At 63.4% G+C, this 54,037-nt stretch carries 56 protein-coding genes and 3 pseudogenes (1 of these 59 cut by a window edge); 35 read left to right on the top strand and 24 right to left on the bottom strand.

Going from position 1 to position 54,037, the window contains the following annotated elements:
* The 3 genes from CQW31_RS25250 to CQW31_RS25240 form a co-directional block, all read right to left on the bottom strand.
* A protein-coding gene (locus CQW31_RS25250; RefSeq protein ID WP_054887131.1) for a nucleobase:cation symporter-2 family protein crosses the window boundary here: on the bottom strand, positions 1-1,150 show its 5' portion. It extends 368 nt beyond the left edge of the window; the window shows 1,150 of its 1,518 coding nt (coding positions 1-1,150); the start codon lies at positions 1,148-1,150; the stop codon falls past the left edge of the window.
* Positions 1,151-1,410: 260 nt separating this feature from the next.
* Positions 1,411-1,779, bottom strand: a complete 369-nt coding sequence (locus CQW31_RS25245) for a PilZ domain-containing protein (protein ID WP_054887130.1) — start codon at positions 1,777-1,779, stop codon at positions 1,411-1,413.
* Between the two features lie 72 nt (positions 1,780-1,851).
* The gene (locus CQW31_RS25240; RefSeq protein WP_256218713.1) at positions 1,852-2,496 is read right to left on the bottom strand and encodes a lytic polysaccharide monooxygenase auxiliary activity family 9 protein; all 645 of its coding nucleotides are present in this window, start codon (positions 2,494-2,496) and stop codon (positions 1,852-1,854) included.
* 306 nt (positions 2,497-2,802) lie between these two features.
* On the opposite strand from CQW31_RS25240, the gene CQW31_RS25235 reads away from it, so the two are divergent.
* From CQW31_RS25235 to yjiA, 3 genes are all read left to right on the top strand, one after another.
* Positions 2,803-4,869, top strand: coding sequence for a carbon starvation CstA family protein (locus CQW31_RS25235; protein WP_099815678.1), 2,067 nt, complete (start codon positions 2,803-2,805; stop codon positions 4,867-4,869).
* Between the two features lie 13 nt (positions 4,870-4,882).
* Positions 4,883-5,080 (top strand): YbdD/YjiX family protein, encoded by a 198-nt coding sequence (locus CQW31_RS25230; RefSeq protein ID WP_054887128.1) that lies wholly within the window; start codon positions 4,883-4,885, stop codon positions 5,078-5,080.
* Positions 5,081-5,260: 180 nt separating this feature from the next.
* Positions 5,261-6,238, top strand: a complete 978-nt coding sequence (yjiA, locus tag CQW31_RS25225; RefSeq protein WP_054887230.1) for a GTPase — start codon at positions 5,261-5,263, stop codon at positions 6,236-6,238.
* Here the strand turns inward: yjiA and CQW31_RS25220 are convergent.
* The gene (locus CQW31_RS25220; RefSeq protein WP_099815677.1) at positions 6,198-7,685 is read right to left on the bottom strand and encodes a methylenetetrahydrofolate reductase C-terminal domain-containing protein; all 1,488 of its coding nucleotides are present in this window, start codon (positions 7,683-7,685) and stop codon (positions 6,198-6,200) included. The two genes, yjiA and CQW31_RS25220, sit on opposite strands and share 41 nt — an antisense overlap.
* Positions 7,686-7,912: 227 nt before the next feature.
* Between CQW31_RS25220 and CQW31_RS25215 the strand changes: the two genes are divergently transcribed.
* On the top strand, positions 7,913-8,722 hold the full coding sequence (locus CQW31_RS25215; RefSeq protein WP_099815676.1) for a 5-methyltetrahydropteroyltriglutamate--homocysteine methyltransferase: 810 nt from the start codon (positions 7,913-7,915) through the stop codon (positions 8,720-8,722).
* On the opposite strand, the gene CQW31_RS25210 is transcribed toward CQW31_RS25215, so the two are convergent.
* Positions 8,723-9,901 carry an acetyl-CoA C-acetyltransferase gene (locus CQW31_RS25210; RefSeq protein ID WP_099815675.1) on the bottom strand — a complete coding sequence of 393 codons (1,179 nt, stop codon included), beginning with the start codon at positions 9,899-9,901 and terminating at the stop codon, positions 8,723-8,725. It lies immediately after the preceding gene.
* A 248-nt stretch (positions 9,902-10,149) separates the two neighbouring features.
* Between CQW31_RS25210 and fabV the strand changes: the two genes are divergently transcribed.
* Together fabV and CQW31_RS25195 are read left to right on the top strand one after the other, a co-directional pair.
* Positions 10,150-11,361 (top strand): enoyl-ACP reductase FabV, encoded by a 1,212-nt coding sequence (gene fabV / locus CQW31_RS25205; protein WP_099815674.1) that lies wholly within the window; start codon positions 10,150-10,152, stop codon positions 11,359-11,361.
* Between the two features lie 167 nt (positions 11,362-11,528).
* Entirely contained in the window at positions 11,529-12,437 is a 909-nt protein-coding gene (locus CQW31_RS25195) for an alpha/beta fold hydrolase (protein ID WP_099815673.1), read from the top strand.
* Positions 12,438-12,555: 118 nt separating this feature from the next.
* Here the strand turns inward: CQW31_RS25195 and CQW31_RS25190 are convergent, their stop codons facing one another.
* The 4 genes from CQW31_RS25190 to CQW31_RS25175 form a co-directional block, all read right to left on the bottom strand.
* The gene (locus CQW31_RS25190; protein WP_178075589.1) at positions 12,556-12,897 is read right to left on the bottom strand and encodes a HopJ type III effector protein; all 342 of its coding nucleotides are present in this window, start codon (positions 12,895-12,897) and stop codon (positions 12,556-12,558) included.
* Entirely contained in the window at positions 12,890-13,186 is a 297-nt protein-coding gene (locus tag CQW31_RS25185; RefSeq protein WP_054884724.1) for a DUF1244 domain-containing protein, read from the bottom strand. The genes CQW31_RS25190 and CQW31_RS25185 overlap by 8 nt, the downstream gene beginning before the upstream one ends.
* 9 nt (positions 13,187-13,195) lie before the next feature.
* Positions 13,196-13,888 carry a dihydromonapterin reductase gene (gene folM, locus CQW31_RS25180; protein ID WP_054884723.1) on the bottom strand — a complete coding sequence of 231 codons (693 nt, stop codon included), beginning with the start codon at positions 13,886-13,888 and terminating at the stop codon, positions 13,196-13,198.
* Between the two features lie 76 nt (positions 13,889-13,964).
* Positions 13,965-14,525, bottom strand: a complete 561-nt coding sequence (locus CQW31_RS25175; protein WP_054884722.1) for a hypothetical protein — start codon at positions 14,523-14,525, stop codon at positions 13,965-13,967.
* Positions 14,526-14,744: 219 nt separating this feature from the next.
* On the opposite strand from CQW31_RS25175, the gene CQW31_RS25170 reads away from it, so the two are divergent.
* Positions 14,745-15,677 (top strand): MerR family transcriptional regulator, encoded by a 933-nt coding sequence (locus tag CQW31_RS25170; RefSeq protein ID WP_099815685.1) that lies wholly within the window; start codon positions 14,745-14,747, stop codon positions 15,675-15,677.
* Here CQW31_RS25170 and CQW31_RS25165 read toward each other — a convergent pair.
* Together CQW31_RS25165 and CQW31_RS25160 are read right to left on the bottom strand one after the other, a co-directional pair.
* Positions 15,662-16,282: a hypothetical protein gene (locus CQW31_RS25165; RefSeq protein WP_099815671.1), complete on the bottom strand. Its 621-nt coding sequence runs from the start codon at positions 16,280-16,282 to the stop codon at positions 15,662-15,664. The two genes, CQW31_RS25170 and CQW31_RS25165, sit on opposite strands and share 16 nt — an antisense overlap.
* 60 nt (positions 16,283-16,342) lie before the next feature.
* Positions 16,343-16,771, bottom strand: a complete 429-nt coding sequence (locus CQW31_RS25160) for a PAS domain S-box protein (protein WP_054884720.1) — start codon at positions 16,769-16,771, stop codon at positions 16,343-16,345.
* Between the two features lie 106 nt (positions 16,772-16,877).
* On the opposite strand from CQW31_RS25160, the gene CQW31_RS25155 reads away from it, so the two are divergent.
* A complete protein-coding gene (locus CQW31_RS25155) occupies positions 16,878-17,333 on the top strand; it encodes a flavodoxin (RefSeq protein WP_054884719.1) in 456 nt (151 codons plus the stop codon).
* On the opposite strand, the gene CQW31_RS25150 is transcribed toward CQW31_RS25155, so the two are convergent.
* On the bottom strand, positions 17,315-18,211 hold the full coding sequence (locus tag CQW31_RS25150) for a LysR family transcriptional regulator (protein ID WP_099815670.1): 897 nt from the start codon (positions 18,209-18,211) through the stop codon (positions 17,315-17,317). The two genes, CQW31_RS25155 and CQW31_RS25150, sit on opposite strands and share 19 nt — an antisense overlap.
* Before the next feature lie 99 nt (positions 18,212-18,310).
* Between CQW31_RS25150 and CQW31_RS25145 the strand changes: the two genes are divergently transcribed.
* The 4 genes from CQW31_RS25145 (at position 18,311) to CQW31_RS25130 (ending at position 21,471) form a co-directional block, all read left to right on the top strand.
* A complete protein-coding gene (locus tag CQW31_RS25145) occupies positions 18,311-18,697 on the top strand; it encodes a CidA/LrgA family protein (protein WP_099815669.1) in 387 nt (128 codons plus the stop codon).
* Positions 18,687-19,373 (top strand): LrgB family protein, encoded by a 687-nt coding sequence (locus CQW31_RS25140; protein ID WP_054884716.1) that lies wholly within the window; start codon positions 18,687-18,689, stop codon positions 19,371-19,373. The genes CQW31_RS25145 and CQW31_RS25140 overlap by 11 nt, the downstream gene beginning before the upstream one ends.
* A 175-nt stretch (positions 19,374-19,548) precedes the next feature.
* Positions 19,549-20,454, top strand: coding sequence for an alpha/beta fold hydrolase (locus CQW31_RS25135; RefSeq protein WP_099815668.1), 906 nt, complete (start codon positions 19,549-19,551; stop codon positions 20,452-20,454).
* Between the two features lie 114 nt (positions 20,455-20,568).
* On the top strand, positions 20,569-21,471 hold the full coding sequence (locus CQW31_RS25130; protein WP_099815667.1) for an SDR family oxidoreductase: 903 nt from the start codon (positions 20,569-20,571) through the stop codon (positions 21,469-21,471).
* 209 nt (positions 21,472-21,680) lie between these two features.
* On the opposite strand, the gene CQW31_RS25125 is transcribed toward CQW31_RS25130, so the two are convergent.
* The gene (locus tag CQW31_RS25125; RefSeq protein ID WP_099815666.1) at positions 21,681-22,463 is read right to left on the bottom strand and encodes an IclR family transcriptional regulator; all 783 of its coding nucleotides are present in this window, start codon (positions 22,461-22,463) and stop codon (positions 21,681-21,683) included.
* Between the two features lie 114 nt (positions 22,464-22,577).
* Between CQW31_RS25125 and hmgA the strand changes: the two genes are divergently transcribed.
* Genes hmgA through maiA form a run of 3 tightly spaced genes read left to right on the top strand, consistent with a single transcriptional unit; the run spans position 22,578 to position 25,819 of the window.
* A complete protein-coding gene (hmgA, locus tag CQW31_RS25120; protein ID WP_099815665.1) occupies positions 22,578-23,879 on the top strand; it encodes a homogentisate 1,2-dioxygenase in 1,302 nt (433 codons plus the stop codon).
* A gap of 3 nt (positions 23,880-23,882) precedes the next feature.
* A complete protein-coding gene (gene fahA / locus CQW31_RS25115; protein ID WP_099815664.1) occupies positions 23,883-25,175 on the top strand; it encodes a fumarylacetoacetase in 1,293 nt (430 codons plus the stop codon).
* Between the two features lie 11 nt (positions 25,176-25,186).
* Positions 25,187-25,819 carry a maleylacetoacetate isomerase gene (gene maiA / locus CQW31_RS25110; protein ID WP_099815663.1) on the top strand — a complete coding sequence of 211 codons (633 nt, stop codon included), beginning with the start codon at positions 25,187-25,189 and terminating at the stop codon, positions 25,817-25,819.
* Here the strand turns inward: maiA and CQW31_RS25105 are convergent.
* A complete protein-coding gene (locus CQW31_RS25105) occupies positions 25,813-26,619 on the bottom strand; it encodes a SirB1 family protein (RefSeq protein ID WP_099815662.1) in 807 nt (268 codons plus the stop codon). The genes maiA and CQW31_RS25105 overlap by 7 nt on opposite strands.
* Positions 26,620-26,743: 124 nt before the next feature.
* Between CQW31_RS25105 and CQW31_RS25100 the strand changes: the two genes are divergently transcribed.
* Positions 26,744-27,763: a Glu/Leu/Phe/Val dehydrogenase dimerization domain-containing protein gene (locus tag CQW31_RS25100; protein WP_099815661.1), complete on the top strand. Its 1,020-nt coding sequence runs from the start codon at positions 26,744-26,746 to the stop codon at positions 27,761-27,763.
* Positions 27,764-27,781: 18 nt separating this feature from the next.
* On the opposite strand, the gene CQW31_RS25095 is transcribed toward CQW31_RS25100, so the two are convergent.
* Complete coding sequence (locus CQW31_RS25095) at positions 27,782-28,657, bottom strand: WYL domain-containing protein (RefSeq protein ID WP_099815660.1); 876 nt, start codon at positions 28,655-28,657, stop codon at positions 27,782-27,784.
* A 67-nt stretch (positions 28,658-28,724) separates the two neighbouring features.
* The gene (locus CQW31_RS25090; RefSeq protein WP_054884706.1) at positions 28,725-28,991 is read right to left on the bottom strand and encodes a YebG family protein; all 267 of its coding nucleotides are present in this window, start codon (positions 28,989-28,991) and stop codon (positions 28,725-28,727) included.
* 295 nt (positions 28,992-29,286) lie between these two features.
* Between CQW31_RS25090 and CQW31_RS25085 the strand changes: the two genes are divergently transcribed.
* On the top strand, positions 29,287-29,757 hold the full coding sequence (locus CQW31_RS25085) for a phosphate-starvation-inducible protein PsiE (RefSeq protein ID WP_054884705.1): 471 nt from the start codon (positions 29,287-29,289) through the stop codon (positions 29,755-29,757).
* 113 nt (positions 29,758-29,870) lie between these two features.
* Positions 29,871-30,173: a hypothetical protein gene (locus tag CQW31_RS25080; RefSeq protein ID WP_099815659.1), complete on the top strand. Its 303-nt coding sequence runs from the start codon at positions 29,871-29,873 to the stop codon at positions 30,171-30,173.
* Between the two features lie 3 nt (positions 30,174-30,176).
* Here the strand turns inward: CQW31_RS25080 and CQW31_RS25075 are convergent, their stop codons facing one another.
* The gene (locus CQW31_RS25075) at positions 30,177-30,479 is read right to left on the bottom strand and encodes a DUF3509 domain-containing protein (protein WP_054884732.1); all 303 of its coding nucleotides are present in this window, start codon (positions 30,477-30,479) and stop codon (positions 30,177-30,179) included.
* 124 nt (positions 30,480-30,603) lie between these two features.
* Positions 30,604-30,951 carry an HPF/RaiA family ribosome-associated protein gene (locus tag CQW31_RS25070; RefSeq protein WP_054884703.1) on the bottom strand — a complete coding sequence of 116 codons (348 nt, stop codon included), beginning with the start codon at positions 30,949-30,951 and terminating at the stop codon, positions 30,604-30,606.
* A 337-nt stretch (positions 30,952-31,288) separates the two neighbouring features.
* On the opposite strand from CQW31_RS25070, the gene CQW31_RS25065 reads away from it, so the two are divergent.
* The 6 genes from CQW31_RS25065 to CQW31_RS25040 all read left to right on the top strand — a co-directional run bounded on the left by CQW31_RS25065 (position 31,289) and on the right by CQW31_RS25040 (position 37,514).
* On the top strand, positions 31,289-31,594 hold the full coding sequence (locus CQW31_RS25065) for a DUF3649 domain-containing protein (protein WP_099815658.1): 306 nt from the start codon (positions 31,289-31,291) through the stop codon (positions 31,592-31,594).
* Entirely contained in the window at positions 31,591-33,162 is a 1,572-nt protein-coding gene (locus CQW31_RS25060; protein ID WP_054884701.1) for a PepSY domain-containing protein, read from the top strand. The genes CQW31_RS25065 and CQW31_RS25060 overlap by 4 nt, the downstream gene beginning before the upstream one ends.
* Positions 33,162-33,488 (top strand): DUF3325 domain-containing protein, encoded by a 327-nt coding sequence (locus tag CQW31_RS25055; protein WP_099815657.1) that lies wholly within the window; start codon positions 33,162-33,164, stop codon positions 33,486-33,488. Before CQW31_RS25060 ends, CQW31_RS25055 begins: the two co-directional genes overlap by 1 nt.
* Before the next feature lie 4 nt (positions 33,489-33,492).
* A complete protein-coding gene (locus CQW31_RS25050) occupies positions 33,493-34,044 on the top strand; it encodes an RNA polymerase sigma factor (protein WP_249342020.1) in 552 nt (183 codons plus the stop codon).
* The gene (locus tag CQW31_RS25045) at positions 34,041-35,021 is read left to right on the top strand and encodes a FecR domain-containing protein (RefSeq protein ID WP_099815655.1); all 981 of its coding nucleotides are present in this window, start codon (positions 34,041-34,043) and stop codon (positions 35,019-35,021) included. The genes CQW31_RS25050 and CQW31_RS25045 overlap by 4 nt, the downstream gene beginning before the upstream one ends.
* Positions 35,022-35,123: 102 nt before the next feature.
* Positions 35,124-37,514, top strand: coding sequence for a TonB-dependent receptor (locus CQW31_RS25040; RefSeq protein ID WP_099815654.1), 2,391 nt, complete (start codon positions 35,124-35,126; stop codon positions 37,512-37,514).
* Between the two features lie 91 nt (positions 37,515-37,605).
* On the opposite strand, the gene CQW31_RS25035 is transcribed toward CQW31_RS25040, so the two are convergent.
* Entirely contained in the window at positions 37,606-38,481 is an 876-nt protein-coding gene (locus tag CQW31_RS25035) for a helix-turn-helix domain-containing protein (RefSeq protein ID WP_099815653.1), read from the bottom strand.
* A gap of 148 nt (positions 38,482-38,629) precedes the next feature.
* On the opposite strand from CQW31_RS25035, the gene CQW31_RS25030 reads away from it, so the two are divergent.
* On the top strand, positions 38,630-39,526 hold the full coding sequence (locus CQW31_RS25030) for a DMT family transporter (protein WP_099815652.1): 897 nt from the start codon (positions 38,630-38,632) through the stop codon (positions 39,524-39,526).
* A gap of 18 nt (positions 39,527-39,544) precedes the next feature.
* Here CQW31_RS25030 and CQW31_RS25025 read toward each other — a convergent pair whose 3' ends face one another.
* A complete protein-coding gene (locus tag CQW31_RS25025; RefSeq protein ID WP_099815651.1) occupies positions 39,545-40,519 on the bottom strand; it encodes a D-glycerate dehydrogenase in 975 nt (324 codons plus the stop codon).
* Positions 40,520-40,598: 79 nt separating this feature from the next.
* Positions 40,599-41,546, bottom strand: a complete 948-nt coding sequence (locus CQW31_RS25020) for a LysR family transcriptional regulator (protein ID WP_027918463.1) — start codon at positions 41,544-41,546, stop codon at positions 40,599-40,601.
* Between the two features lie 180 nt (positions 41,547-41,726).
* Between CQW31_RS25020 and CQW31_RS25015 the strand changes: the two genes are divergently transcribed.
* The 5 genes and pseudogenes from CQW31_RS25015 to CQW31_RS24995 all read left to right on the top strand — a co-directional run.
* On the top strand, positions 41,727-43,256 hold the full coding sequence (locus CQW31_RS25015; protein ID WP_054884693.1) for an efflux transporter outer membrane subunit: 1,530 nt from the start codon (positions 41,727-41,729) through the stop codon (positions 43,254-43,256).
* Complete coding sequence (locus tag CQW31_RS25010; RefSeq protein WP_054884692.1) at positions 43,253-45,430, top strand: FUSC family protein; 2,178 nt, start codon at positions 43,253-43,255, stop codon at positions 45,428-45,430. Before CQW31_RS25015 ends, CQW31_RS25010 begins: the two co-directional genes overlap by 4 nt.
* The gene (locus CQW31_RS25005; RefSeq protein WP_008097766.1) at positions 45,420-45,620 is read left to right on the top strand and encodes a DUF1656 domain-containing protein; all 201 of its coding nucleotides are present in this window, start codon (positions 45,420-45,422) and stop codon (positions 45,618-45,620) included. Before CQW31_RS25010 ends, CQW31_RS25005 begins: the two co-directional genes overlap by 11 nt.
* A 10-nt stretch (positions 45,621-45,630) precedes the next feature.
* The gene (locus CQW31_RS25000) at positions 45,631-46,491 is read left to right on the top strand and encodes an HlyD family secretion protein (RefSeq protein WP_054884691.1); all 861 of its coding nucleotides are present in this window, start codon (positions 45,631-45,633) and stop codon (positions 46,489-46,491) included.
* A pseudogene (locus CQW31_RS24995) lies at positions 46,488-46,721 on the top strand (DUF1016 N-terminal domain-containing protein); the annotation flags it as partial. The gene CQW31_RS25000 and the pseudogene CQW31_RS24995, both read left to right, overlap by 4 nt.
* Here the strand turns inward: CQW31_RS24995 and CQW31_RS24990 are convergent.
* Together CQW31_RS24990 and CQW31_RS24985 are read right to left on the bottom strand one after the other, a co-directional pair.
* Positions 46,702-46,911 (bottom strand): annotated as a pseudogene (locus CQW31_RS24990) (type II toxin-antitoxin system PrlF family antitoxin); the annotation flags it as partial. The pseudogenes CQW31_RS24995 and CQW31_RS24990 overlap by 20 nt on opposite strands.
* Before the next feature lie 77 nt (positions 46,912-46,988).
* Positions 46,989-47,435, bottom strand: a complete 447-nt coding sequence (locus CQW31_RS24985; RefSeq protein ID WP_054884690.1) for a universal stress protein — start codon at positions 47,433-47,435, stop codon at positions 46,989-46,991.
* 273 nt (positions 47,436-47,708) lie between these two features.
* Between CQW31_RS24985 and CQW31_RS24980 the strand changes: the two genes are divergently transcribed.
* From CQW31_RS24980 to CQW31_RS24960, 5 genes are all read left to right on the top strand, one after another.
* Entirely contained in the window at positions 47,709-48,617 is a 909-nt protein-coding gene (locus CQW31_RS24980) for a LysR family transcriptional regulator (protein WP_099815649.1), read from the top strand.
* 227 nt (positions 48,618-48,844) lie between these two features.
* A complete protein-coding gene (locus CQW31_RS24975) occupies positions 48,845-50,386 on the top strand; it encodes an MFS transporter (RefSeq protein WP_054884688.1) in 1,542 nt (513 codons plus the stop codon).
* A 27-nt stretch (positions 50,387-50,413) separates the two neighbouring features.
* On the top strand, positions 50,414-51,475 hold the full coding sequence (locus tag CQW31_RS24970; RefSeq protein ID WP_099815648.1) for an HlyD family secretion protein: 1,062 nt from the start codon (positions 50,414-50,416) through the stop codon (positions 51,473-51,475).
* Positions 51,472-52,911, top strand: a complete 1,440-nt coding sequence (locus CQW31_RS24965) for an efflux transporter outer membrane subunit (protein WP_099815647.1) — start codon at positions 51,472-51,474, stop codon at positions 52,909-52,911. The genes CQW31_RS24970 and CQW31_RS24965 overlap by 4 nt, the downstream gene beginning before the upstream one ends.
* A gap of 140 nt (positions 52,912-53,051) precedes the next feature.
* On the top strand, positions 53,052-53,846 hold the full coding sequence (locus CQW31_RS24960) for an SDR family NAD(P)-dependent oxidoreductase (protein ID WP_054884685.1): 795 nt from the start codon (positions 53,052-53,054) through the stop codon (positions 53,844-53,846).
* A gap of 84 nt (positions 53,847-53,930) precedes the next feature.
* On the opposite strand, the pseudogene CQW31_RS31780 reads toward CQW31_RS24960, so the two are convergent.
* A pseudogene (locus tag CQW31_RS31780) lies at positions 53,931-54,037 on the bottom strand (IS110 family transposase); the annotation flags it as partial.

Raw genomic sequence — 54,037 nt, 5'->3', positions numbered from 1 at the left:
CGTTGTTCTTGTAGTTGACCTTCGACAGCGTGCGGATGCCGCTGGCGGCCACGGTGCCGAACAGCACGATGCCCGCGCCACCCAGCACCGGTGTCGGTACGGCGGCAATCACCCGGCCCATCACCGGCAGCAGGCCGAGCACCACCAGGATCACGCCACCGGTGGCAACCACGTAGCGGCTCTTGACCCCGGTCACGGCCACCAGGCCGACGTTCTGGGCAAACGCGCTTTGGGTGAAGGAGCCAAAGATCGGCGCCAGGATGCTCGATGCCATGTCGGCGCGCAGGCCGTTGCCCAGGCGCTTGGAGTCGACCTTGGTGTCGATGATTTCACCCACGGCGAGGATGTCGGCCGAGGTTTCCACCAGGGTCACCATGATCACGATGCACATCGACAGGATCGCGGCGATGTGGAATTCCGGCATGCCGAAGTGGAACGGGGTGGGGAAGGCGAACATCGGGCCTTCGCTGACTTTGCTGAAGTCGGTCATGCCCAGCGCCCAGGCGATCAGCGTGCCAACCACCATGGCCAGCAGGATCGACAGCCGCGAAATGGTTGCGCTGCCGAGTTTGCTCAATACCAGGACAATGGCGAAGGTCAATGCCGCCAGGCTGATGTTGGCGACGCTGCCGAACTCTGGCGATGCACTGTTACCTCCCATCACCCAGCGCGCGGCAACCGGCATCAAGGTCAGGCCAATGGTGGTGATGACGATGCCGGTCACCAGCGGCGGGAAGAACTTGGTGATGCGTGAGAACACCGGGGTGATCAGGAAACCGATCACCGAAGCCGCCATGACCGCGCCGAGCACACCCGGCAGGCCACCACCGCCCTCACTGCTGAGGATGGCGCCCATGGTCGCCACGCCGGCGAATGAAACGCCCTGTACCAGCGGCAGCTGGCAACCGAAGAATGGGATACCTAGCGTTTGCAGCAGGGTCGCCAGGCCACCGGCAAACAGCGAAGCGGCGATCAGCATGCCGATTTCGGCACCGTTGAGGCCGGCTGCCTGACCCAGGATCAGGGGTACCGCGACGATCCCGCCATACATGGTCAACACATGCTGCAGACCATAAGCCAGGTTGGCACCCAGCCCGAGGTTTTCGTCCTCGGGGCGCTGGGCGGGAGACGTGCTAGGGGACGTAGTCATGGAGCAGGCTCTCTGTTTATTGTTGTGCCGCTACTGTAGACATTTCCTACAAAGTATTGCTACATGAATTGTATACAATATTTTGATCGGAGCGCGAACAGCGGGCCTTGCAATGTGTGCAAAACCTCAATGCAGAAGGCGTACCAAGTTCTTCAATACGGTGCTAGAGGGGTGTGTACAAAGCACTGCTACCCAGGCAGAAAGCTGTCTGGGTAGACAAGAAACGGAAGGTGGGAAGGCTGTTAGTCAGCTAACAGATTCTATTCTTCGATCAGTTCGCGCAGCTCACGCATCATTTCGGTGCCGTCGGCGAGGTTCAATTCCACAAGACGGTGCAAATGGCTCATCGACTCGACGTCGATGTACAGGCAGACGAAGCCCAGACGGGTGGCTTCTTCGTGACGCAGTTCGACTTGCATCTGCACACGGACATCGCGATCGAGGTGGATGATGGCATCGAAATCCTGGGTCAGGTCAGCGTCCCAGGGCAAGGGGCGTTCGATCAGCAGGCCCTTGAGCGACAGGTCCAGCAGCTTCACCGGCCAGCGGCGGTCGCCCTGGCGCAGTTCGGTGGGGGCGTCGAAATCGATACGCTGGAAACGGCGACGGTCGTCGGCAGAAGTGGTCATGGCAGGCCCCTCGTCAGATGCACTGACTATAGACCAGCCATGGCCACTCCTGTCGATCTGACCTGCCGGGGATCACGAGCCGAAGAAGTTCAGGTCGACCACTTGGTAGAAGGCCTTGTCAGTCTCGGCAATTTCCCATACCCCGAGCAGTACATGATATCCCTGGCGCTCAGGCAACTGCAGGGTATGAATGGTAGGTTGTGCGGGCCACATTTCTTCGTCGGGGAAGCTCCAGTATGGCTTCCGTTCATTGAGGAATGTGGCAAGCGGCTCAGGCTCGAACTGGGCGCGCGCAAGCGGCGCCTTGGGGTCCCAGCCCTCTTTGGTGATGAAATAGTTGAAGCGGCGATACTTGTGGCGTGCACTGAAACTCCAGACAAAATCGAAGGCCTTGCCGCTGGTCACATCATGCTTGTCCCAGTCGACATCTGTCCGGTCCAGGTAAGTGGCGGCCGGCCTCTCGCCACTGGCGATCTTGCCATCGACGGGGGGTGGGATATTGCGGACATCATCCGGGGCGTAGGGGTCGGCCAGTTTTCCGTCCGTCTCCGGGAAGAACTTGCCACTTTCGATCCCATATTGGAGGTTACCTTCGATAAGGCCTCGCTCTTCTGCGAAGCACGCCCGTGACTTTGGCTTTGTAATCGCACCGTGGAGGGGGGTGATTGGGCCAGAGTTCTGGTTACCGCCTGATTTATCCGATGGCATGGTGGTCATTCTCCGTTCACGAAGGGTGAGGACGCAAAGTTTCAGCACCCGTCGATTCGAAACCGTGTGTCCATTCAGAGCCAATCCGAGTGCCTGGTCATTAGATGCGCACGTAATGTGCTCAACAACTGGCAAAAATGTCAGGTTGGTTCAGTTGACGGTTATCGGCTGAACGTGGCCGCGTGGGGAAAGGTACCGGGGCTCTAGCGCGGGCGGTTGCTTGTAGCAGCAAGCTCAATTCGGGATGGTAAACACTCCAAGCAAGCCCTAGACTCAAAGGGCTGTCTATTCCAACCACTTAGCTGGAAGCATGCCATGAACAACAATAACAGCCTGCTACGCCACATCCCGTGGCTGGCGCTGGCGGTCATAGGGGCCTGCGCGCTGGGTGTCGTCGCCCTGCGTCGCGGCGAGGCGATCAATGCCTTGTGGATCGTGGTCGCCGCGGTGGCCATCTACCTGGTCGCCTACCGTTACTACAGCCTGTTCATCGCCACCAAGGTGATGCAACTCGACCCTCGCCGAGCCACCCCCGCGGTACTCAACAACGACGGTCTGGACTACGTTCCGACCAACAAACACATCCTCTTCGGTCACCACTTCGCTGCCATCGCTGGTGCCGGCCCGCTGGTTGGCCCGGTACTCGCCGCGCAGATGGGCTACCTGCCCGGCACGCTGTGGCTGATCGCCGGCGTGGTGCTGGCCGGTGCAATGCAGGACTTCATGGTCCTGTTCCTCTCCACTCGCCGCAACGGTCGCTCGCTGGGCGACATGGTGCGCGAGGAGATGGGCCGCATCCCGGGTACCATCGCCCTGTTCGGCTGCTTCCTGATCATGATCATCATCCTCGCGGTGCTGGCGCTGATCGTGGTCAAGGCCCTGGCCGAGAGCCCATGGGGCATGTTCACGGTGATGGCAACCATCCCGATCGCGATGTTCATGGGCGTGTACATGCGCTACATCCGCCCGGGCCGCATCGGCGAGATCTCGGTGGTTGGCGTGGTGCTGCTGCTGGCGTCGATCTGGCTGGGGGGCCAGATTGCTGCCGATCCAGTCTGGGGCCCGGCGTTCACCTTCACTGGCGTGCAGATCACCTGGATGCTGGTTGGCTACGGCTTCGTTGCCGCTGTGCTGCCGGTATGGCTGGTACTGGCGCCGCGTGACTACCTGTCGACCTTCCTCAAGATCGGTACCATCATTGCCCTGGCGATCGGTATCCTGGTGACCATGCCCGAGCTGAAAATGCCGGCGCTGACCCAGTTCACCGACGGCACCGGCCCGGTGTGGAAGGGCACCCTGTTCCCGTTCCTGTTCATTACCATTGCCTGCGGTGCGGTGTCTGGCTTCCACGCTCTGATTTCCTCGGGGACCACGCCGAAGCTGCTGGACAACGAAGCCAACGCCCGTTACATCGGCTACGGCGGCATGCTGATGGAATCGTTCGTCGCCATCATGGCCATGGTTGCCGCCTCGGTGATCGAGCCGGGCGTGTACTTCGCCATGAACAGCCCGGCCGCGGTGGTTGGCGCCGACGCAGTTTCGGTGGCGCAAACGGTCAGCAGCTGGGGCTTCCTGATTACCCCTGAGCAGCTCGAAGCGGTAGCCCGCGACATCGGCGAGCACACCGTACTGGCCCGTGCCGGTGGTGCACCGACCCTGGCGGTGGGCATCGCGCAGATCCTGCACCAGGTGTTGCCGGGTGAAAACACCATGGCCTTCTGGTACCACTTCGCGATCCTGTTCGAGGCGCTGTTCATCCTTACCGCGGTGGACGCGGGTACCCGTGCCGGTCGCTTCATGCTGCAAGACCTGCTGGGCAGCTTCGTGCCGGCGCTCAAACGCACCGAGTCGTGGACTGCCAACCTGATCGGCACCGCCGGCTGCGTGGCGCTGTGGGGTTACCTGCTGTACCAGGGCGTGATCGACCCACTGGGCGGCATCAACACCCTTTGGCCGCTGTTCGGTATTTCCAACCAGATGCTGGCCGGGATCGCCTTGATGCTTGGCACCGTGGTGCTGATCAAGATGAAGCGCGAACGCTATATCTGGGTCACTCTGGTGCCGGCTGCCTGGCTGCTGATCTGCACCACTGCGGCGGGCCTGATCAAGCTGTTCGACCCGAACCCGGCGGTCGGCTTCCTGGCCCTGGCCAAGAAGTACAGCACGGCGCTGGACGCTGGCCAGGTATTGGCTCCCGCCAAGAACATCGACCAGATGCAGCACGTGATCTTCAACGCCTATACCAACGCCGGCCTGACCATTCTGTTCCTGCTGGTGGTGTTCAGCGTGCTGTTCTTCGCCCTCAAGGTCGGCTACGCCGCCCTCGGCCGCAAAGAACGCACCGACAAGGAAACCCCGTTCCAGGCCCTGCCTGACGCTTGAGAGGACCGCAGTGATGTTCAACGACTTGGGTCGACTGGGTAAGTACCTGGGGCAGGCAGCCCGCCTGATGGTCGGCATGCCCGACTACGACAACTACGTCGAGCACATGCGCAACAAGCACCCGGACAAACCGGTGATGACCTACGAGGCGTTCTTCCGCGAACGCCAGGAAGCACGTTACGGTGGCAAGTCCGGGCCCAAGTGCTGTTGAGTCCAAGGCCGGCGCAGTCCTTGTAGGAGCGGCCTTGTGTCGCGAAAGGGCTGCGAAGCGGCCCCGGCAATATCTGCTGTGAAGCTGAAAACTTGGGGCCGCTCTGCGGCCCTTTCGCGACACAAGGCCGCTCCTACAGGATTGCGGCCTTTCTTTTTCTACTGTGCAGGAGATTTTTGCGTGCACACGCCCATTCCCGTAACGGTCCTCACCGGTTTCCTCGGTGCCGGCAAGACCACGTTGCTCAAGCACATGCTCAAGGCCGAGCACGGGCTGAAGATCGCCGTGATCGAGAACGAGTTCAGCGAGGCTGGCATCGACAGCCAGTTGCTTGGTGACGAGCCGGTACAGGTCATGACCCTGGCCAACGGCTGCGTATGCTGCAGCATCCATGGCGACCTGACCCGCGCCCTGTACCTGCTGCTCGAACGCCTGGACACTGGCGAGATCGCCTTCGACCGCCTGGTGATCGAATGCACCGGCCTGGCCGACCCGGCACCCGTGGCACAGACCTTTTTCATCGATGAAGAACTGCGCGATCGCTACATCCTCGACGGCATCATCACCCTGGTCGATGCTGCCCATGCCGAGGTGCACCTGACCCAGACCATCGCCCAGGCCCAGGTCGGTTTTGCCGATCGTCTGCTGCTGAGCAAGACCGACCTGGTCGAACCGGCTGCAGTGGAGGCCCTGCGCGAGCGCCTGGCGCGGATCAATGGCCGGGCGGCCATCCGTGTAGTCGAGCATGGCCGCATCGACCTCGCCGAGCTGCTTGATGTGCGCGGCTTCAACCTTAACCCGGACCTGGGTGCCAACCTGAAGCCAAGCCTGCGCCCGGTGCTCAAACCGGCCACGCCAGACCGGATTTCCACCCTGGTGTTGCGTACCGAGACCGCCCTGGACATCGACCGCCTCAGCGAATTCATGAACCAATTGCTGGAAGAGCACGGCAAGCAGCTGCTGCGCTACAAAGGCGTGCTGAACATCGCCGGCGAGGAGCGTCGCCTGGTGTTCCAGGGCGTGCTCAAGCTCTACGGCTTCGACTGGGATGCCGAATGGGCGGCAGACGAGCAGCGCGAGAGCGTGATGGTGTTCATCGCCGATGAACTGCCCGAAGCTAAGATTCGGGCTGGGTTCGAGGCGCTGGCTGCGGGCTGAGCTGGCGCGGGGGCTGAGCCTCGAACCACTGCGGCCAGGAGCTGCGGTGGCGTGTCTCGACCTCGATGCACGGGATCAGTCGCTCAGTGAGCACGGCGGTTTGCCGCACGGCCTTGGCGGTGCGGTACTTGACGCTGTGGATGCACTCACGGTCGCCAAACTCGCAGCGGTTCAGCGCCGTGCCACCGCAAGGGCCGTTGGCCAGGCCCTTGGGGCAGGTTTCCGGGCAGGTGTAGAGGGTGTCTTCCAGGCGGCAGCGGCCGCAGGTGTCGCAGCCAATCAACGGGCGTTTGACCGCCCGTTCCAGCCCGTGCAACACCCGGGCCCCACGCTTGGTTGCCCACAGTGGCTGGCGCACGGCCCAGCCGAACGCCTTGCTGAGCCAGTGGCTGCGGCTGAACAGCAGCGAATGGGCACTGTGCAACAGGTGATAACGGACTTTCTCCTTGCCTGAGGCGCTGACGGTCGATTCACCTTGGCGCCAGTTGCCCTGTGGCGGATGGAACGCCACGATGGGCAGGCCTGGCATCTGCCAGCTGTCGGCCCAGGCGGGCGCCCAGTGCTCCAGCGAATGGATCTGCGCTTGCCAGTGTTCCAGGCGCTCTTCCAGTGCCAGCAGCTGTTTGAGTTCGTGAATCCCCGACAGGTGCACGCCTGCATACCCCATCAGCTTCACACCGATAATCTGCAAGGCAAGGCGGTCGACGCTGCGCGCCTGGGCGAAAGCCTTGGACACCTTGCTTTCGGCTTCAAGCAGGTCGCGCATCGAAGGCGAGACGGTTACCCCAGCCACATGCTCGAGCATCGTCGCGCGGCCGTGGGTCAGGCTCATCAGGCAGGCCAGCATCGGTTTGGGCGAGGCCTGGCGCTGCATCCAGTGGATGGCTTCCTGGTGCTTGCTGGCATCGAAGCCCAGTTGCAGGGTGAGGAAGTCGGCGCCGGCGGCGAGCTTTTTCTCCGCCTTGAAGTACTGTGCGCCGCCTTCTTCCTCGTGGTACTTGAACGGGTTCAGTGCCGCCCCGAGCAGCCAGTTCGGGCACGCCTGGCGCGCAATCAGCAGGGCCGCGACCGACTCCAGATAGCGCACCGGGCGTTCACCGGGTTGGTGCCCGGGCAGGCGGTCGCCCGTGAGTAACAGCAACTGATTGAGGCCAGCGGCGTCCATGCGCTGCAGCTGAGCCAACAGATGATGGCGTTCGCGGTCCTTGCCCGAAAAGTGCGGCAAGGCGGGGAGCGGGGTGTTGAAGGAGGGGAGGGCGTCCAGCGGTGACATGTCCAGCGGGCTGCCCACGCGGTCGCCGATGGCGACGGTCATCGGCCAGCCACACAACTGCCCGCGGGCCATGATCGCCTCCATCGCGGCGAAGCGTTCCGCCGAGGGCTTGGGCACGAATTCCATTACGCAGACGAAGTGTTTTTCGCGCAGCGCGGCTTTCAGCAGGCTCATGGCTCGAGGGCACCTGGAGTTTTCAGGTTGGCATTGTGCGGCAGTTTGTCGGTCGGGCCATGTCTGAATACGTAGGCTGCTGCTCTGAACAAGACATTCAGGTTGGTCGGCATCATGAGTATTTCTTGAGTTCATCTCAAATTTTATGAGTTTGTCTCAGGCGTGTGCTGACTGGAAAATTCCCTTATTCATTTAGGCACTCTTTTTCGAACTCTGAGGGACAAGACATGGCACTGGCGCACAACCTGGGCTTTCCACGCTTTGGCAGTGACCGCGAGTTGCGTGCCCGCCACTGGCAAGTGCAGAAAGACGCCGGCATCGAGCTGCTGCCAGTCGGCGACTTCGCCTGGTGCGATCAGCCGTTTGCCCAAGGCTGGGAGCAACTGTTCGACGAAGTGACAGAAGCCAAGGCTTTGGGCCATGCAGTCAAACCGGTGGTCATCGGCCCGTTGACCTACCTGTGGCAGGCCAGCCAGGACAGCGCCATCCTCGACGAGCTGGAACACCTGCTGCCGCTGTATGACCAGGGCCTGAACCGCCTGGCTGCCCTGGGGGCGGAGTGGGTGCAGATCGATGAGCCGATCCTTTCGCAGGAGCTGCCGCAGGATTGGAAGAACGCTTTTGAACGCGTTTACAACATCCTTCAGCGTGCGCCGCTGAAGAAGCTGATCGCCACTTACTTCGGTGGGCTGGAAGGCAACCTCGGCCTGGCCGTCAACCTGCCGGTCGATGGCCTGCACATCGACCTGGTGCAGGCCCCCGACCAGTACCAGACCCTTCTTGACCGGCTTCCGGCCTACAAGGTGCTGTCACTCGGCCTGGTCGACGCCGGCAACGTCTCGCCTTGCGACCAGGAGAAGACCTTGGACCTGCTGCGCGATGCCCACGACCGCCTGGGTGAGCGGCTGTGGGTGGCGACAGACTGTTCGTTGCTGCACAGCCCGGTGGACCAGGCCGTGCAGAAGTGTCAGGAAGTTGCGCTGCTGGCCAGGGCTATCAATGAGGCGGCTGCCACCGAGTTGCGCGCTTCTGCCTGATCAACGTTCGATCGCCAGTGCGACACCCTGGCCACCACCAATGCACAGGGTGGCCAGCCCCTTCTTGGCATCACGCTTGATCATTTCGTGCAGCAAGGTCACCAGCACCCGACACCCCGACGCACCGATCGGATGGCCCAGGGCAATCGCCCCGCCGTTGACGTTGACCTTGCTCGCATCCCACTCCAGCGCCTTGCCCACCGCCAGCGCCTGCGCGGCAAAGGCTTCGTTGGCTTCGATCAGGTCAAGGTCGGCCAGCTGCCAGCCTGCCTTGTCCAGGCAGCGCTGGGTCGCCGACACCGGGCCTATGCCCATGATCGCCGGGTCCACGCCCGCGCTGGCATAACTGGCAATCTTCGCCAGTACCGGCAGCCCCAGGGCCTGGGCCTTGCTGGCGCTCATCATCAGCACCGCGGCGGCGCCGTCGTTGAGGCTGGACGCGTTGCCAGCGGTGACGCTGCCGTCCTTCTTGAAGGCCGGGCGCAGCTTGGCCAGCGAATCGGCAGTGGTGTCCGGACGGGGTTGTTCGTCACGGTTGAAGACTTTCGGCTCGCCTTTTTTCTGTGGCATCACGATCGGGGTGATCTCGTCCTTGAAGCGGCCCGCTTCGATCGCTGCCACGGCCTTGCGCTGCGACTCGGCGGCAAAGGCGTCCTGCTGTTCACGGCTGAGGCCGTATTTGTCCACCAGATTCTCGGCGGTGATGCCCATGTGGTAGTCGTTGAAGGCATCCCACAGGCCGTCGCTGATCATGCTGTCGATCAGCTGGCCATGGCCCATGCGCTGGCCGGTGCGGGCGGAGGGCATCACGTAGGGGGCCAGGCTCATGTTCTCCTGGCCACCGGCGATCACCACCTCGGCGTCACCGCAGCGGATGGCCTGGGCCGCCAGGTGCAGGGCCTTCAGGCCCGAACCGCAGACCTTGTTCAGGGTCAGTGCCGGCACGCTGTAGGGCAGGCCGGCCTTGATCGCGGCCTGGCGCGCCGGGTTCTGCCCGGCACCGGCGGTGAGCACTTGGCCGAGGATCACTTCATCGACCTGGGCCGGGTCCAGCCGGGTCTGCTCCAGCAACTGCTTGATCACTGCTGCACCGAGGTCGACGGCCGGCACATTGGCCAGGGCACCCTGGAAGCTGCCGATGGCGGTACGGGTTGCGGCGACGATGACCACGTCGTTCATGTTGTTGTTCTCCGGGCAATGGGCGTAGTGCTGCCAGCATCTGCCGCTTTGGTTGATTTGTTAAGTTTGTTTTTCTTTGTGATTGATGTGAAAAGCCAATCAATGAGGGTGCAGACGAACCGCGGTTTTGCATCCCCCTGATCAGCCCGTAATATGTGTCGGATAACCTGCGGGGGTAGTCTCACCCTCTGATCAAACGGAATCGCCCCTATGGCGATTCCCCGGCATACACTGACGAGGTACAGACATTGGCCATCATTCATCCTAAGGTTCGCGGTTTCATCTGCACCACGACTCACCCGAAGGGCTGCGAGCTCAACGTCCGTGACCAGATCGAAGCCACCCGCAAGCTGGGCGTGCGCGAGGATGGCCCGAAGAAGGTCCTGGTCATCGGCGCTTCCAGCGGCTACGGCCTGGCAGCCCGCATCACCGCGGCCTTCGGCTTCAAAGCCGACACCCTGGGCGTGTTCTTCGAAAAGCCAGGTACCGAGACCAAGGCCGGTACCGCTGGCTGGTACAACGCCGCCGCCTTCGACAAGTTCGCCAAGGCCGAGGGCCTGTACAGCAAGTCGATCAATGGCGACGCCTTCTCCGATGAAGCCCGTGCCAAAGTCATCGAGCTGATCAAGAACGAAATGGGTGGCAAGGTCGACCTGGTCATCTATTCGCTGGCTTCGCCCGTGCGCAAGCTGCCGCACACCGGCGAACTGGTGCGTTCGGCATTGAAGCCGATCGGCCAGCCGTACAAGTCGACTGCCATCGACACCAACAAGGACACCATCATCGAGGCCAGCATCGAGCCGGCCACCGAGCAGGAAATCGCCGACACCGTGACCGTCATGGGCGGCCAGGACTGGCAACTGTGGATCGACGCCCTGGCCGGCGCTGACGTGCTGGCCGAAGGCGCGCGCACTGTGGCCTTCAGCTACATCGGCACCGAAATCACCTGGCCGATCTACTGGCACGGCGCCTTGGGCCAGGCCAAGCAGGACCTGGACGAAACCGCACTGCGCCTGGACAGGAAGCTGGCCGCTGAAGTGAAGGGCGGCGCCAATGTGGCCGTGCTGAAGTCGGTGGTCACCCAGGCCAGCTCGGCCATCCCGGTGATGCCGCTGTACCTGTCGATGGTGTTCAAGATCATGCAGGAAAAGGGTGTTCACGAAGGCACCCAGGAACAACTGGACCGCATGTTCCGTGATCGCATGTACCGCGCCGATGGCGCCCCGGCCGAGGTCGACGAGAAAGCCCGCCTGCGCCTGGACGACTGGGAACTGCGCGACGACGTACAGGACGCCTGCAAGGCCATGTGGCCACAGGTCACCACCGAGAACCTGTTCGAACTGACCGACTACGCCGGTTACAAAAAGCAGTTCCTCAACCTGTTCGGCTTCGAGCGCGCTGACGTCAACTACGACGAAGACGTGGCGACCGATGTGAAGTTCGACTGCATCGAGCTGTAAACGCTGCAGGCCTGTACCGGCCTCTTCGCGGGCAAGCCCGCTCCCACAGGTTCTCCACTAGCCTCAGGCATGGCGATACTTCTGTGGGAGCGGGCTTGCCCGCGAAAGGGCCGGTACAGCCCAGAAAATTTTTGCTAGTTTTGGCGCACAACAACAGGAAGTGCGCCATGAGCAGCCTCACCCAACCCGCCACCGCCTTTCGCCAGGCCACGGCCGACGGCTATAGCCTCGGCGGCTTCTGCTGGCGTCACGCCCACCCCGACGCCACGCGCCCGCTGGTGATCATCAACGCGGCCACTTCGGTACGCTGCCGCTATTACTCGCGTTTTGCCGACTACCTGTTCGCCCAAGGCTGCGATGTACTGACCTACGACTATCGTGGGATCGGCGAATCACGCCCGCATACCCTGCGCGGCTTCCAGGCATCGTGGAGCGATTGGGGCCGGCTGGATTTCGAAGCCATGCTGGCGCATGCCGCCACGCATTTTCCCGGGCAGCCGGTGGACGTGGTGGGCCACAGTTTTGGTGGTTGCGCCGTCGGCCTGGCGCCGTCGGCCGGGCAGGTACGGCGGGTGGTGATGGTCGGTGCGCAGTTCGCCTACTGGCGCGATTACGCTGCCAATCAGCGCTGGCGGCTGTTTGGGAAATGGCATGTGGTGATGCCGTTGCTGACCCGTGCCTTTGGCTATTTTCCCGGCAAACGCCTGGGCTGGCTTGAGGATACGCCCGCCGGCGTGGTGCATGACTGGACCGCTCGCACACCGCGCTACGAACAGCGCCCGAGCGGGCTCGGTCTGGCAGCGTTGCCCTTCGCTCAAGTAAAGGCCGCGACCTTGGCCATCAGCCTGACCGACGATCCGTTTGGCACGCTGGCGGCGACCGAGCGTTTGCTGGGGTATCTGCCTGCGTCGCAGCGGCGGCATTTGCGGATTGCGCCTGTGGATATCTCGGTCGATGAGATTGGCCACTTCGCATTCTTCCATGATCGGTTTCGCGAGAGCCTGTGGCCGATTGCGCTGCATTGGTTGCAGAAGGGCGGGCTGGCAGATGAAGTGCCAGGGGTAATGATCAGTTGAAATTCTGGGGCCGCCTTGCGGCCCTTTCGCGACACAAGGCCGCTCCCACAGAAGAACTGCATATCCTTGTGGGAGCGGCCTTGTGTCGCGAAAGGGCTGCGAAGCGGCCCCGGCATTCTCAAGCGTTGCGCGAGAGAGGCAGCTCGGCGAACTTCACGCCGGCCAGCCCATGCTTGATCAGTGCACGGATATTGCCATGGTCACTGCCCTCAGGCGTGGCCAGCACGTCACGGTAGTGCTCGCCGAAGGCCAACAGCGCTTCCTGGTCGCTCAAGCCTTCCAGCAGGGCCAGGCCGAGGGTCTTGCACGAGCCTTCGTTCTGCCCGGCAGCATTTTCCACGCCACCGTTGTTGAATGCCTGAGGCTGGTAGCTGTAGTTGCCAGCAATGAAGGCCAAGGTATCGGCGAAGGCGTGTTGGCCGCTGGCCAGGCTGGTGCGCAGGGTGTTCAGATCAGTCACGAGGTTTTCCTTGTTCAAACGCCGCTTGCTGCTCGGCGCTGGCTTCTTTCTGATATTGGGCTTTCCACTCGGCGTAGGGCATGCCGTACACCGCTTCCCGGGCATCATCCAGGCTGATGTCGACCTGGCGCTCGTCAGCGGCGGCCTTGTACCACTTTGACAGGCAGTTGCGGCAGAAGCCGGAAAGGTTCATCAGGTCGATGTTCTGTACGTCGGTGCGTTTTTGCAGGTGTTCGACCAGGCGCCGGAACGCGGCGGCTTCGAGTTCGAGCTGTTGTTGCTCAGTCATGTCAGTCTCTCAGATCATGCGGTTCTTCAGGTGGCGGCCACCGTTGATGACCACTTGGCTGCCGGTGCTGTACTGGCTGGCGAGCAAGTATTTCACTGTCTCGATCAGTGGTCCGGCGCCGGGTTCGAATTCCAGCAGGGCCTTTTTCAGGGTCTGCTGGCGGTAGGCCTCGTCACCGCCTTCCTTGAGGATCAGCAGGCCCGGCAAGATACCGTTGACGTGCACCTTGGGCGCGTATTTTTCGGCAAACGACAACACCATGTTCTGCAGCGCGGCCTTGGTCGCGGCGTAGCCGATGTGGCCTTTGCTGCCGCGTGAGGAGGTTTCGTCGCAGATGTGGATGATATCGGCCTTGTCGACCTTGTTCAGCAACTCGCCGAGCGCCAGGTTGAGGTGATACGGCGCTTCGACGTGCAGATGGAACATGGTCTCGAGGTTGTCGAGGCCATCGTCGAGCCACAGCGAGGCGTTGTGAATGATTGCACGCAGGCCGTCATAGTTGCGCTGCAGGTGGTCGATCAACGCTTCACGGTCGGCTCTGAGGCAGAGGTCGGCCTGGAACTGCACGATGTTCGGGTGCGCGGACTGCGCCTGGAGGCTGCGGCTGGCACTGACCACCGTATGGCCGGCTTGAGCCAGCTCAAGGGCCAGGGCCAGCCCGACGCGCTGGCTGGCGCCGGTGACGAGAATAGGGCTGTTCATGTGCGGGCGGTCAACTTGTCTGTCCTGTCGTTGCCGCCCAGCATACCCGAACTGTCACCTCTTGTATGACCTCTGCTCAGCGGCTGCGCAGCGCCGGGCTGGCGGTTGGCGTGGCGTGCAGCCAGTTGGCCAGCAGGCGGGTGGACAACGGGATGAAGAAATAGACCATGACGGGTGTCAGCGCCAGCGTGCTGAGCATCACCCGGGGTACCAGCTCGAACGTAGCGAGCCAATGCCCGAACAGGGCATTGAACAGCAGCGAGACCGGGAAAAAGGCCAGCCAGATGGCCACGGCCTGCTTCCAGCGAGGTGGTTTTTGCACCATATTGGTGCCAAACCAGTCGTCAATGCCGCTGACGCGCCTCTCTTTGGGGCGCTCGAACAGGCCGTTGCCCCGGGCGAGCCAGGCCCGGCGCGAGGCGGAATGCTCCCAGGCGTGCAGGGTGGGCTCGTCGCTGAAGCGGAAAATGATCTGGAATTCGTCGCTGTGGCGGGGCGGCGCGAGGATGCCCGAGCCGAGGTAGCCGGGGAAGTCGGTGGCCAGCTGCTCGCCTTCGTGCAGCCAGGCCAGCAGGTCCTGGTAGCGGCCATGGGCGGCGCGGCGCGATACCATCAGGGTGACGGGTGGGGTAGACATCGTGTATCTCCTGGCGACGGGGCTGGCGGGTAGCCGGCTCCTGACTGCGTGGCCCGGGGTGGTGGGCAACGTCAATCTCCATGCAATAATCGGGCACGCGGCGGCATCGTGGTGACAGGCTGCCTTTGTCGACTGATCTCAAACGATTGCTGGTTTGCAGCACATGATGTCGTAGTACAATTGCCGCTCAACTTCCGCACACAGGTCACTCCAGTGCAGATGAACAAACAGGGACGTAGCTCGGCTATCGAGGCAGGCCTGCAACACCAGGACCTGTTCCCCATTCGTGAGGTTTCCCGCCTGACCGGCGTCAACACCGTGACCCTGCGTGCCTGGGAGCGCCGTTATGGGCTGATCCAGCCGACACGCACCGACAGCGGTCACCGGCTGTATTCCCAGGCAGATATCGAACAGGTCCGCAGCATCCTGGGTTGGCTCGAACGTGGCGTGGCGGTCAGCAAGGTCGGCGGCATTCGCGCGCGCGGCCAGGCCGTCGCCCAGGCCGTGGTATCGCCTGACAGCAGGGCACAGTGGCAGGCTCAGATACGCCAGGCGGTGAATCGCTTCGACGCGTCAGGCCTGGATCTGCTGTTCGATCAGGTGTTCGCGGCAATCACTCAGGACCAAGTGTTCAGCGAGGTGTTCTTGCCGGTCTGGCATGATCTTGGCGCAGGGCAAGGGGCGTTCGGCCAGGCCAGCGAGTGGCTGTTCCTCGACCAGTTCCTGCGTGGCCGGGTGTTCTCCCGTTTGCAGCTCTCCCGTCGGCGGCGTGCGCGCCATGTGCTGCTGGCTCCCCTTCCCGGGCTGTGCCACGAACTGGAACTGCTGGTGACCGGCTTGCTGCTGGGCTGCGAGGACATCGGCGTGAGCCTGCTCATGCCCGGCCAGGCGCTGGAAGAACTACCGCTGGTCTGTGAGCGCCTGCGGCCGGATGCGCTGGTGCTGTTCGCCAACCACGCGCCGACCGTCGAATTGAACAAGCGCCTGCGGCGTCTGGCAGCAGGCCTGGAATGCCCATTGCTGCTTGCCGGTGAGGTGTCCGAGAGTGCTCAGGACAGCCTGGCGGGCAGCCCGGTTGCATGCCTCGGTGCGCAAAGTGAGCTGATGCGGCGTCGCTTGCAACAGTATCTGGCTGGTCAGCTCGATACCTGATCGTGCAGTTCTGGATGGGCCTGGCGATGGGCGTGCAAGATGTACTCACGCAGTCGGTCGATTTCTTCACCCGGGCTGCGGCTGAGGTCGTAGGCGGCCAGGTCCGGGCCGATGCTTCGGCGCAGCCTGCCATGCAGGCTGATCGGGCTGATGCCATCCGGGGCGAAATGCAGATCGAAACGCGATGGGGCTTTGGCCGGGCCACGCACCTCGAGCAACGCACCCTTGAACGAAATGTCCCTGACCAGCAGACCACTGGCCTTGCCCTGGGCATCCAGCAGGGCGCTGGGCTGATCCATCGTCAGGCGCCAGGGGCGCAGCGTGGGGCCGTCGTCTTCGTAGATTTCCGGTGAGCCGATCTGCAAATGAACGGCATGGAACTCGTCTTCCACCAGTTGCAGCGGGAAGCTGATCTGCTGGTTGTTGAACTGCGCCTGCAGGGTCACCTGCTCATTGGCCACCAAGCGGGCGAGCAGTGACTGGATGTGGCGGTCACCATTGACCAGCAGGCTCGACATCGAGTCGGCCAGGTTCAATTGCGGGGAATGCTGCATGTCCTGGATAAAGTCCAGTTCGTCCTGGGTCAGGAGCGCTTCTGCTTGCATGATCGAACTCGATGATGACGATTTCTTCAACGGCAATTGACCGTATTCACAGCGCTTGGTTCAGGCGCGTTCGTCGGCATTCCGACGAGCGTGCATTTCGGCCAGTTCGCGCTCGAGTTCGACTTGCCGGCTGACGTCCTTCTGGATACCGATGAAATAGGTGCGCTGGTCGCCAGCGTGCCTCACTGGGGTGATCGACAACTCGTTCCAGAATGCACTGCCATCCTTGCGGTAGTTGCGCAGTATTTCACGGCAGGGACGGCCTTCGGCCAAGGCCTTGCGGATGCGTGCGCGGCCCAGTTGATCGCGATCATCGGCCTGCAGGAAGCGGCAATCCTGATAGAGGATTTCATCCCGGCTGTAGCCGGTCAGGCGTTCGAAGGCCGCATTCACGTAGATCAGGATGGTGTCGTCGCCTTCCTGTTCGGCGACCACGATCCCGTCGTTGGATGCGTCGACCATCGATTGCAGCAGCTGCGCGTTGATCATGTCCGGACCATTGAGGCAATGAAGGGGACTGGGGTGGAGGCGGCCTTTTGCTGGCGCCGAATGCTAGTATCCTACGTTTTAACTCAGTTTCGGAATCCTCTTCCTGATGAAAGTCGCCATTATTTCCGGTTCGGTGTACGGCACCGCCGAAGAAGTCGCCCGCCATGCCGAGTCGTTGCTCAAGGCTGCTGGCCTTGACGCCTGGCATGCTGCCCGTGCTACCCAGCAGGATCTTGAGGGCTTTGGCCCTCAAGCGTTGCTCGCGGTGACTTCGACCACCGGCATGGGAGAACTGCCAGATAACCTGATGCCGCTTTTCAGCAGCATTCGCGACACCCTGCCTGCGGCCTGGCGTGGGCTGCCGGGCGCGGTGATTGCCCTGGGCGATTCGAGCTATGGCGATACCTATTGCGGCGGTGGCGAGCAGATGCGTGAGCTATTTGCCGAACTGGGGGTAAGGGAAGTGCTGCCGATGCTGAAGCTCGATGCCAGCGAGACCGTGACCCCAGAGACTGATGCCGAGCCTTGGCTGGCAGCGCTTGTTCAAGCGCTGAAAGCCTGAGGCGTTTCCTCCCGCAACAATGTGAGCCAGGCCTGTGCTGCACGCGACAGGTAGGCTCCACGCCGCCAGATGAAGGCGATATCCCAGCGTAGATCGGTCGGCGCCTCGAGCGGCACGCGCACCACCCCGGGGCGCTCCAGCGCTTTTGCCACCACACGGGGCAGCAGCACCACGCCCTGGCCGGCCGCGACCAGCGCCACGAGGAAATCCGCCTGGCCGCTGCGGCCACCTTCCTTCGGGGTGAAGCCTTGCTGCTGACAAGCCTTGAGCAAGCGGTCGTTGAGCACGAAGCTGCGTTGGTACAGCAGAAACGGCGTATCCGCCAACTGCTTCAAGCTCAACGGGCCCAGCCCGGCAAGCCCATGCCCGGCAGGCAACAGGACATCCAACGGTTCATTGCAGAACGGCTGGTATCCGAACGCCGGGTCGCTCGGGGTGAGGCTGCCGCCCAGCTCCAGTTCGCCACTCTTGACTGCCTGTTCGACGCTACGGCTGCCGCCCTCAAGTAGCTGAATGGCGATGTTCGGATGGCGCCTGCGGTATTCGGCGAACAACCCGGCGAACAAGGTATCGCTGCCCAGCATCGGCAAGCCCAGGCGCAACTCGCCGCGCGCCATGTGGCTGAGGTCGTCCAGCTCACTGAGCAGCTCCTGACGCTGGCGCAACAGCGCTTCGCCGCGCTCTAGCACGATGCGCCCGGCTGCCGTCAGATGCAGTTGCGAGGCTTGGCGCTCAAGCAGCGGATGGCCCACATCTTGCTCCAGCTGGGCGACTTGCTTGCTCACGGCTGACTGGCTGATGTGCAAGGTCTGCGCGGCTTGGGTAAAGCCGCCGCGATGGATGACTTCGATGAAGCTGCGTAGCTGTTTGAATTCCATGATCGCGATTCCATTGTGGAATGGCTGCCAGTCTAACAATTCGCTTTTGGCCTAGGCAGACGAATCTTAAAATGAGGGCCTGTCGAGGAACGTTCACCCATGAAACCCGCATTACTGAAGAAAACGCTGCGCCTGCTCGCCGAGCTGGCGGTGCTGCTTGCCCTGTTCCTGTTCGGTGGTCAACTGGCCGCCTGGCTGAGTTGGCCGATTCCGGGCGGAGTAATGGGCCTTGGCCTGCTGTTGCTGCTGTTTGCCTTTGGTGTGCTCAAGCCGGCCACCTTGCAAATGGGCGCTGGCTGGCTGATGGCGGAAATGCTGCTGTTTTTCATCCCGGCACTCATGAGCCTGCTCGATTACGGCAGCCTGGTGCAAAGCGAAGGCTGGCGTATTTTGCTGGTCATCGCCGTGAGCACCCTGATGGTCATGGTGGTGACCGCCGTCACCGTGGAAGCGGTCTGCCGCTGGAGGCTGCGCCGTGAGCCTTGAACCCATGCCGCTGTTCTGGCTGGTGCTGACCTTGGTCGCCTACCTGGCCAGCCGCTGGCTTTATCGGCGCACCGGACGCTACCTGATGTCGCCCCTGATTCTGGTCCCGGCATTGCTGTTGGCGGTGGCTGTGCCACTGCACACGGCCTACGCCGAGTATTCGCGCAACACCCATTGGCTGATGAGCGTGCTGGGCCCGGTGACCGTGGCCTTTGCCGTGCCGATCTGGCAACAGCGGGCGATGCTGGCGCGTCATTGGCCTGCGCTGTTGATGGGTATGGTGGCCGGCAGCGCGGCGTCGATCGCCAGTTCCTGGAGCCTGGCGCACTTGCTGGCGCTGGATGATGCGATCAGCCTGTCGTTGGTGCCGCGTTCAATCACCACGCCATTTGCCATGCCGCTGGCCCATGACCTGGGTGGCGTGCCAGAACTGACGGCGGTATTCGTGATGTTCACCGGGGTGCTGGGTGCGATGTTCGGCGGCCTGCTGCTGCGCTGGCTGCCATTGCGTACACCTCTGGCGCGTGGCGCGCTGTTCGGTGTGGGCGCGCATGGTGCGGGGGTCAGCCGGGCTCGCGAAGTGGGCTGTGAAGAGGGTTCGGTGGCCGGCCTGGTCATGGTCCTCACCGGCCTGCTCAACCTGTTCGCCGCGCCATTGCTGGCGATGCTGCTATGACCGTACGAGCCACTGACTCGCTCGGTCATCAAGCTGGCTGTTAACGCAATTTTCACATGATGGACCGGTGATTACACTCGGCCTCGATATAGAGAGCACATGAAAGTGCCGAGGTGAATGCAATGACCGCAGCCTTGCCCTATCCCGTCATCACCCCTCCACCGGGACAATTCTGATGCCTATGGCCGAGATTCCATTGCGCGTCTGGCGTACCCGGGGGCAGGATTTTTCGTTCCGGGGCCAGAGCATCCGCTACTGGACCGCAGGGCAAGGAGAGCCCCTGCTTCTTTTGCACGGATTTCCCACCGCAAGTTGGGATTGGCATTACCTATGGGCGCCGCTGACCCAGCGCTTCCGGGTGATTGCCTGCGACATGCTCGGCTTCGGCGATTCTGCCAAGCCGCTCAACCACCGCTACAGCCTGATCGAGCAAGCAGACCTGCAGCAGGCGTTGCTGAGCCATCTGGATATTCGCCAGCCGATTCATCTGCTGGCGCATGACTACGGTGGCAGCGTCGCTCAGGAACTGCTGTCGCGCCACCACGAACAGCGTGCCGATATCGCCAGTTGCGTGTTCCTCAACAGTGGGTTGTTCCCGGAAAGCTGTCAGATCCCAAGAATCCAGAAGCTGCTGCTCAGTCGCCTGGGCTGGCTGGTGGGGCGTTCGTTCGGGCGCGACGATCTGGTGCGCAACGTCATCCAGATCTACGGCCCGTGCACCCACCCAAGTGAAAGCGCGCTGGACGATTGCTGGAGCCTGATCGCCAGCCGCAACGGTACGCGCATCCTGCACAAGCTGGTGGGTTACCAGCCTGAGCGAAGGCAGCACCGCGAGCGCTGGGTCGGGGCTTTGCAGCGCAGTGGTGTGCCGTTGCGGTTCATAAACGGCATTGCCGACCCTTTGTCCGGTGCGCAGATGGTCGAGCGCTATCGGCAGCTGGTGCCGCACCCCGATATCGTGCAACTGCAAGGCATCGGCCACTACCCGCACACCGAAGCGCCGGCGCAGGTGCTGCGCCATTACCTGGCCTTTCGCGAACAGCTGCTGAGCTATTTACCGCAGAAAGTCGCCTGGTCCTGAGCCGCGATCATCGCCTGCCGTTATCGCCCGGCATTCAGCCAGGGTGAGCTTGATTGTTCGCTTGCCTGGGCGGGCGGACAATCGATGCATTCAACCTGACCTGGAGCCTTGAGCATGAGCGAGCCGGTACGTCTGCAAGACCGTGTAGTGATCGTCACCGGAGCCGGTGGCGGCCTGGGCCGTGCCCATGCCTTGCTGTTTGCCGCACGTGGCGCCAGGGTCGTGGTCAATGACCTGGGCGGCTCGACCCATGGAGAAGGTGCCAATGCGTCGGCCGCCGACAAGGTCGTGGCCGAAATCCGCGCTGCCGGGGGCACTGCGGTGGCCAACCACGATTCGGTGGGCGACGGTGCGCGCATCGTCGAACAAGCGCTGGACAGTTTCGGCAGGGTCGATGTGCTGGTGAACAACGCCGGCATCCTGCGCGACAAGGCCTTCCACAAAATGGACGACAGCGATTGGGATCTGGTCTACAAGGTCCACGTCGAAGGCGCCTACAAGGTCACCCGGGCTGCCTGGCCACACCTGCGTGAGCAGAACTGGGGGCGGGTAATCTTCACTGCTTCAACCTCGGGCATCTACGGCAACTTCGGCCAGGCCAACTACGGCATGGCCAAACTGGGGCTGTATGGTTTGACCCGCACCCTTGCCATCGAAGGGCGCAAGCATGGCGTGCTGGTCAACGCCATCGCCCCGACCGGTGGCACGCGCATGACCGAAGGGCTGATACCCCCACAGGTGTTCGAGCGGCTCAGGCCGGAGTTGATCAGCCCTTTGGTGGTCTACCTGAGCAGCGAGCAGTGCCAGGACAGCGGCGAATTGTTCGAGGTGGGCGGTGGCTGGGTGGGCAAGGTGCGCTGGGAGCGTAGCCTCGGTGTCGGTTTCAATCCCGAGCAGGGGTTCACCCCGGAGCAGGTCGCGGAACACTGGGCGCAGATTGGTGATTTCGAAGGGGCAGTGCACCCGCAGGACAACCTGCAGGCGTTGCAACAGATGATGGCCAACCTGCAGAAATAAAAAAGGCCGCTGCAAGACGCAGCGGCCAATCGAGACGTTAGATCAAGGAGCTTCAAAATCAACGTCGGTGAACCTCGCGGGCCTGAAAGGCGGGGGGTAGAGCCCTTCATGCCGGCCAGTGAGGCAAGAATAAGCGCTTGATCCAGTGGGAAAAATAGCCGCTTGTGACATTCACCTTTACGTTTCGGGCAACAGTGCCGGCGGGCACTTCACGCCGCTGGCGAATAGCCCATGCGCCAGCTGGTATTCCGCGCCGCTGCCAGCAGGCGCTGTGCAGCTGGTCCGTGTTCATCAGCGTGAAAGATCGAGGTCGGGCCGACCACGGTCATCACCGCCGCGATCTGCCCCATGGCGTTGAATACCGGGGCAGATAACGCATCCACACCTGGCATCAAAAGGCCGTGCACATGGTGCAGGCCTTGTTGGCGGATGCCTGCCAGCAAGCCTTCGTAGTCGCTGGCGCGCTGCTGCAGCACGGCCAGCTCGCGGTCACGCAGCTCGACGGTTTCACGCTCGGGCAGATGGGCTGCAAACACCAGGCCGGTGGAGGAACTGAGCAGCGGCAGCACCGAACCGATCTGGGTCACCACCGTGACTGCGCGCACGGCGGGCTCGATGCTGACCACGGTGGCGCCCTGATTGCCCCACACGGCGAGGAAGCAACTCTCGTTCAGCTCATCGCGCAATTGCGACAGTGGCAGTGCTGCCACTTTCAGTACATCAATGCTGCCCAGCGCCGCCAGCCCCACGCGCAATGCCTCGCGCCCCAAGCCATAGTGGTTGGTGGCGGCATCCTGCTCGGCGAAACCACTGGCGATCAGCGCCTGCAGGTAGCGGTGCACCTTGCTCGCCGGCATCTGCACATGTTCGGCCAGGCGCGACAGCGAGGTAGACGGCGACAGTTCAGCGAGGGCCTTGAGAATGTCGGTGCCGACTTCCGCCGAGCGGACTTTCTGCTTGCCGTTGTCGGCGGGGGGGCTGGCTTTGGCCATGGGTAGGAGGCTTCCGGATTTTTCGCGTCGCGCCTTTATAGCTTGACGCCTGGCGGGGAGCAAATTACGTTATTCGTAATCTGATTACGACAAAAACAATATCCGGAGGCTTCGATGAACCGCGACACGTCCCCCGATCTTCAATACCTGAGCGGTTTCGGCAACGAATTCGCCAGCGAAGCCCTGCCAGGCGCCCTGCCGGTGGGGCAAAACTCGCCACAGAAGGCCCCCTACGGTTTGTACGCCGAACTGCTGTCGGGCACGGCGTTCACCATGGCCCGCAGCGAGCTGCGCCGTACCTGGTTGTATCGCATCCGCCCGTCGGCCTTGCACCCGCGCTTCGAGCGCCTGCAGCGCCAGCCATTGGGCGGCCCGCTGGGCGCGGTCACGCCCAACCGCCTGCGCTGGAATCCGCAGCCCATCCCCAGCGAGCCAACCGATTTCATCGAAGGCTGGCTGCCGATGGTGGCCAATTCGGCCGCCGAGAAGCCGGCAGGGGTCAGCATCTACATCTATCGCGCCAACCGTTCCATGGAACGGGTGTTTTTCGATGCCGACGGCGAACTGCTGCTGGTGCCGGAACAGGGCCGCCTGCGCATCGCTACCGAACTGGGCGTCATGGATGTCGAGCCTCAGGAAATCGCCGTGATCCCGCGGGGCATGAAGTTCCGTGTCGAATTGCCCGATGGCCAGGCCCGGGGCTACATCGCCGAAAACCACGGCGCGCCGCTGCGCCTGCCTGACCTGGGCCCTATCGGTAGCAACGGCCTGGCCAACCCGCGTGATTTCCTCACCCCGGTGGCGCACTACGAAGAACTCAATGGCCCGGTGCAACTGGTGCAGAAGTTCCTCGGTGAGCATTGGGCCTGCCAACTGCAGCACTCGCCGCTGGACGTGGTCGCCTGGCATGGCAGCAACGTGCCCTACAAGTATGACCTGCGCCGTTTCAACACCCTTGGCACGGTCAGCTTCGATCATCCGGATCCGTCGATCTTCACCGTGCTGACTTCGCCGACCAGCGTGCACGGCATGGCCAACATGGACTTCGTGATCTTCCCGCCGCGCTGGATGGTAGCCGAGAACACCTTCCGTCCACCGTGGTTCCACCGCAACCTGATGAATGAGTTCATGGGCCTGATCAACGGTGCCTACGACGCCAAGGCCGAAGGTTTCCTGCCGGGCGGTGCCTCGTTGCATGGGGTGATGAGCGCCCACGGCCCGGATGCCGAAACCTGCGAAAAGGCCATCGCTGCCGAGCTGGCTCCGCACAAGATCGACAACACCATGGCTTTCATGTTCGAGACCAGCCAAGTGCTGCGCCCGAGTCTGCAGGCCCTCGACAGCCCGCAATTGCAGGCCGACTACGATAGTTGCTGGGCCACCTTGCCGAGCACCTTCAACCCGAACCGGAGATAACCCATGAACCAGACCGCCATTGCCCGTAGCTGGGTCGAGCACGCCAACGGGCACAGCGACTTCCCGCTGCAGAACCTGCCGCTGGGCATTTTCAGCCGCCCGGGTGAAGCACTGCGCTGTGGCGTCGCCATCGGCGATGCCATCCTTGACCTGGAGGCCGCGTTGGCCGCGGGCCTGTTCACTGGCCAGGCCAAGGCAGCGGTGGAAGCCACCCGCGGTGGTGCGCTGAACGCGTTCTTCGCCCTGGGGCGTGCTGCCCGGGTGGCGCTGCGTGAGCGTCTGCTGGTGCTGCTGGGCGAACACAGCGAACACCAGGCTGAACTGAAGGCTGCGCTGTATCCAGCCAGTGAGTGCCAGTTGCACCTGCCGGCCAAGGTCGGTGACTACACCGATTTCTACGTCGGCATCCAGCACGCCACCAATGTCGGCAAGCTGTTCCGCCCCGACAATCCGCTGCTGCCCAACTACAAATACGTACCGATCGGCTACCACGGCCGCGCCTCGACCTTGCGTCCCTCGGGGGCCGAGGTCCGTCGCCCGAAAGGCCAGACCCTGCCGCCCGGCCACACCGAACCGAGCTTCGGCCCCTGCGCGCGGCTGGACTACGAACTGGAGTTGGGCATCTGGATCGGCCAAGGCAACGACATCGGCCAGGCCATCCCGATTGCCGAAGCTGACCAGCACCTTGCCGGCCTGTGCTTGCTCAATGATTGGTCGGCGCGGGATATCCAGGCCTGGGAATATCAGCCACTGGGCCCGTTCCTGTCGAAGAGCTTCATCACTACGCTTTCGCCTTGGGTAGTCACTGCCGAGGCCCTGGAGCCGTTCCGCTGTGCCCAGCCGGCCCGGCCGAAGGGGGACCCGCAGCCGCTGCCTTACCTGCTCGACGAGCGTGACCAGGCCAATGGCGCCTTCGATATCGAGCTGGAAGTGCTGCTGCTCACCGAGCGCATGCGCGAGCAGGGTATGCCGGCCCAGCGTCTGGCCTTGAGCAACACCCTGAACATGTACTGGACCGTTGCCCAGCTGATCACCCACCACAGCGTCAACGGCTGCCAGTTGCAGCCTGGCGACTTGTTTGGTTCCGGCACGCTGTCCGGTGCCTCACCCGATTCGTACGGCAGCCTGCTGGAGACCACCGTAGGCGGCAAGCAGCCGGTGGAGCTGGCCAGCGGCGAAATCCGCAAGTTCCTCGAAGACGGTGACGAGATCATCCTGCGCGCCCGCTGCAAGCGTGAGGGCGTGGCCAGCATCGGCTTCGGCGAATGCCGCGGCAAGGTCATCGCAGCCAACTGAGGGAGCAGGCCATGGAGCTGTATACCTATTACCGTTCCACCTCTTCCTATCGGGTGCGCATTGCCCTGGCGCTGAAGGGCCTGGACTACCAGGCCCTGCCGGTCAACCTGCTCAAGGGCGACCAGCGCGGTGATGCCTACGTCGCGGTGAACCCGCAAGGCCGGGTGCCGGCCTTACGAACCGACGGCGGTGAATTGCTGGTGCAGTCGCCAGCGATCATCGAGTACCTGGAAGAGGTTTATCCACAGCCCGCGTTGCTGCCGGCTGGCGCTGCGCTGCGGGCCAAGGTGCGTGGCGTGGCGGCAATCATCGGTTGCGATGTGCACCCGCTGCACAATGTCAGCGTGCTCAACCAACTGCGCCAGCTGGGCCACGACGAGGCGCAGGTCAATCAGTGGATCGCACACTGGATCGGCCAGGGGCTGGCCACCGTTGAGCAGTTGATTGGCGATCACGGTTATTGCTTTGGCGACGAGCCGGGGCTGGCGGATGTCTACCTGATTCCGCAGCTGTATGCGGCCGAGCGCTTCAACATCGACCTCAGCGGCTACCCCCGCATAGCCCGGGTCGCTGCACTGGCCAAGGCGCATCCGGCGTTCGCCAGGGCGCACCCGTCCTGTCAGGTGGACACGCCGACTCAGTGAATCGAACGGTTCACTGCCGGTAGCTTGCCGATACGTTCGGACAGCTTAAGGCGCTGAACCGGGTCGTCGGTCAGCAGCAGGGCGTGTTCCAGGTCGAAACGTTCGGCCTGCGGGCAGTCCAGGTGTTGATACAGCGTTGCGCGGGTCATGTAGTCACTGACTTGGGCCGGGCCCAGTTGCATGACCCGTTCGGCGTCGATCAGTGCAGCCAAGTGGTTGTCGTTGCTCATATGCAACTGGCGCAGGTTGCGCGAAAGGCGCTGCAGTATCTGTGTGGCACTGGCGCTGCGCAGGTGTTCGGCAGTCAGCGGCACATGCGGGCCAAACTGGCGCGCCAGCAGCTCGCGGCAGTCCTTGGGGTACAGGCGCCGGCCCCCACAAGGGTCGAGCAGGTGGTCGGCACCGGGTACGCGCAGCAGGAAGTGCCCAGGGAATGCCACGCCTTCCAGGGGTATGGACAGGCGCCGGGCGAGTTCCAGAGCAACGATCGCCAATGCCAGGGGCTGGCCGCGTCGGCGCTGCAGTACCTTGTCCAGCAACGCCGCATGCGGCCGCAGCGGATGGAGTTCGTCCTGCTGGAAACCCAGTGCATTGAGCTGTCGCAGCAGCGGCTGGGCCAGTTCGGATAATGGCAGCATGGGCAGGCAGGCACTGATCTGCCCTTGCAGGTTTTGCAACGTGGCAAGGCTGGCCGCAGGCTCGACCTTTCGATCATGCTCGGCGGCAATCCACAACGCAGCTTCCAGCAGGGCGACCGGCTCGCGCTCCAGGCAGGCCAGGCAGGCTTGACGTGGCTTCATCAGGGCTCTCCACACACGCTTGAGTATTAGCCGTGGGGCGTGGATTCGTCCAGTGGTCCGCCGACGGCGCCGTACCTTGGCGCATGCCTATACTGGTAGGAGCACCTCGTTGGGGAGCCTGTCGATGTTCGCTCTGATGCTAAGCACCCGTACCCAGTCGCTGCACCTGTTCATTGACCCGCCCACTGGCCTCAAGGCCGTAGTGGCGATTCACAGCGAAAAATTGGGCCCTGCAGTGGGGGGGTGTCGCTACCTGCCCTATGCCGATGACGAGAGCGCCATGACCGATGCCATCCGCCTGGCTCAAGGCATGAGTTACAAGGCAGCACTGGCGGGCCTGCCGTTGGGTGGCGGCAAGGCGGTGATCATGCGCAACCCGCATGTGGAAAACCGTGCGGCACTGTTCGAGGCGTTCGGCCGCTTCATCGATACCTTGCAAGGGCGTTTCATCATTGCCGTCGACAGTGGTACCTCGACCCTGGACATGGACTGCATTGCCCAGAGCACACCGCATGTGACCAGCACCACGGCCTCTGGCGACCCGTCACCGCATGCTGCCATGGGCGTGTTCGCCGGCATACGCGCCACCTCGCAGGCACGCCTGGGCAGCAGCAACCTCGAAGGCTTGCGCGTCGCTGTGCAGGGGCTGGGCAATGTCGGTTATGCCTTGGCCGAGCAACTGCATGCGGCAGGGGCGGAGTTGCTGGTCAGCGACCTGGACCCTGGCCGCGTACGCTTGGCGGTAGAGCAGTTCAATGCTCACCCGGTGACCAATGACGCCCTGATCAGCACCCCTTGCGATATTTTCGCGCCCTGTGGCGTGGGCCCGGTGCTCAATGGCCAGACGGTGATGCAGCTGCGTTGCGCGGCGGTGGCGGGGGCGGCCAACAATCAGCTGACCACCTTGCAGGTGGCGGATCAGCTGGAGTCGCGCGGCATTCTGTATGCCCCTGACTACGTGATCAATGCCGGTGGCCTGATCTACGTAGCGCTGAAGCATCACGGAGGCGACCTGGGTACCATCACTGCGCATCTGGCGCGGATACCGACGCGGTTGACCGAGGTGTTCGGCCATGCCCAGGCGGAAAAGCGCTCCCCGGCCAGAGTGGCGCAGATGCTGGCCGAGCGCATGTTGTACGGTTGAGGGCCTGGCGCAACTGCCTCAATCATGCATGAGCCAGGGCCTCAGTTGCTTGAGGTTGGAGACCACTACCTGTTGCGCTTCAGGGCTGGTCGCCACGTTGCGCGGGTCGATCTGATGGCGCTGCAGCACATACTTGACCAGAGCCCTGCGGCTCGGCACCACCAGTCGCCCGTCAATCATGCCGAAGTCGGCTTCGATGATTGCCTTCTGCGCCTCGTTCAAACGCTCGTCGGGCTTGAAGATCACCGCAATTTCGGTATTCCAGTCTTCATCCTGTGCCCGGGGGTTGGGCGACTCGTCCAGCAGGCCCGGCTGCCCGCGCAAACGGCTGAGTACGAAGTCGCGGTACTGACGGTTCTTTTCACAGTACGCCCGCACATGCCAGCGCATGCCGGTGTAGACCAGCGTGTGCGGGGCGATGAGGCGTATTTCGACGTTCGGCGTGTTGAGTGAAACGTACTCGGTTTCCAGGCGCAGGCCTTCACGGCAGGCCTTGAGCAGGGGGCGCAGAACTTCTGGCCGAATGGGCCGGTCCGGTACTTCGAGCACCTTGGTGTGGGCGTAGGCCAGTGCCAGGCCGTCAATGTGCGGAGCGCGTTCACCGTTCTGATACAGCAGTTGCAGGTAGGCGCTTGCGCTGTCCTCGATGAACTTGGGTATGAACTGATTGCTGGGTACATAACCCTTGAGCTGTTTGTCGTACACCAGGTTCTTCGGCGCATGCTCGGTGATGTAGGTATTGATGTCCTTGGATGCCTGCTGCCGGCTGATTCCGAAGCTCTGCATCAGGTGGCCGGTGGTCAGGCGGCCTTCCCACCAGGCGACGGTCTCGATCAGCTTGTAGCGCAGTGCCAGGTCCCAGCGCACCTGCTCGACGGTTTGCCTGCGTTTCATGATCTCTCCTGGGAAGGCATGCCTGGGAGGTGCCTTGCAGGCGGTGACCCCGACTCGGAGGTGCGGCCTACTCGCTGGCTTTTTCCGCTGTATCCAGCTCAGCCAAAGCCGCCGCATTGCTCTTGAACGCCGCTGCAAACACAGCCCTGTTCTTGGCCATGAAGATGCTGGCCTCTTCGGCGATGTTTTCATCCAGCCCAGGTACGTGTTTAACCAGAACCTGAGTAAGCACCTCGGCCAGTTCCAGCATCTGGTCATGGGCATCTGCGAGTTTGCGGTCCAAGAACGTGGTCTCCAAATCGCGCGTGCTGCGGTAAAGAATCTCAACAGCCATACGAGGCCTCTCGGTCAGTGGGGCAGGGGCGCTGTGGTGCGCCTGCTGCTGTGCGGTTCAGTTGCTATCCAGGCAGTCGGGCAGAATGCCGTCACCGAATACTGTATCTATATACAGTAATGACAAGGCAGTCATTTCGCAACCGGAAATTGTAGCTGTACCGAATTCGCTCGCTGCCCGTGCCTTGCGGCAATCGGTCGCCTTCCAAGGCAGGGGCCTGGCCCTTTAACTGCATGGCACAAGCGTCACAGGCGTGACGCATCATCCTTCATGTCGTATCGGGGAATCGCACATCGTGGATATCAAATGGGCTGAAAAACTGCGCAAGGGCCTGCACGGCTCGGCCGACGCGCTGGGCAACCTGTGCGTGGAAGCGTTCCACTACCTGGCGCTGTTCGGCATTGGCGCGATTACCGCCTACGCGGCGGTGGTAACGTTCCTGGACATGCTCGGCAAGGGCGGGGTCAGCGTCGACGACATCCTGCTGCTGTTCATCTACCTGGAGCTGGGGGCGATGGTCGGTATCTACTTCAAGACCAACCACATGCCCATTCGCTTCCTGCTGTATGTGGCGATCACCGCGCTGACGCGCCTGCTGATTGGCGACGTGTCGCACCACAAGGCGCCGGACGAGGGGCTGTTGTACGTGTGCGGTGGTATCTTGCTGCTGGCGTTCTCGATCCTGGTGGTGCGCTACGCCTCTTACCGCTACCCCTCGACCAAGGTGCTGGACGCCAGCGGCAAGGAAGTGGAGGAGGGTAAGTGAGGGGCTAACCGGCTACCGCTGGCAATGGGCTCAGGCATCGTTGAATCCTGGCTGGCGCCTGGCAGAGCGTCGTGACAGCGGGTCGCGCACGGTGGCGCCGACAGGAGAATAAATTGAGCAGAAATACCGAAGCTGTACATGCCCACCTGAAGCAGGTGCTTGCGCCGTTGGGGCTCGACCCGAATGGGGTGTATGTCACCGAAGTCGCCGATGTCGTCGAATTGAAAGTGGTCGGCAGCCGTTCCCTGGTGGAGGAGTCGTTGTACTGGCTCAAGCGAGGCCAGGAGCCCACTTACGACCAGGGCCTGGTCGGTCTGTTCCACCGCTCCAATAGCTTTGATGCCGCGCACCGCGTAGGTAACTGGCGCCTGACGGAGTTGGAGAAAGCAATCGGCGAGATGCTGACGCTGGCCTGATCCTCAGTTGGCCACGCTCACTGCTGCGAACGGGCGGGCGTCAGGGCGCGTATCGCGGGTCAGGGCGGCCAACACCTGCAACGGGTTCTGCCCCAGTTCGATCGCAAGGCCCAGGCGGATGCTGTCGATGACCCGTTGCAGGCGCACAGGGTCGTTGCGCTGGGCCTGGCTGATGAGGCGCTTGGCAACCACGCCGGCGTCATCGGAAAGGGTCAGCATGATGCTGCCGTCCAGCCGTTCGATACTCAGGTTGATCCGGTATTCGGAGGCGAAGGCGGCGCTGATCTGTTCAAATGGATTGTTCATGGTCTGGGTCCGCAATGGATGACTGCAGAAGTTGACCGGGTAACCTGCACGATGGTTCATCCCCATTGATCGGTGCAAACCAAAACGCCCGGCGCGAGCCGGGCGTTGTTGTTCAGGAAGCCTGTCAGGCGTCGGGGTCAGTCAGTTCCAGTACCCCGCGCTTGCTGCGCAGTTTGCCGTAGAAGTGTTCCAGCGCATTGTTCAGCTTGCTGGCGGCACCGTCGACCGCCTGGTCAAGTGAAGTGGCAGTGTGGGTCACGGAAATCGGCTGATGGCCTTTCGGGCGAGCCTCCAACTGGCAGCGTTTGTCATGCGGGCCGGGCTTGGCGCCGTTCTCGTCACGCAGATGCACCTCGATGCGGGTGAGGTCGTCGTCATAGCGTTCGAGGGTGGCTTCCAGCGTACTGCGGACCCACTCGTTGAGACGGATGTTGCCTTCGATATGGTTGCTGCTGTTGACCTGGATTTGCATGATTCCAATCCTTATTCAGCTTGCTCGCATGGAGGCGTGCCTAGGCCATTGAGGGCCTTGGTATTTCTGCGCCTCTTGACTCTAAGGTCAGGCAACGGCGAAACGAATACAACCCCTTTTTGAAAATAAATTTTCTGTAGCAAATTCATTGGAGGGGGCCGCCAACATGGATTCGCCGCGAGCCTTGCAGCGCCTGTGCGATCGAGCGCCGCGCGGGCGACGCTCGGTCTCATAGGCGCTGAATATCTGACGGCGAACACCCGATAGCCTCCATAGAGATTTTGCTTATGAGAATTAAACTCATTACTATTGCATCCCCATTCCCCGGACCCTCGCCATGAAGCGCTCCGCCGCCGGACTCCCTCTCAGCTATCGCCTGGCCGTGGTTTCACGCAGCCTGGCGGCATTGCTGGGCGGCTATCTGCTGGCGTCGTCGATCAGTGTCTGCCTGGCCCTGCTGCTGCCGTTGCCCCAGGTCGACGCCACGCTGTCCGGCCTGATGCTCTCGTTTGTGTTCTACCTGCTGGCCTTCATCTGGTGCTTCGCCTGCCGCAGCGCCTTGCGTGCCTGGCTTGGCGTGTTGTTGCCGAGCCTGGTGCTGGGCCTGCTCGGCGGGTTCGCCTACTGGACGAAGAACCCATGAAGGAAGGCTTCCGCCAGGCCATGGCCTGGCTGCACACCTGGACTGGCCTGATATTCGGCTGGCTGCTGTTTGCCATCTTCCTGACCGGCACCCTGTCGTACTTCAAGGAAGAGGTCAGCCACTGGGCGCAGCCGGAAGTGCGCCGCCATACGCTCGACCCGGTGACCAGCCTGGGCTTGGCCCAGCGCTATCTGGAGCGCAACGCCGCGCACTCGGACAGCTGGATGATCCGCCTGCCAAGCGAGCGCGACGCCGCCTTGAACGTCGGCTGGCGCGACCCCGAGGGTGGGCCTCGGGGCTTTGTCAGGAAGAACCTGGATGCACAGAGCGGGCAGCCGGTCGATGCGCGCGAAAGCCGTGGCGGCGAGTTCTTCTACCGCTTCCATTTTGAACTGCAGATGCCCTATCCATGGGGCCGCTGGCTGTCGACGCTGTGTGCCTTCATCATGCTGCTGGGGTTGGTCACCGGGATCATTACCCACAAGAAGATCTTCAAGGAGTTTTTCACTTTCCGCCCTGGCAAGGGCCAGCGCTCATGGCTGGATGGCCACAATGCCATTGGCGTGCTGGTGCTGCCGTTCCACCTGATGATCAGCTACAGCAGCCTGGTGCTGTTCATGTACATGGTCATGCCGGCCAGCATCATGGCCAGTTACGGCAATACCAACGGGTACTTCAATGACCTGTTCGGCCGCGACCAGGCACCCAAGCCAGCCCATGTCGCCGCGCCTCTGGTGCCGCTGGCGAGCCTCCATGCCAAGGTGCAGGCGCTGGTGCCGGGCGCACGCATCGGGCTTATCCAGGTGCAGAACGCGGGCGATCGCAATGCCCGTGTCGTCTTCACCCAGTCATCGGCGGATAACGTCCCCTACAAGCGCAGTGCCAACTGGACCTTCGATGGGGCCTCTGGCGAACTGCTGAAACAGGGCGCGCCGGAAAGCGCCGCGATGATGACCTCGTTCAGTTTCGCCGGCCTGCACATGGGCAACTACGCCGGGCCTTGGCTGCGTTGGTTGTACTTCGCCTTCGGGCTTGCCGGCACGGCGGTGATCGGCACCGGCCTGGTGATGTGGCTGGGCAAACGCCAGCTCAAGCATGCCAGGAGCGAACGTCTGCCGGGCGAGTTGCGCCTGGTCGAAGTGCTCAACATCGCCAGCATGAGTGGCCTGGTGCTGGCCGTGGCCGGTTTCTTCTGGGCCAACCGGTTGCTGCCGGTGGCACTGCATGGGCGTGCTGACTGGGAGGTGAACACGTTCTTCCTGGTCTGGCTGGCGTCACTGCTGCATGCCGTGCTGCGCCCGGGGCGCAGGGCCTGGGGCGAGCAGCTGGCAATGGGGGCACTGGCTTTTGCCCTGTTGCCGTTGCTCAACGCCTTGAGCACCGGCCAGGGGTTGAACGTCTCTGTGCCTGAGGGTGACTGGGCCATGGCCGGTTTCGACCTTACCGCCCTGGCGTGTGGGCTGTTCCTGGCCTGGGCCGCGAGCAAGATGCTGCGCCCACCGAAGCCCGTCGCAAAACGTGCGGCGAAGGCGGCCAAGGTCTCGCCCAAAATGGTCGAGGTGCAGTGATGCTGAGCATTGCCCTTATCGGTTTCGCCGGTTTCGCCGCGCTGTGCCTGGCGATGGAAAAGCACTACAACGAGCTGCTCAAGCACAAGCCCCGCCCGGCCCAGTTGCGTGCACTGCGCGCTGGCGGTTGGCTGCTGCTCATATTGTCCCTGGTGCTATCCGTTCACTGTCGTGGCTGGGCCCACGGGCTGGTGGAGTGGGCCGCGCTGTTGATGGCCGGCGTTACCCTGTGGGTGTTCGGTCTGCCTTACATGCCGCGGGCGTTGCTGGGCCTGGCTGCCGCCAGCCTGGTACTGGGCCCGCTGTTGGCCGTGGTTGCGGGGTGATGCCTTGAGCGAAACCGAGAGCGACAGCACCCGCGCGCGTTTCCTCGAGGTTTTCCTCGCCCAGCGTGCGCGCATGGAGGCGTTGGTCAGCCGTCGGGTAGGCTGCCGCGCTACTGCGTCCGACCTGGTGCAAGAGCTGTTCCTGCGCTTCTGGCGTCGCCCCGAGGTCAAGGTCGAAGCGCTCGATACCTACCTGCTGCGCTGTGCCGGCAACCTTGCCATCGATCATCTGCGCAGTGCAGGCAGTCGCGAACGCCTTGCCGAAGCCTCGCTGCAGCGTGATGAAGCGGCTCTGGCCCAGGCGCCAGAGCAGGCCGTCGAGGTCGATCATGACCTGCAGCGCATTGAAGCCGCCCTGCGAGCGCTGCCTGAGCGTACCCGGCAGATTTTTCTGCTCAACCGCGTCCACGGCTGCAAGTACGGCGAGATCGCCAAGGCCATGCAGCTTTCCCAGAGCAGTGTGGAAAAGCATATGATGCGCGCCCTCGAAGCGTGCAAGGCCAGTGTTGCCGAGCCCGCGACCTTCACTCGCAGGCCTGGGAGCGCCCGCCGATGAGCCACCCAGACCCGGTTACCGCTGCCCAGTCCGAGGCTGCCTTGCAGTGGCTGATCCGCATCAACGAGCAGCCTGAAGCGGCAAGCAGTGCGCCGTTCAAGCGCTGGTTGCTGGCCGATCCCAAGCATCGCCAAGCCTATGCCGAAGCCCAGTTGCTGATGCAGCTCAGCGAAACACCGGCAGCGCGTCTGGCGCAAGAACAGCATGCAGACCTGCAGCCTTACTTGCTGGCCATGGCCAAGCCACCCGGCAAAAGCCACTGGCGACGCGCTGGCATGGCGTTGGCAGCGGCGTGCCTGGTGCTGGCGGTCAGCGTGGCGGGTGGCTGGCGGCCGGGTGACTGGTTACTGGACCTGCAGGCCGATTTCAGCAGCAGTGATGCGATTCGCCAGGTAACCCTGGCGGACCAGTCGCAGGTGACCCTGGATGCGGGCAGCGCCATCGCCGTCGATTTCCGGCAAGGTGAACGCCGTGTACGCCTGCTGCATGGCGCAGCGTTCTTCGAGGTTACCCATACCGGGCAGCCATTCGTGGTGGAAGCGGCTGGCGGCGAGGTTCGGGTGCTGGGTACGCAGTTCGAAGTGCGGGACCAAGGGCAGGGTGCACAGGTCATCGTCCGCAGTGGGCGTGTGGCCGTCATCCCGGCCGCGGGGCAGGCCGGCCAGATACTGACGGCCAACCAGCAACTGGCCTATGCCGATGGGCACGCAGGCGAGCTGGCGAGTGTCGACGGCGACAGCCGCCTGGCCTGGCGCCAAGGCTGGCTGAACTATTACCAGGTGCCGCTGGCGCAGGTAGTGGCAGACCTGGGTCGGTACTACCCCGGCCGTATCGTGTTGTTGGATGGAGTATTGGGGCAGCGCAAGGTGAGCGGCAGTTTCCCGGTGGATGAGCCTTTGGCTGCACTGGATTCGCTAGGCAAGGTGCTGGGTTTCTCGCGGCAAACCTTGCTGGGGCGGCTGACCGTGATCCGCTGAAAAAAAATTGCAAAAGCGGATGAGGTAACCAGACGCAGCATCCGTGTAATGAGTGGAAGTGCGATTCATTCGCAGTAATAACCCTCTCACAGGTCAGCGTCCATGAAGTTCACCCCGCGTTGCGTCTCCCTCTGGTTTGGCCTTGCAGTGTGCCCGGCCATCACCGCTGCCCCTGGCCTCATGGCCGCCGAGCAACTGCAACTGCACGCTTTCGACCAGCCCGGCCAACCGCTGGCCCAGGCCCTGAGCGCCTTCAGCCGTGCCACTGGCCAGAGTGTCGTCTACAGCCTCGAACTGCCTGCTGTGCAGGCCCCGGCCCTCAATGGCTCGTTCAGCGCCGAGCAGGCCCTGCAACGGCTGCTGGGTAGCAGTGGGCTGACCTGGCGCCGCCTTGATGCACGCACCCTGACGCTCGAACCTGTAGATACCTCTGGCGCCCTCAACCTGCAGGCCACCACGGTGACCTCGCAAATGGACAGCTACAGCTATCAGCCACCCGCCAGTGCCTCGATCATGCGCGGCCAGGGCCCCGCCCAGGACATCCCGCAGGCGATCAACGTGGTACCGGCCCAGGTCATCCGCGATCAGGCCCCACGCAACCTTGACGACGCGTTGGCCAATGTCAGTGGCATTACCCAGGGCAACAACTTCGGTGGCACGTCCGACACGGTGATGAAACGCGGCTTCGGTGACAACCGCGACGGCTCGATCATGCGTGACGGCATGCCGGTGGTGCAGGGCCGCAGTCTCAATGCCACTACCGAGCGGGTCGAAGTGCTCAAGGGCCCGGCCTCGCTGCTGTACGGCATCCAGGACCCGGGCGGGGTGATCAACGTGGTCAGCAAGCGCCCGCAACTGCAGCAGTACAACGCCCTGACCGTGCGCGGTTCCACTTACGGCAGCGGCAAGAATGGCAGCGGCGGCGGCTTCGACAGCACCGGCGCGTTGGGCGACAGCAACTTCGCCTACCGCCTGACCGTCGATCACGAGGACGAGGATTACTGGCGCAACTTCGGCGTGCACCGCGAATCGCTGGTGGCGCCATCGTTGGCCTGGCTCGGCGAAGACACCCAGGTAGTGCTGGCCTACGAGCACCGCGAATTCCTCTATCCGTTCGACCGCGGCACGGCATTCGGCAGCAACGGCCACCCGCTGGACATCCCGGCCACCCGCCGCCTGGACGAGCCGTTCAACGACATGGAAGGGCGCTCCGACCTGTACCGCCTGGAGGTCGACCACCAACTGGCCGACGACTGGAAGCTGCACTTCGGCTACAGCTTCAACCGCGAAACCTACGATGCCAGCCAGGTTCGCGTTACCGGCGTGAACGAGGCCAAGGGCACGCTGACGCGCAGCATCGACGGCACCCACAACGCCATGAGCCGCGACCAGTTCGCCACCTTGAGCCTCAATGGCAATGTCGAGTTGGCCGGTATGCAGAACGACCTGCTGTTCGGTATCGACCACGAAGACCGCAAGATCTTTCGTGGCGACCTGATCCGTCAGACCTCTCGATCGGCCTTCAGCTACCTGAATCCAGTGTACGGCCAGGAGGTGGAGGGCAGCACGGTGCGTGCGAGCGACAGCGACCAGACCGACAAGCTGCGCACCGACGCCTTGTTCGTGCAGGACGCGCTGCACCTGGACGAGCACTGGATTCTGGTGGCAGGCGCGCGCTACCAGCAGTATGACCAGTACGCCGGCCGCGGTCGCCCGTTCAAGGCCAATACCGACAGCAACGGCCAGGCCTGGGTGCCGCATGCGGGCATCGTCTACAAGGTCGATGACCAGCTGTCGTTCTATGGCAGCTACAGCGAGTCGTTCAAGCCCAACTCCAGCATCGCCCCGCTGACCGGGGGCGTGGTGCTGGATTCCTCGGTGGCGCCGGAGGAGGGCAAGTCCTGGGAGCTGGGCGCCAAGCTCGACATGCCGGGCAGCCTCACCGGTACCCTGGCGCTGTTCGATATCACCAAGCGCAACGTGCTGGTTTCCAACTTCGACAGTGGCACTGGCGAGACGGTCTACAGCAACGCCGGGGAAGTCAGCTCACGCGGCGTGGAGCTCGACCTGACCGGGCAGCTCAGCGAGCGCTGGAGCCTGATCGGCAGTTACGCCTTCACCGATGCCAAGGTGACCAAGGACCCCGACCTTGAAGGCAACCGCCTGCAGAACGTGGCCCGGCATACCGGTTCGCTGTCGGCGGTGTATGACTTCGGCAGCCTGCTGGGTGGCGATCGCCTGCGTTTCGGCGCCGGGGCGCGCTATGTGGGTGAGCGGTCGGGGAACGCGACCAACACGTTCGACCTGCCGAGCTATACCGTGGCTGATGCATTCGCCACCTATGAGACCAAGCTTGACGAGCACAATGTGCGCTTGCAGCTGAACGTGAAGAACCTATTCGACAAGGTCTACTACAGCTCGGCGGTCAACCAGTATTTCGTGGCGATTGGCGATGCGCGGCAGGTGAGCCTGTCGAGTACCTTCGAGTTCTGAGCCGTGTACCGCCTGTGCCGGCCTTTTCGCGGCTAAAGCCGCTGCAACAGGGATATCACAGGTTTTGAAAACTGTGCAGTACTTGTGGGCTTTAGCCGCGAAGGGCCAGACGGTAATCGCCAGGGGTTGCACCGAGTGCCTGGCGGAAGCGGTTGCTGAAATGGCTGGCACTGGCAAACCCGCACAATAGTGCCACCTGGCCCAACGGCAATTCGCCCAGGCGCAAGAGGTGGCAGGCCCGATGTAGCCTGCGCGCCAGCAGGTACTGATGCGGCGGCAGGCCAAAGCTGGTGCGGAACATCCGCGCAAAGTGGTACTCGGACAGGTTGCAGCGCAGTGCCAGTTCTCCCAGGGTGATCGGCTGGTCGAGATGCGCCTCGATGTACTCCACCAGCTGTCGGCGCAGGCTCGGCGCCAACCCGCCCTTCAGGCGCAACCCTTGGCGCAGGCCAACCTGGTTGAGCACGGCATGGTCGACGATCTCATGGGCCAGGCTGCTGGCCAGCAGACGCTCGGCGGGCTCATCCCAGTCCAGCGTGATCAACTGGCGAAAGCGCACGGATTGTTGCGGGTCATCGAGGAAGGTCGCTTCCTGAAGTTGCAGTTCGCGTGGCTCGCGATCGAGCAGGCGCACACAACCCAAGGCGAACTGCGCTTCGCTTATGTACAGGTGGGCCAGGCGAATTGCACCGTTCACCACCCAGTTCGACTCGTGCCCTGCCGGCATGATGCACAGCTTGTTTGGCGCGCCCTTGTCGGCCGGGCGCTGGCGACGAAAGGTGCCGGTGCCGTCGGCGATATAGCACGACAGCGTGTGATGGCTCGGCGCCTGGTAGTCGCGCGCATCGTCGCGGTTGCGCCACAACGCCGCCGCCAAGCCGTCGCCCAGGTGCGCGCTCAGCTCCAGCCGGGCGTTGGGCGAGGCGTGCATGGCGTTGAACACTTGCAGTTGGGTGAGTGGGGGCATGGGCAATTCCTCTGGCCTCATCCTACTGCGCCCGCGTAGCGCTGACAGCCACCCGGGGGCGAAAAGCGCAAGTTTGTGCAAGCGCGTGGCGGCGAGCAGGGGGAACACTGACGGTGTTGAAACGTGAAAGGCCCAAGGAACCGCCGCCATGAACCTCGCTCTGTACCTGCTCACCGTCCTGATCTGGGGCACCACCTGGATCGCCTTGAAACTGCAACTGGGCGTAGTCGCCATCCCGGTGTCGATCGTCTACCGGTTCGCCCTGGCCGGCCTGATCCTGTTCGCCATGCTTCTGCTCAGCCGCCGCCTGCAGCCGATGAATCGGCGTGGCCACCTGATCTGCCTGGCGCAGGGCTTGTGCCTGTTCTGTGTCAACTTCATGTGCTTCCTCACCGCGAGCCAGTGGGTTGCCAGCGGCCTGATCGCCGTGGTGTTCTCCACCGCCACCTTGTGGAATGCCCTCAATGCCCGGATCTTCTTCGGCCAGAAGATCGCCAGCAATGTCCTTGCGGGCGGTGCGCTTGGCTTGCTCGGCCTGGGCTTGCTGTTCTGGCCCGAGCTGTCGCACCACGCGGCCAGCCGCGAAACCCTCTACGGCCTTGGCCTGGCACTGCTTGGCACGCTGTGTTTCTCGGCTGGCAACATGCTCTCCAGCATGCAGCAGAAGGCCGGGCTCAAGCCCATGACCACCAATGCCTGGGGCATGCTCTATGGCGCGGCGATGCTGGCGGTGTATTGCCTGGTCAGCGGCATCCCTTTCGCCATGGAATGGAACACCCGCTACATCGGTTCGCTGATGTATCTGGTCATCCCAGGCTCGGTGATCGGTTTCACCGCCTACCTGACCCTGGTCGGGCGCATGGGGCCGGAGCGGGCTGCCTACTGCACCGTGCTGTTCCCGCTGGTGGCGCTGAATGTGTCGGCATTCGCCGAAGGCTATCAATGGACGGCCCCGGCGCTGCTGGGGCTGGTAGCGGTGATGGCGGGCAATGTCCTGGTGTTTCGCAAGCCTCGGCCCAAAAAAGCCACTACCGCCATGGCATGAGGGGGCTACCGAGGGCTTTTAGCCCTTCCATACCTGTGGATTCACCAAGTCCCGCGGCCGCTCGCCGAGCAATGCCGCACGCAGGTTCTCCATCGCCCGGTTAGCCATGGCCTCGCGGGTTTCGGCAGTCGCCGAACCGATATGCGGCAAGGTCAGCGCATTAGGCAGCTGGAACAGCGGCGACTCGCTCAACGGCTCCTTCTCATAGACATCCAGGCCGGCGCCGCGAAGGGTGCCGTTCTGCAGCGCCTCGATCAGCGCCGCCTCGTCGACCACCGGGCCACGGGCGATGTTGATCAGGAACGCGCTCGGTTTCATCAGCTTCAGTTCACGGGCGCCGATCAGCTTGCGCGTGGCGTCCGACAGCGGCACCACCAGGCAGACGAAGTCGGCCTCGGCCAGCAGCTGCTCCAGGCTGCGGTACTGGGCGCCCAGCTCCTGCTCAAGGGCAGCCTTGCGGCTGTTGCCAGCGTACAGGATCGACATGTTGAAGCCGAAGCGGCCACGGCGGGCGACGGCGGCGCCGATGTTGCCCAGGCCGACGATGCCCAGCGTCTTGCCATGCACATCGCTACCGAAGTGCGAAGGGGCCACCGTGGCCTGCCAGTTGCCGGCCTTGGTCCAGGCGTCGAGTTCGGCGGTGCGGCGGGCGCAGCCCATGATCAGCGAGAAACCCAGGTCGGCGGTGCTTTCGGTGAGCACGTCCGGAGTGTTGGTCAGGGCGATGCCGCGCTCGTTGAAATAGTCGACGTCATAGTTGTCGTAGCCGACCGAGACGCTGGACACGACTTCGAGCTTGCCTGCACCTTCGAGCTGCGCGCGGCCGAGCTTGCGGCCAGCGCCGATCAGGCCGTGGGCCTCGGGCAGGGCTTCGTTGAACTGGGCACTGATGTCGCCGAGCTTGGGGTTCGGCACGATCACGTTGAAGTCTTGCTGCAGGCGCTCGGCCATGGCGGGGGTGATGCGGCTGAAGGCCAGGACGGTCTTTTTCATCGGCAACTTCTCGGGGCGGTGGGTCGGGTTGATTGGTTAGCAACCTACCATTGTCCACCGCCGCCGTGCAGCAGCTTTTTCAGTTGGCGATCAGCAATTCGTGGGTTTTCAGGTCGGCTTCATGGGCCGCCAGAATTTCCGGCAGCGAGTTGCGCAGGTACTCGACCCAGGTCTTGATCTTGGCATCCAGGTATTGGCGCGAAGGGTAGATGGCATACAGGTTGAGCTCCTGCAGCCGGTACTCCGGCATCACCCGCACCAGGCTGCCGTCGCGCAAACCATCGATCACCGAGTAGATCGGCAACACCCCCATGCCCATGCCACTGCGGATCGCAGTTTTCATCGCATCCGCCGAGTTGACCTGGAACGGTGAGCTGGTGATGTTGACCAGCTCCTGGCCCTCCGGGCCGTCGAACAGCCATTTTTCCAGTGGAATCACCGGGCTGACCATGCGCAGGCAGGCATGCTTGAGCAGATCGACCGGTTTATGTGCAAAACCGTGCTTGGCCACGTACTCGGGCGATGCGCAGACAATGCTGTAGGTGATGCCCAGGCGTTGCGAGACGAAGCCCGAGTCCGGCAGCTCGGTGGCCAGCACGATGGACACGTCGTAACCCTCGTCGAGCAGGTCGGGCACGCGGTTGGCCATGGTCAGGTCGAAGGTCACGTCCGGGTGCGATTCGCGGTAGCGGGCGATGGCGTCTACCACGAAGTGCTGACCGACCCCGGTCATCGAATGCACCTTCAATTGCCCGGCAGGCCGGGCATGGGCATCGCTGGCTTCGGCTTCGGCTTCTTCGACATAGGTAAGGATCTGTTCACAGCGCATCAGGTAACGCTTGCCGGCCTCGGTCAGGGCGATGCGCCGGGTGGTGCGGTTGAGCAGCCGGGTTTGCAGATGGGCTTCCAGGTTGGAGACCGCCCGCGACACGTTCGCGGTGGTCGTATCCAGTTGCGCCGCGGCAGCGGTAAAGCTGCCTAGCTGGGCTACGCAACTGAAAGCACGCATGTTTTGCAGGGTGTCCATGGGTCACTCTCAAGGTAGAGGACAAAATTGTGTCACGAAGTAACGCGAATGTGCGTTCGACCAAAGCCGGATTATCGCCGTTTCGGTAACAAAGATTCGCAAGAATATACGCTTATCGCCAGTGCGGCGGCCCCCTAGAATTGCGCGGCCCCTCCACCTCTTCCTCGGGAAATCGCAGCTGTGCCGCGTCGCATCATCAGAACGCTTCAAGTGTTCAGTGCCTGTGCCCTTTGTCTCACCTTGAGCGGCTGTATCGGAACCTGGGGTATCGCCCCGCAAAGCAAGACCCTGCAAGCCAACACCTTGATCACCGACGCGGCCATTCGCGAAGCGGCCAGCGACGCGCACTGGCCTGACCAGCGCTGGTGGCAGGCCTATGGCGACCCACAACTCGACCGCTGGATCGACCTCGCCGTAGCCGGTAGCCCAAGCCTGGCCATGGCCGCTGCGCGTGTGCGTGAAGCCAAGGCCATGGCCGGTGTGGTCGAGTCGGCGGAAAAGCTCCAGGTCAAAGGTGACGCCACGCTCAAGCGGCACAACTGGCCCGAGGACCAGTTCTACGGCCCTGGTGCGCTGTCGGGCGCCAACACCTGGGACAACAACGCCGCCATCGGCTTCAGCTACGCGCTGGACCTGTGGGGCCGCGAACGCAATGCCAGCGAGCAGTCGGTCGACCAGGCGCACATGAGCGTGGCCGAGGCCCGCCAGGCGCAGCTGGAACTGCAGAACAATGTGGTACGTGCCTACATTCAGCTGAGCCTGCAGTTCGCCCAGCGCGATATCGTCAAGGCCGAGCTGGAACAGCAGGAGCAGATCCTGGCCCTGGCCAAGCGCCGCCTGGATGGCGGCATCGGCACCCATTTCGAGGTCAGCCAGGCCGAGGCACCGCTGCCCGAAACCCATCGCCAGCTCGACAGCTTCGACGAGGAAATCGCCCTGACCCGTAACCAGTTGGCGGCGCTGGCCGGTAAAGGGCCGGGGGAGGGCGCGCAATTGCAACGGCCGAGCCTGGCCCTCGCGGCCCCGCTGAAGCTGCCGTCGAACCTGCCTGCCGAACTGGTCGGCCAGCGCCCGGACGTGGTCGCCAGCCGCTGGCAGGTCGCCGCCCAGGCCCGTGGCATCGATGTCGCCCATGCCGGCTTCTTCCCCAACGTCGACCTGGTCGGCAGCCTCGGCTTCATGGCCACTGGCGGTGGTCCGCTGGAATTCCTGACAGGGCGCAAGTTCAACTACAACGTCGGCCCGGCGATCAGCCTGCCGATCTTCGACGGTGGCCGTCTGCGCTCGCAGCTGGGCGTAGCCTCGGCGAGTTATGACGTAGCGGTGGCGCGCTACAACCAGACCGTGGTCGGCGCTCTGAAGAACATTTCAGATCAACTGATCCGCCGTGAATCGATGAAGGAACAGTCGCACTTCGCTGCCCAATCGGTGGCCGCTGCGCAGAAGACCTACGACATCGCCATGGTGGCCTTCCAGCGCGGCCTGACCGACTACCTCAATGTGCTCAATGCGCAGACCTTGCTGTTTCGCCAACAGCAGGTGCAGCAGCAGGTGCAGGCTGCCCGCCTGATCGCCCATGCCGAACTGGTCACCGCCCTGGGTGGCGGCCTGCAGGCTGGCCGGGACGTGCCGCAGGAAGAACGCCAGGCCGCGCCGAAAACCCCGGCCACCCTGGCGATTTTCGACAAGAAGGCGGATGACGCCGAATGAGCACTTCCAGTTTGCCCGTGCGCTGGCTGCAGAGCCTGGAATGGCGCCGGGGCTTCTTCGCCTGGGCGCGCACCGACGGCGTGACCTGGGTGTACATCTTCAAGGTGCTTGCGGCCGCGTTCATTACCCTGTGGCTGGCCATGCGCCTGGAACTGCCGCAACCGCGCACGGCGATGATCACCGTGTTCATCGTCATGCAGCCGCAAAGCGGCCATGTGTTCGCCAAGAGCTTCTACCGGGTGCTCGGTACCCTGGCCGGTTCGGCGATGATGGTCGCGCTGATCGCCATCTTCCCGCAGAACACCGAGCTGTTCCTGCCCAGCCTGGCGGTGTGGGTCGGCCTGTGCTCGGCCGGCGCCATGCGCTACCGCACTTTCCGCGCCTATGGCTTCGTCCTCGCGGGCTACACCGCGGCGATGATCGGCCTGCCCGTGCTGCAGCACCCGGACCTGGCATTCATGGCGGCCGTATGGCGGGTGCTGGAGATCGCCCTGGGCATCCTGGTGTCGACCTTCGTCAGCGCCGCGGTCCTGCCGCAGTCGGCCAGTGCCGCCATGCGCAACGCCCTGTATCAGCGTTTCGGCGTGTTCGCCGGGGTCGTCGTGGAAGCCTTGCGCGGCGATAGCCAGCGCGACCGCTTCGAGGCCAGCAACGTGCGCTTCGTCGCCGAAGCGGTGGGGCTGGAGAGCCTGCGCAACGTTACCGCCTTCGAAGACCCGCACATGCGTCGCCGCTCTGGCCGATTGGTGCGCATGAACAGCGAGTTCATGGCCATTACCACGCGCTTCAACGCTTTGCACCGCCTGCTTGAGCGCCTGCGCGCGCGCGGCCCGCTACAGATCGTCGGCGCCATCGAGCCTGGCCTGAACACCTTGGTGGAGCTGTTGCAGCCCTATGTGGGCCGGGCCCTGACCGACGCCGATGCGCTGCGCCTGACGCTGGAGCTGGCGGCCTACAAGGAAGGCCTGCAGGCGCAGGTGCGTAGCTTGCGCGCCGACTATCTGGCCACCCAGCCCAGCGAAGCCGACCTGCTGGACTTTCACACCGCGTTCGAACTGCTCTACCGCTTCGTCGACGAGATGTACAGCTACGCCGAAACCCACGCTTCGCTGGCCGCGCACAAACACCAGCGCGAGCAATGGGATGAGCCCTACGTGGCGCAGACCAGCTGGCTGGTATCGCTGGCTGCCGGGGTGCGCGCTTGCGCGGTGCTGTTGCTGCTGGGCAGTTACTGGCTGATGAGCGACTGGCCCAGCGGCGCCATGATGACCCTCATCGCCACCGTCACCGTGGGTCTCTCGGCCGCTTCGCCGAACCCCAAGCGCATGTCGTTCCAGATGGCCTGTGGCACGGCGATCGGGGCCTTCATCGGCTTCTTCGAAACCTTCTTCGTGTTCCCCTGGATCGACGGCTTCGCGCTGCTGTGCATGGTCCTGGCGCCGGTGTTCGTGCTCGGTGCGTTCCTCTCGTCGCGACCGGCGTACGCCGGTTACGGCATCGGCCTGCTGGTGTTCTTCGCCATCGGCTCGGTGCCGAACAACCTGACGGTCTATGACCCGTACAGCTTCATCAACGACTACATCGGCATGGTCATCGGCATGTTCGTCTGCGCCGCAGCCGGCGCGATCATCCTGCCGCCGAACAGCCGCTGGCTGTGGAGTCGCCTGGAGCAGGAGCTGCGCGGGCAGGTGCTGTTCGCCATCAGCGGCCGCCTGCGAGGGCTTGGTTCGGCCTTCGAAAGCCGCACCCGCGACCTGTTGCACCAGGCCTATGGCCTGGCTGCCGGCAAGCCGCAGGTACAGAGCCAGCTGATGGGCTGGATGTTCACCGTGCTGGAGATCGGCCACGCCATCATCGAACTGCGCAAGGAGCAGGCCCGGGCGCCGATTCACCCGGCCTACGCCGAGTCACAACCGTGGCGCCAGGCCATTCGTGTCATGGGCCGCGCCCTGGCCCGCCTGTTCCTGCAGCCCAGCGCCAGCAACCACGAACGTGCCCTGGTCGCGGTGGACCACGCCATCGCTCGCGTGCAGGCCACCGACGAACCCTTCGCCCGGCACTTCGACACCTCGGTGCTGCGCCGGGTGCAGAGCTACCTGCACTTCATCCGTTCTTCACTGCTGGACCCACAGTCGCCGCTGGCACCGGCGAAAGGACTGAATCATGCCCCGTGAAATCGCCTTCCATGGCGTATACATGCCCACCATGACCCTGATGTTCCTGTTCGCCCTGGGCCTGGCCTGGGGCCTGGACCGGTTCATCGCCAGCCATGATGGCTACCGCTTCTTCTGGCACCCGGCGCTGCTGCGCCTGAGCCTGTTCGTCTGCCTGTTCGGCGCCCTGGCGCTGTCGCTCTACTGGTGAGAATCCTTCGATGAAAAAGTTCTTCAGCCTGATCGCCACCCTGCTGGTGCTGGCCGCTGCCGTGGTGATCGGACGCCAGTTGTGGCTGCACTACATGACCACGCCGTGGACCCGCGACGGCCGCGTGCGTGCCGACATCATCAACGTCGCCGCCGACGTGCCGGGCTATGTGGTGGACGTCCCGGTCAAGGATAACCAACGGGTCAAGAAGGGTGACCTGCTGATCCAGATCGACCCTGAGCATTACCAACTGGCGGTCGATCAGGCCAAGGCTCTGGTCGCCTCGCGCAAGGCCACCTGGGAAATGCGCAAGGTCAACGCCAAGCGCCGTGCCGACATGGACAACCTGGTGATCTCCAAGGAAAACCGCGACGACGCCAGCAACATCGCCAGCTCCGCCCTGGCCGACTACCAGCAGGCCCAGGCTGAACTGGCAGCGGCCGAGCTGAACCTCAAACGCACCCATATCGTCGCCACGGTGGACGGTTACGTGACCAACCTGAACATCCACAAGGGCGACTATGCGCGTACCGGTGAAGCGGTGATGGCGGTGGTCGACGAGAACTCGTTCTGGGTATACGGCTTTTTCGAGGAGACCAAGCTGCCGCACGTGAAGGTTGGCGACCAGGCCGAGCTGCAGATGATGAGCGGCGAGCGCATCAAGGGGCATGTGGAGAGCATCGCCCGCGGCATCTACGACCGCGACAACCCACAAAGCCGCGAACTGATCGCCGATGTGAACCCGACCTTCAACTGGGTGCGCCTGGCGCAGCGGGTGCCGGTGCGCATTCACATCGATGAAGTGCCGGACGGGTTCCTGCTGGCGGCGGGGACGACCTGTACGGTGGTGGTGAAGCCGAGCGAGGGATAATCGAACGTCAAGCAGCTCAAGGTTGGGGAGCCAAGGTCAGAGGGCGGCTGGCTCATGACCTGAAAACCGCCTTTCCCGCGATGAAGGGGTTCTCTCGGGCCAATCTGATGTACATGCGTGCGTTTGCTGAAGCTTGGCCAGATGAGGCAATTGTCCAACAGGCTGTTGGACAATTGCCTTGGGGCCATAATCTGGTGCTGCTGACGAAGCTTAAGAAACCGGACGAGAGGCTTCCAGTTCGCACCATTCATCTTCTGCCAACAGAGGTTGATCCAGGTTGACCTCTGCATCACCCACGAGCTTGTCGAGGCGAGCGATGAGCTCAGCATCGACAACCTGCAGCCGTTGAGGATTGGTTGCGATGTCGTGAGCCATAAACTTCAGGAACTGGCCTAGCACGTGATCGTCCTCGGTTGCCTCTGCGTGGGTTAGCCCATCAGGCTAATGCGATTGCATTATCTGGTCAATTCAATCGCATTACCTGACTGAGCAGCGGTTCAAGCGGCCCCCACCAACACCGGCACCTCAACCCGGTCAATCACCTTCGCGCTGATCGACGGGTCCAGCAATCGCCCCAACCGCGACAGGTGGCGGTGGCCCATGATGATCAGCTCGCAATTGAGTTGTTGTGCCTTGGTGACAATCGCCTCGACCGGCTGCCCGGCGACCATGCAGCCCTGGCTGCTGAAGCCGGCCTGTTGCAGTAACTGAACGGCTTCACCCACGGCGCGATCGCCCAGGCGTTGCTCCTCGCAGGCGGCAGGGTATTCCTCCAGTTCCTCGGCGGTGTAGGGCGCGGGCTTGTCGTGCACGGCGAAGGTTGAGTCGATGGCCAGCAGTACGTGCAGTTCATGTTCATCGGGGCGGCAGTAGCGGCGGGCGAGGGTGAGCAGGGCGGTGGAGGCGGGGGAGGCATCGATGGCGATCAGGACGGGGCTGGGCATGCGGAATCCTAAGTTGAGGCTTGCTGATGTGCTTGCAGGCTCGGCCCTTTCCCGGGCAAGCCCGCTCCCACAGGAACTGCACACCACTTGAGCATTGTGGGATTCCTGTAGGAGCGGGCTTGCCCCGCGAAAGGGCCAGGCCTGCCAATGCTTCATTTATGGCCGAACACCGCCATTGAATAAATGCCCCACCACGCACGAGCGCATTGCGTCTGGTGCAATCCACCAACCTGCTACCATCGCCTTTCCCCACAGCTGTCACGGAAAACGGCCATGCAACTCCCGGACATGAACCTGCTCGTCGCCCTCGATGCCTTGCTCGACGAAGGCAGCGTGGTCGGCGCCGCGCAGCGCATGAACCTGAGCCCGGCGGCGATGAGCCGCACGCTGGGGCGTATCCGCGATGCCCTGGGCGACCCGATCCTGGTGCGCGCCGGCCGTGGCCTGGTGCCGACCCCGCGGGCGCTGGCCCTGCGCGAACAGGTGGCGGCGCTGGTGGAGCAGGCCGGCGAGGTGTTCCGCAGCGCCGATGAAGTCGACCTGCCCAGGCTCGATCGCGCCTTCAACATTCGCACCAATGACCTGTTCATCGCCTTGTATGGCGCCCAGCTGCTGCGGCGCATGCATGAACAGGCGCCGCGCACGGTGCTGCGCTTCGTGCCGGAAAGCCCCGGTGGCGACGACGACAGTGTGCTGCGCGATGGGCGCACGGACCTGATCATCAGCTCCACCGTTGACCTGGGACCGGAAATCAAGGTGCAGAGCCTGTTCCAGACTTTCTACGTGGGCCTGGCACGGCGTGACCACCCGATCTTCGACCAGCCGATCACCCCGGCCAGCTTCGCCAGTTATCCACAGATCAGCGTGTCCCGCCGTGGCCGCGCCAACGGGCCGATCGATGTCGAACTGGCCAACTTCAAGGTGCAGCGGCGGGTGGCGCTGATCACCCCCAGTTTCCACTCGGCGCTGTTCTCGCTACCGGATTCGGACCTGATCCTGCCCATGCCGGCCAATATCCTCAACAGCGTGCACAAGCTCGGGCTGCCGTTGCGTTCCTTCGAGATCCCGGTGCCGCTGGAGCGGGTGACCGTGCTGCAGGCGTGGCACCCGCGCTTTCACAATGACCCGGCGCATCGCTGGCTGCGGCAGACCTTGAAGGCCTGTTGCAGCGTCGACCCTTGAGACCAGGTTGGATTCTTCGCGGGCATGCCCGCTCCCACAGGTACACCGCAACCCTCAATAACTGTGAATATCGCTGTGGGAGCGGGCGCGCCCGCGAAGCAGGCGACTCGGTTCAGGAGCGGATTGCGTCTGGCGCAACATAAACCTGCCGAGAAGTCAGTTTTCGTCAGCATTCGACCTTCTTAGACTGGCTCCAGTCGCAAATTTGTTGCTGGAGATGTCTGCCCATGAGTTCCCTGTCCGCCCCTTCTGCCGCGATTGCCGCCGCCCCCGCGCCGGCCACGCCTGCGCAGACGGCGTTCGGCCTGCGGGTGGTGGTCGGGCTGTTCGGTGTATTGCTGGCCGTACTGTGTGCCGGCCTCAACGAGTCGGTCACCAAGATTTCCCTCGCTGACATTCGCGGCGCCATGGGCATTGGCGCCGACGAAGGGGCCTGGTTGCTGGCGGTCTACAGCGCTGCGTCGGTATCGGCCATGGCCTTCGCACCTTGGTTGGCCACCACTTTCTCCCTGCGCCGCTTCACCATGAGTGCGGTCGGCCTGTTTGCCGTGCTCGGGTTGCTGCAACCATTCGCCCCCAATCTGCACAGCCTGATGCTGCTGCGCGTGCTTCAGGGCTTCGCCTCGGGCGCTTTGCCGCCGATGCTGATGAGCGTGGCGCTGCGCTTCCTGCCCCCTGGCATCAAGGTCTATGGCCTGGCCTGCTACGCCCTGACTGCCACCTTCGGGCCCAACCTCGGCACGCCGCTGGCTGGCCTGTGGACCGAGTACGTCGGCTGGCAGTGGGCGTTCTGGCAGATCATCCTGCCCTCGGCACTGGCCATGTTCTGCGTCGGCTGGGGCCTGCCGCAGGATCCGCTGCGCCTGGAGCGCTTCAAGCAGTTCGATTGGCGCGGCGTGTTGCTCGGCCTGCCGGCCATCAGTTGCATCGTCCTCGGCCTGTCACTGGGTGATCGCTGGGGCTGGTTCGATTCGCCGCTGATCTGCTGGTTGCTCGGTGGTGGCGTGCTGCTGCTGGTGCTGTTCATGTACAACGAATGGTCCGAGCCGCTGCCGTTCTTCCAGCTGCGCATGCTGCAGCGGCGCAACCTCAGCTTCGCCCTGGTGACCCTGGCCGGCGTGCTGATCGTGTTGTCCGGCGTGGGCAGCATTCCATCGGCGTACCTGGCGCAGATCCAGGGCTACCGCCCGGCGCAGACCAGCCCGCTGTTGATGCTGGTGGCCATGCCGCAGCTGATCGCGCTGCCACTGACTGCAGCGCTGTGCAACATTCGTGCGGTGGACTGCCGCTGGGTGCTGGCCATCGGCTTGGCCATGCTGGCGGTGTCGTGCGTGGGTAGCAGCTTGCTGACCAGCGAGTGGATCCGTGGCGATTTCTACCCGTTCTACCTGCTGCAGGTCTTCGGCCAGCCAATGGCCGTGCTGCCGCTGCTGATGCTCTCCACCAACGGCATGAGCCCGCAGGAAGGGCCGTTCGCCTCCAGCTGGTTCAACACCGTCAAAGGCCTGGCCGCCGTGATTGCCGGTGGCCTGCTGGATGCCTTGGGCACCCTGCGCCGGCACTTTCATTCCAACCACCTGGTGGACAGCCTGGGCAATGCCCCGCTGATCGACGACAACGCTGCCGGCCTTGCCAAGCGCATTCACGACCAGGCGCAGGTGCTGACGTCCGCCGACCTTTACCTGGTCATGGCCTGCATCGCCGTGGCCCTGATCTGCCTGATCCCTTTCGTGCCTACCCGGGTCTATCCGCCGCGCGCGGTGGCCTGAACCCTGGATGAATTCGAGACACTCAACATGACCAACCACCGCAAGACCTTTCTCATCGGCTCGGTGCTCGCCGTGGCCGTGCTGGCCGGCATCGTCGGCCCCTGGCTGTTCGGCAGCGACCACCGGCAGCGTACCAATGATGCCTACGTGATCGCCGATTACACCGTGGTCGCCCCCAAGGTTGCCGGCTTCATCAAGGAAGTGCTGGTCGAGGACAACCAGCAGGTGCAGGCCGGCCAGTTGCTGGCGACCATCGATGCCCGCGATTACCAGGCTGCGCTGGATGCGGCCCAGGCACAGCTACTGGTGGCCAAGGCGCAGAGCGCCGATGCCCGCGCCACCCTGGAGCGCCAGGCCGCGCTGATTGCCCAGGCCCAGGCGGCGGTGACGGCAGCCCAGGCCGAAGCAGCGTTCGCCGACCATGAGGTCAACCGCTACAGCCGCCTGGCCGAGCAGGGCGCCGGCACTGTGCAGAACGCCCAGCAGGCGCGCAGCCGTGTCGACCAGGCCCGCGCACGCTTGGCCAACGCCCAGGCGGCGCTGGTGGCGACACGCAAGCAGGTGGACATCCTCACGGCCCAGGTGGCCAGTGCCGATGGCCAGTTGAAGCGTGCCGAAGCCGGCCTGGAGAAGGCCCGGCTGGACCTGTCCTACACCCGCATCACTGCGCCGGTAGACGGCATGGTCGGCGAGCGGGCGCTGCGTGTCGGCGCCTTCGTCAATCCCGGTGCGCGCCTGCTTTCGGTGGTGCCGTTGCAGCATGCATATGTGGTCGGCAACTTCCAGGAAACCCAGCTGACCCATGTACAGCCAGGCCAGCCGGTCAGCATCAGTGTCGACACCTTTTCCGGTGAAACCCTCACAGGCCATGTCGAGAGTATCGCCCCGGCGACTGGCGTGACCTTCGCTGCGGTAAAACCGGACAACGCCACCGGCAACTTCACCAAGGTGGTGCAACGCATTCCGGTGAAGATCGTCTTCGATGACGGGCAGCCGCTGCTCGCACGCCTGCGCGTGGGCATGTCGGTAGAAGCGACCATCGACACCCACGGTGACCAACTGACCGGCAAAGAGGTGAGCACCCGATGAAACCTGCCGTACGCTTGAGCCCGCTGTTGCTGGCCGTGCTGATGGCCGGCTGCACGCTGGGGCCGGACTTCCAGCGCCCGGACAGCCAGACGCCACAGCAATGGGCGGCGCTGCAAGGCGAGGCGGCTGCCAGCCAGCCTCAAGCCGAACCGCTGGAACTGCGCTGGTGGGAAACCTTTCATGATGCCCGCCTGAGCGCACTGATCCAGCGGGTGGCCGAAAACAACCTCGACCTGCAGATGGCCAGTGCCCGCCTGCTGCAAAGCCGCGCCCTGCGCAGCACGGTGGCGGCCGATGAATCACCGTCGGTGGACGTCAACGCTGGCTACAGCCGCGCTCGCAACAGTGCCGTAGGCCTGAACGACCCGTCCGGCAAGGCGGGCAAAGAGGCTTTCAACCTTTGGCAGGGCGATTTGGTGGCGGGTTGGGAGCTGGACTTGTGGGGCCGCGTGCGCCGCCAGGTCGAGGCTGCTGATGCCACCGTGGAAGTGGCCGAGAACGACCGCCGCGGCGTGTTGCTGGCGCTGCTCTCGGAAACGGCCGGCAACTATATCCAGCTGCGTGCCGTGCAGCACACCCTGGAGGTGACCCGCGACAACCTGAAGGTCGCCGAGCACAGCCTGAAGCTTTCCCAGGATCGTCAGGCCGAAGGTGTCGCCACCCGGCTCGACGTGGCCCAGGCCAGCGCCCAGGTGGCGTCCATCGAGGCGCGCCTGCCAAGCCTTGAGGCCCGGCGCGACGACCTGATCAATGCCCTCAGCCTGCTTGCCGCCGAACCGCCGCGCAGCCTGCAGGCCGAGTTGCTGCCGGCCGGAGAGCTGCCGGCGCCGCAGCAGAAGTTCGCCATCGGCTTGCCCTCCGAGCTGGCCGAACGGCGCCCAGACATCCGCCAGGCCGAGGCACGCCTGCATGCTGCCACTGCGAGCATTGGTGTCGCCAAAGCCGACTTCTATCCCAGTATCCGCCTGTCTGGCAGCGTCGGTTTCCAGGCCATGCAACTGGCCGATTTCGGCGGTTGGGATTCGCGTCGCTTCGCCTTCGGCCCACAGTTGTCACTGCCGATCTTCGAAGGTGGCCGGCTCAAAGGCACCCTGCAACTGCGCGAGGCGCAGCAGCAGGAAGCAGCGCTCAACTACCGCAAGGTGGTGCTCGGTGCCTGGCACGAAATCGACGATGTGCTACGCCTGTACAACGCCAGCCAGTTGCGTCGCGACCACTTGGCCGAGGCGGTGCGGCAGAACCGCATCGCCCTGGAAACCGCCCAGCGCCAGTATGTGGAGGGCGCGGTGGACTTTCTCAACGTGCTGACGGTGCAGGGTGCCTTGCTGGCCAGCGAAGAGCAGTGGATCGACAGTTCTGCCGCGGTGTCGCAGGCGCTGGTGGGGCTGTACAAGGCCCTGGGCGGTGGCTGGCAGGCATTCGATCTGAAAGCATAAATGGCCGGGGCCGCTTTGCGGCCCTTTCGCGACACAAGGCCGCTCCTACAGGCGATCGCTATCCCTTGTAGGAGCGGCCTTGTGTCGCGAAAGGGCTGCAAAGCAGCCCCGGCTATCCCCAGACAGATGAGGAGGCACAGATGCACATTTCCTTGAACGGCAAGCGCGCCATCGTCAGCGGCTCTACCGCCGGCATTGGCCTGGCCATCGCCATCGGCCTGGCCGAGGCGGGCGCCGAAGTGGTACTCAACGGCCGCACCCAGGCCCGTGTCGATGACGCCCTCAAGGCTGTCCGCGAGCGCCTGCCGCAAGCGCGCATCATCGGCATCGCCGCTGACCTGGGCACGACAGAGGGGGCGCAAAAGCTGTTCGACCAGGTGCCGCACACCGATATCCTGGTCAACAACCTCGGCATCTTCGAGCCCAAGCCGTTCTTCGAAATCGATGATGCCGACTGGCAGCGCTTCTTCGATGTCAACGTACTCAGCGCCGTGCGCCTGTCGCGCCACTACGCCCAGGGCATGGCACAGCGCAAGTGGGGGCGGGTGATCTTCCTGTCCAGCGAGTCGGCGTTGCAGATCCCGACCGAGATGATTCATTACGGCATGACCAAGACGGCGCTGCTGGCGGTGTCCCGTGGCCTGGCCGAGACCTTGGCGGGTACTGGTGTGACGGTGAACTCGGTGCTGCCGGGGCCGACCCGCTCGGAGGGGGTGGGTGACTTCTTTGCCAAGCTGGCACAGGAACAGGGGGTATCCAGCGAAGAGCTGGAGGCCAACTTCCTGGCCGAGCACCGGCCAACTTCGCTGATCAAGCGGTTGGCGACGGTGGAGGAGGTGGCCAACATGGTGGTGTACCTGGCGTCGATGCAGGCCAGTGCCACGACTGGAGCGGCATTGCGGGTGGATGGCGGGGTGCTGCGTTCCATCGCCTGATGTGTCGTCGCCTGTACCGGCCTCTTCGCGGGCTCGCCCGCTGCCACAGGTACAGCGCTATCCCTGTGGGAGATTCTATGGTTTTCAGCAAGCCAGTTTCCCGCCTTTGGTGACGTATTCGTCCTGATTTTTCATCAGGGCGAATGCCACCCGCGCGAGCTTTCTTGCCAGGATTACCAGAGCTTGGGTTG

Origin of the sequence: Pseudomonas sp. 382 (genome assembly GCF_002759075.1) — a bacterium.
In the GTDB taxonomy this organism is placed as follows: domain Bacteria; phylum Pseudomonadota; class Gammaproteobacteria; order Pseudomonadales; family Pseudomonadaceae; genus Aquipseudomonas; species Aquipseudomonas vlassakiae.
Note: the sequence above shows the minus strand (reverse complement) of the source record. Positions and strands in the feature narration are given on the sequence as shown.

What these genes read in the sequence shown, in the direction of transcription:
- CQW31_RS25025 (WP_099815651.1), bottom strand. Translation starts at nt 40,519, where the DNA reads ATGAAAAAGACCGTCCTGGCCTTCAGCCGCATCACCCCCGCCATGGCC.
- CQW31_RS24985 (WP_054884690.1), bottom strand. Translation starts at nt 47,435, where the DNA reads ATGCCCAGCCCCGTCCTGATCGCCATCGATGCCTCCCCCGCCTCCACC.
- folM (WP_054884723.1), bottom strand. Translation starts at nt 13,888, where the DNA reads ATGAACAGCCCTATTCTCGTCACCGGCGCCAGCCAGCGCGTCGGGCTG.
- CQW31_RS25040 (WP_099815654.1), top strand. Translation starts at nt 35,124, where the DNA reads ATGAAGTTCACCCCGCGTTGCGTCTCCCTCTGGTTTGGCCTTGCAGTG.
- CQW31_RS25170 (WP_099815685.1), top strand. Translation starts at nt 14,745, where the DNA reads ATGAACAAACAGGGACGTAGCTCGGCTATCGAGGCAGGCCTGCAACAC.
- CQW31_RS25195 (WP_099815673.1), top strand. Translation starts at nt 11,529, where the DNA reads ATGAGCAGCCTCACCCAACCCGCCACCGCCTTTCGCCAGGCCACGGCC.
- CQW31_RS25005 (WP_008097766.1), top strand. Translation starts at nt 45,420, where the DNA reads ATGCCCCGTGAAATCGCCTTCCATGGCGTATACATGCCCACCATGACC.
- CQW31_RS25245 (WP_054887130.1), bottom strand. Translation starts at nt 1,779, where the DNA reads ATGACCACTTCTGCCGACGACCGTCGCCGTTTCCAGCGTATCGATTTC.
- CQW31_RS25010 (WP_054884692.1), top strand. Translation starts at nt 43,253, where the DNA reads ATGAGCACTTCCAGTTTGCCCGTGCGCTGGCTGCAGAGCCTGGAATGG.
- CQW31_RS25185 (WP_054884724.1), bottom strand. Translation starts at nt 13,186, where the DNA reads ATGACTGAGCAACAACAGCTCGAACTCGAAGCCGCCGCGTTCCGGCGC.
- CQW31_RS25175 (WP_054884722.1), bottom strand. Translation starts at nt 14,525, where the DNA reads ATGTCTACCCCACCCGTCACCCTGATGGTATCGCGCCGCGCCGCCCAT.
- CQW31_RS25240 (WP_256218713.1), bottom strand. Translation starts at nt 2,496, where the DNA reads ATGACCACCATGCCATCGGATAAATCAGGCGGTAACCAGAACTCTGGC.
- CQW31_RS25030 (WP_099815652.1), top strand. Translation starts at nt 38,630, where the DNA reads ATGAACCTCGCTCTGTACCTGCTCACCGTCCTGATCTGGGGCACCACC.
- CQW31_RS25095 (WP_099815660.1), bottom strand. Translation starts at nt 28,657, where the DNA reads ATGAAACGCAGGCAAACCGTCGAGCAGGTGCGCTGGGACCTGGCACTG.
- CQW31_RS25230 (WP_054887128.1), top strand. Translation starts at nt 4,883, where the DNA reads ATGTTCAACGACTTGGGTCGACTGGGTAAGTACCTGGGGCAGGCAGCC.
- CQW31_RS25105 (WP_099815662.1), bottom strand. Translation starts at nt 26,619, where the DNA reads ATGAAGCCACGTCAAGCCTGCCTGGCCTGCCTGGAGCGCGAGCCGGTC.
- CQW31_RS25020 (WP_027918463.1), bottom strand. Translation starts at nt 41,546, where the DNA reads ATGGACACCCTGCAAAACATGCGTGCTTTCAGTTGCGTAGCCCAGCTA.
- CQW31_RS25125 (WP_099815666.1), bottom strand. Translation starts at nt 22,463, where the DNA reads ATGGCCAAAGCCAGCCCCCCCGCCGACAACGGCAAGCAGAAAGTCCGC.
- maiA (WP_099815663.1), top strand. Translation starts at nt 25,187, where the DNA reads ATGGAGCTGTATACCTATTACCGTTCCACCTCTTCCTATCGGGTGCGC.
- CQW31_RS25065 (WP_099815658.1), top strand. Translation starts at nt 31,289, where the DNA reads ATGAAGCGCTCCGCCGCCGGACTCCCTCTCAGCTATCGCCTGGCCGTG.
- CQW31_RS25215 (WP_099815676.1), top strand. Translation starts at nt 7,913, where the DNA reads ATGGCACTGGCGCACAACCTGGGCTTTCCACGCTTTGGCAGTGACCGC.
- CQW31_RS24980 (WP_099815649.1), top strand. Translation starts at nt 47,709, where the DNA reads ATGCAACTCCCGGACATGAACCTGCTCGTCGCCCTCGATGCCTTGCTC.
- CQW31_RS25150 (WP_099815670.1), bottom strand. Translation starts at nt 18,211, where the DNA reads ATGGAATTCAAACAGCTACGCAGCTTCATCGAAGTCATCCATCGCGGC.
- CQW31_RS25155 (WP_054884719.1), top strand. Translation starts at nt 16,878, where the DNA reads ATGAAAGTCGCCATTATTTCCGGTTCGGTGTACGGCACCGCCGAAGAA.
- CQW31_RS25075 (WP_054884732.1), bottom strand. Translation starts at nt 30,479, where the DNA reads ATGAACAATCCATTTGAACAGATCAGCGCCGCCTTCGCCTCCGAATAC.
- fahA (WP_099815664.1), top strand. Translation starts at nt 23,883, where the DNA reads ATGAACCAGACCGCCATTGCCCGTAGCTGGGTCGAGCACGCCAACGGG.
- CQW31_RS25055 (WP_099815657.1), top strand. Translation starts at nt 33,162, where the DNA reads ATGCTGAGCATTGCCCTTATCGGTTTCGCCGGTTTCGCCGCGCTGTGC.
- CQW31_RS25165 (WP_099815671.1), bottom strand. Translation starts at nt 16,282, where the DNA reads ATGCAAGCAGAAGCGCTCCTGACCCAGGACGAACTGGACTTTATCCAG.
- CQW31_RS25235 (WP_099815678.1), top strand. Translation starts at nt 2,803, where the DNA reads ATGAACAACAATAACAGCCTGCTACGCCACATCCCGTGGCTGGCGCTG.
- CQW31_RS25210 (WP_099815675.1), bottom strand. Translation starts at nt 9,901, where the DNA reads ATGAACGACGTGGTCATCGTCGCCGCAACCCGTACCGCCATCGGCAGC.
- CQW31_RS24970 (WP_099815648.1), top strand. Translation starts at nt 50,414, where the DNA reads ATGACCAACCACCGCAAGACCTTTCTCATCGGCTCGGTGCTCGCCGTG.
- CQW31_RS24960 (WP_054884685.1), top strand. Translation starts at nt 53,052, where the DNA reads ATGCACATTTCCTTGAACGGCAAGCGCGCCATCGTCAGCGGCTCTACC.
- CQW31_RS25070 (WP_054884703.1), bottom strand. Translation starts at nt 30,951, where the DNA reads ATGCAAATCCAGGTCAACAGCAGCAACCATATCGAAGGCAACATCCGT.
- CQW31_RS25135 (WP_099815668.1), top strand. Translation starts at nt 19,549, where the DNA reads ATGCCTATGGCCGAGATTCCATTGCGCGTCTGGCGTACCCGGGGGCAG.
- CQW31_RS24975 (WP_054884688.1), top strand. Translation starts at nt 48,845, where the DNA reads ATGAGTTCCCTGTCCGCCCCTTCTGCCGCGATTGCCGCCGCCCCCGCG.
- CQW31_RS25160 (WP_054884720.1), bottom strand. Translation starts at nt 16,771, where the DNA reads ATGATCAACGCGCAGCTGCTGCAATCGATGGTCGACGCATCCAACGAC.
- CQW31_RS25145 (WP_099815669.1), top strand. Translation starts at nt 18,311, where the DNA reads ATGAAACCCGCATTACTGAAGAAAACGCTGCGCCTGCTCGCCGAGCTG.
- hmgA (WP_099815665.1), top strand. Translation starts at nt 22,578, where the DNA reads ATGAACCGCGACACGTCCCCCGATCTTCAATACCTGAGCGGTTTCGGC.
- CQW31_RS25035 (WP_099815653.1), bottom strand. Translation starts at nt 38,481, where the DNA reads ATGCCCCCACTCACCCAACTGCAAGTGTTCAACGCCATGCACGCCTCG.
- CQW31_RS25045 (WP_099815655.1), top strand. Translation starts at nt 34,041, where the DNA reads ATGAGCCACCCAGACCCGGTTACCGCTGCCCAGTCCGAGGCTGCCTTG.
- CQW31_RS25100 (WP_099815661.1), top strand. Translation starts at nt 26,744, where the DNA reads ATGTTCGCTCTGATGCTAAGCACCCGTACCCAGTCGCTGCACCTGTTC.
- CQW31_RS25130 (WP_099815667.1), top strand. Translation starts at nt 20,569, where the DNA reads ATGAGCGAGCCGGTACGTCTGCAAGACCGTGTAGTGATCGTCACCGGA.
- CQW31_RS24965 (WP_099815647.1), top strand. Translation starts at nt 51,472, where the DNA reads ATGAAACCTGCCGTACGCTTGAGCCCGCTGTTGCTGGCCGTGCTGATG.
- CQW31_RS25060 (WP_054884701.1), top strand. Translation starts at nt 31,591, where the DNA reads ATGAAGGAAGGCTTCCGCCAGGCCATGGCCTGGCTGCACACCTGGACT.
- CQW31_RS25090 (WP_054884706.1), bottom strand. Translation starts at nt 28,991, where the DNA reads ATGGCTGTTGAGATTCTTTACCGCAGCACGCGCGATTTGGAGACCACG.
- CQW31_RS25220 (WP_099815677.1), bottom strand. Translation starts at nt 7,685, where the DNA reads ATGAGCCTGCTGAAAGCCGCGCTGCGCGAAAAACACTTCGTCTGCGTA.
- CQW31_RS25000 (WP_054884691.1), top strand. Translation starts at nt 45,631, where the DNA reads ATGAAAAAGTTCTTCAGCCTGATCGCCACCCTGCTGGTGCTGGCCGCT.